Genomic DNA, 56,836 nt, shown 5'->3' on the forward strand with positions numbered 1-56,836 from the left:
GCAAGGCGGAGAAGGTCATCATCGACCGGGCGCTCGCCGGCCTGAAGAAGCGCGTCGAATCCGGCGCGTGAACCCCGCCGGGGACCGGTCACGTCCTCCCGTCCGCGCGCCGGGAGGGCGCGGGTAACGTCCTCCGCATGCGGATCATCCTTGTCACCGGGTCCGGCGGCGCCGGTCGCACCACCGTCGCCGCCGCGACCGCCCTCGCCGAGGCGCGGGCCGGCCGCCGGGTCCTGCTCGTCTCCGAGGACGTCGAGCCGCTGCCGGCCCAGGACGGACTCCGCGTCCTGCGCCCCCGGCCGGCCGGTGACTTCCGCCGTGAGTTCCTCGCCCTCCAGGCCCGCTCCTCCACGGCCCTCGACCTGCTGGGCGCCGTGCCCTTCGAGGAGGCCGAGCTCACCGAACTCCCCGGCAGCCGCCCGTTCGCCCTGCTGCGCGCCCTGCGCGACGCCGCCGAGGGCGACCACGAGCTCGCCGTCGTCGATCTGCCGCCGCTCGCCGACGCCCTCGCCCTGCTCGCCCTGCCCGAGCAGCTCCGGCGCTATCTGCGCCGCCTCCTGCCGCCGGAACGGCAGGCCGCCCGCGCCCTGCGCCCGATGCTCGCCCAGCTCGCCGGGGTCCCGATGCCCGCGCAGTGGCTGTACGAGACCACCGGGCGCTGGGAGACCGAGCTGGCCGCCGTCCAGGCCGTCGTCGACGCCCCCACCACCAGCGTCCGTCTCGTCCTCGAACCCGGCCCCGCCGCCGTCCGCGCCCTGCGCACCGCCCGGCTCGGCCTCGCCCTCCAGCGCCTCCCCCTCGACTCCGTCGTCGCCAACCGGCTGCTGCCCGCCGGCTCCGAGGACCCCTGGCTCGCCGGACTCACCGCCCAGCAGCACCGGCACCTCGCCGAGCTCCGCACCGCGTCAGGCGCCGCCGGTGCCGACGGCGCCGCCGGTCCCGTCTGTGTCGTCGACGAGCTGCCGCACCTCGGCCGGGACCCCCGCGGACCCGAGGACCTCGTGCTGCTCGCGCCCGCCCGGCGCCCGGCGGCCGCCCCCGACCCCGTCCCGGCGTGGACCGTCGAGGACCGCCGGGAGGAGGACGGCGTCCTGGTGTGGCACATCGGCCTCCCCGGAGCCGTCAAGGAGGATCTGTCCCTCGTCCGCAGGGGTGACGAACTGCTCCTGACCGTCGGCCCCTTCCGCCGCAACGTGCCCCTGCCGGCCGCCCTGCGCCGCTGCACCGTCACCGGCGCGGGACTCGTCGAGGGAGACCTCCGGGTGCGCTTCACCCCCGACCCCGGACTCTGGCCCCGCACCCCCTGAGGGGGCGTGTACCGTCGAAGTACCAGCCAGTGAGGAGTACGCCATGAGCGATTCGGACGCCTGGGCCAAGGCGTGCGCCGAGGACCTGGAGGCGGAGAGGGCCCGCCGCCGGGCACAGCGGGATTCGGACACCGGCTCCGCCGCCGACGAGTTCCGCAAGCTCTTCGAGGCCGTCGCCGACAAGGTCTCCGGTGGCCTCGGGAACCCGCTGCTCGCGGGCCAGGCCGCGCAGACCGTACAGCAGCTCGTCAACCAGGCGAAGGCGGTCGTCGAGCCCGTCATCGAGCGCAATCCGCAGGTCTTCGACCACCTCGCCGCCGCCGGGAACGAACTGCTCGCCGCCTACCGCTCCGCCGTCGAGTCCCACGAGAGCCGCTGGACGCGCGACGAGAAGGTCACCCCCGACGACCCGCGCGACCCGCGCCGGGACGCGGACGGGCCGGACGGCACGGCGGGCAAGGGCACCGACGGGGACACCGGTGCCGAGGACCGCAAGGACGACGAGGGGCCCGGAACCGGCCAGCACATCGACCTCGACTGATCGGGACGCCCGTCCCCCTCGGGTACGGTGGGCCTTAGCGGGGCTCGACCGAAAACTGAGGGACACATGGGACTCACCATCGGCGTCGACATCGGCGGCACGAAGATCGCGGCCGGCGTGGTCGACGAGGAGGGCAACATCCTCGACACGCACAAGGTGCCCACCCCGCCGACCCCCGAAGGCATCGTCGACGCGATCTGCGCGGCCGTGTCCGAGGCCGGCAAGGGCCACACGATCGAGGCCGTCGGCATCGGTGCCGCGGGCTACGTCGACGACAAGCGCGCCACCGTCCTCTTCGCGCCGAACATCGACTGGCGGCACGAGCCGCTCAAGGACAAGGTCGAGCAGCGGGTCGGCCTGCCCGTCGTCGTCGAGAACGACGCCAACGCGGCCGCCTGGGGCGAGTACCGGTTCGGCGCCGGCCAGGGCCACGAGGACGTCATCTGCATCACCCTCGGCACCGGCCTCGGCGGCGGCATCATCATCGGGAACAAGCTGCGCCGCGGACGCTTCGGCGTCGCCGCCGAGTTCGGCCACATCCGGGTCGTCCCCGACGGCCTGCTGTGCGGCTGCGGCAGCCAGGGCTGCTGGGAGCAGTACGCCTCCGGCCGCGCACTCGTCCGCTACGCCAAGCAGCGCGCCAACGCCACCCCCGAGCGGGCCCAGGTCCTCCTCGGGCTCGGCGACGGCACCCCCGAGGGCATCGAGGGCCGGCACGTCAGCCAGGCCGCCCGCGCCGGCGACCCGGTCGCCGTCGACTCCTTCCGCGAACTGGCCCGCTGGGCCGGTGCCGGCCTCGCGGACCTGGCCTCGCTGTTCGACCCCTCGGCGTTCATCGTCGGCGGCGGTGTCTCGGACGAGGGCGACCTGGTCCTCGACCCGATCAGGAAGTCCTTCCGGCGCTGGCTGATCGGCGGCCAGTGGCGCCCGCACGCGCAGGTCCTCGCGGCCCAGCTCGGCAACAAGGCCGGTCTGGTCGGCGCGGCGGACCTCGCCCGCCAGGGCTGAGCGGCCCCCTCGTACGGCAACCGCCCGTCGCGTCCCTGTGGACGCGGCGGGCGGTTGCCGTACGTTACCTCCCATGGCGATCAGTGAGCTGCCCAACTCCCGCACCGAGGAGGACGGTTCGGCCGTCCTCCGGGTCCTCAGCTACAACGTCCGCTCGATGCGCGACGACGAGGACGCCCTCGCCCGGGTCATCCGGGCCTGCGACCCGGACATCGTCTTCGTCCAGGAGGCCCCGCGCTTCTTCCGCTGGCGCAAACACGCCGCCCGGCTCGCCGCCAAGAGCGAGCTCCTGGTGCTGAGCGGCGGCGCCACCGCGGCCGGACCGATGCTGCTCTGCTCCCTGCGGGCCACCGTGGAACGCACCGAGGACATCCTGCTGCCGCTCACCCCGGGCCTGCACCGGCGCGGTCTCGCGACCGCCGTCGTCCGCTTCGCCGGGGCCCGGGTCGGCCTCATCAGCTGCCATCTGAGCCTGCGGAAGGACGAGCGGTACGCCCAGGCCGGGATGGTCCTCGACCGGGTCGCCGCCCTGGGGACCCCGTACACCCTGGTCGCAGGGGACCTCAACGAACGGCCCGACGGGCCCGCCTTCCGGCGGCTCGCGAAGGAGCTCACGGACGGCTGGGAGGCCAGCCCCTGGGGAGACGCGTACACCTCGACCCCCGCCGATCCGCACCAGCGGATCGACGCGATCCTCGCCACCCCGGGGATCGAGTTCCTCGGCTGCGGGGTGCCCACGGACCTCGACCCGGCGGACCTCCGCGCCGCCACCGACCACCTTCCTGTGCTGGCGGCGGTACGGGTGCCCGCGGCGTCCTGAGGGCGGCCTGCCGACCGGGCAGGACAGCGCCCGAGGCGGCAGCACCGCCCCGGAGACCGCTCGGCGCCCCTGGCGCCGAGCGGTGCGGGGGCGGAGTCCGGAGGATCAGACGACCGCGCCGCGGCCCGGGTCGTCGAAGCCGTCGTCATCGTCGTCGTGCTTCATGCGGCCCACCAGGGTCGCGAAGCCGCCGAGGAAGCCGCCGATGCACAGCGTGGTCAACCACCAGGTCATGTCCCAGCTGAGCAGCACGGCGACCAGCATCAGCACCGGGCCGCCGACCACGGCCAGCCAGGCGAACCTGGTCGTCACGTCCGCGTCGGGCAGCGGGGGCGGCTCCGGCGGCACGAAGTGGCCCTCGTCGGACCCGCCGGGTCCGTCGTCCGGTTCGGCGGGGGAGTAGTCGCGGGGGCCGGCGGGGCGGACGCCGGGCGCGAAGACGACGGAGCTGCCGAGCGCGGGCCGCTCGGGACCCGCCTCGGGCTCGTCCTCGGCCCCGGGCTCCTCGTCCGGGGCGGCTTCCGGCGGCGTCCCGGGCGAGGTGCCCGCCGCCGGCCTCGGCTTCCAGGGCGTGCCCTTCCCGGCGGCCGGCGCGGGCTTCACCGGCCGGACCTCCCCGGAGTCCTCGTCCTCGTCGCCGGCCTCCGGCTCCGGGAGCGACAGGTTCTCGACGGTCCGGTACGGCTTCGCGCCCGGCGGGTCCGCCGGCTCCTCGCCGTACCCCGCGACGATCGCGGCCCAGGCCGCCTCCTCGTCGATGGGCTGCGGCTCGCGCCCGCCGCCGTCCTGCTCCTCAGCCACCGCTCCTGCTCCCCTGTTCGTCGACCAGACCCGGCGCCAGACGCTCGACGAAGGCCAGGCTCTCGTCGAAGATCCGCTCCGCGTCATGGTCCAACGTCGCCACGTGGTAGCTCTGTTCCAGCAGGATCTCCTTGACGTCCGTCGAGGAGATCCTGGACAGGATCCGGGCCGAGTCGACGGGCGGCACGACATGGTCCTGGGGGCTGTGGAGCAGCACCACCGGCTGCGTGACCTGCGGAAGCTCCGCGTCCACGGTCTGGAAGAACCGGCGCAGGGAGTGCGCGGCGTGCAGCGGCACCCGGTCGTAGCCGACCTCGGTGACGCCCTCCTTGGCGATGTCGCTGGCGATGCCCTTCGTCGAGGGGACCAGATGGCGGGCGACCGGCAGCGCGTACGCCGCCAGGCCGTGCACCTTGTTGCCCGGGTTGACCAGGACGATGCCCTTCACGGCGTCCCCGTGGCGCGCGGCGAGCCGCAGGGTCAGCGCCCCGCCCATGGAGAGACCGAAGACGAAGACGGTCGCGCACCGCTGCAGGAGCTCGCTCAGCGCCCGGTCGACCTCGGCGTACCAGTCGTGCCACGTGGTGAGCTGCATGTCCTGCCAGCGGGTGCCGTGCCCGGGCAGCAGCGGCAGTGACACCGTCAGGCCGCGCGCGGCCAGGTACTCGGCCCACGGGCGCAGCGACTGCGGGGAACCGGTGAATCCGTGACAGAGAAGGACGCCGACCTCTCCGCCTTCATGGCGGTACGGCTCGGCTCCGGGAAGGACCGGCACCGGGGTCTCCTGTTCGCTCGGCTTCGCGTCCGCCTTCGGGTGCGCCCTGGGTGCGCCGAAGCGACGGAAAATGGGGAAGGACCTTCACGGTACGCGACCGGACCGACACCGACCAGGGCCGTAGCGGGGGCCGTACGCCGGTACGGGATAAAGTCGTCGCCACGGCACACGGAAGGCATGGCGAGTTGATCTACGGCGCAATGAAGTTCTCCCTCGGAGGGTCCCTGAAGCTTGCCTTCCGGCCCTGGGTGGAGGGTCTGGAGAACATTCCCGCCGAGGGGCCCGCGATCCTGGCGAGCAACCACCTGTCGTTCTCCGACTCCTTCTTCCTGCCCGCCGTGCTCGACCGCAAGGTCACCTTCATCGCCAAGGCGGAGTACTTCACCTCGCCGGGTGTGAAGGGCAAGCTCACGGCCGCCTTCTTCAAGGGCGTCGGGCAGCTTCCGGTGGACCGTTCGGGCGCCCGCGGCGCGGGCGAGGCGGCGATCAAGGCCGGCATCGAGGTCATCGAGAACGGCGGCCTCTTCGGGATCTATCCCGAGGGCACCCGCTCGCCCGACGGCCGCCTCTACCGCGGCAAGCCCGGCGGCCTCGCGCGCGTGGCCCTGGCCACCGGCGCGCCGGTGATCCCGGTCGCGATGATCGACACCGAGAAGATCCAGCCGCCCGGCAAGGTCGTCCCCAAGCTGATGCGCCCGGGGATCCGGATCGGCAAGCCGCTGGACTTCACCCGCTACCAGGGCATGGAGGGCGACCGCTTCATCCTCCGCTCGGTGACCGACGAGGTCATGTACGAGATCATGAAGCTGTCCGGCCAGGAGTACGTCGACATCTACGCGACCGCCGCCAAGCGGCAGATCGCGGACGCGGAGAAGGCGGCCAAGGAGGCCGTGAAGGCCGAGATCGCTGCTCGGGAAGAGTCCGGCGCGTAGGCGACCGGCGGTCAGCCGTCCCGCACGGGACGGCCGGGGGTGGGGGAGATGGCCAAGCGCGAGCGTGTCGTGCGCATGTCGGTCGAGCAGCCGTTGTGGCGGGCGCTGACCGGCTACCGCGTCCTGACCATGGTCTACGCGGTCCTGCTGTTCGCGTTCGGCCGCGACCGGTACGAGCGGCCCTGGATCGCCGTCGCCTTCCTCGCGGTGATGTGCGTCTGGACCCTCGCGACCCTGCCCAAGGTGGCGAACGCCGCCAGCTGCACCAAGCGCTTCCTCGGCGCCGACCTCGCCGTCGCCCTCGTCGGCATCCTCCTCACCCCGCTCGCCGACGCCCACGCCCAGTCCGTCGAGGGCCCCACCCTGCCGTCGATATGGACCGCCGGATCCGTCCTCGCGTACGCGATCAAGGGCGGCTGGCGCTGGGCCGGCGTCGCCTCCTCCCTCGTCGCCGTCGCCAACATCGTCGAACGCGGCCACCCCAGCCAGGACACCCTCCACAACGTCCTCCTCGTCTGGGTGGCCTCCATCGCCATCGGCTACGTCGTCGAGGTCGCCCGCGCCTCCGAGCGCACCCTCGCCCGCGCCCTGGAGATCGAGGCCGCGACCCGCGAGCGTGAGCGCCTCGCCCGCGACATCCACGACAGCGTCCTCCAGGTCCTCGCGATGGTGCAGCGGCGCGGCACCGCCCTCGGCGGCGAGGCCGCCGACCTCGGACGGATGGCGGGGGAGCAGGAGGTGGCCCTCCGGACCCTCGTGGCCGGCGGCCTCATCCGCCCCAGCCTGGTCTCCGAGGACGAGTCAGAGGGCGCCGTCGTCCGGGTCGTCGAGGAGGACGAGCACGACGACGACTCCCCCCTGGACCTGAGGCTGCTGCTCGCCCCGCGCGCCGGAGCGAAGATCACCCTCTCCGAGCCGGGCGCACCCGTCCTCCTCGCACCGCCCGCCGCCCGTGAGCTGGCCGCCGCCGTCGGCGCCGCCCTGGACAATGTGCGGGTGCACGCCGGGGAGGACGCGAACGCGTGGATCCTGGTCGAGGACTGGCCGGACGAGGTGATCGTCACCGTCCGGGACGACGGCCCCGGCATCCCGGAGGGCCGCCTGGAGGAGGCCTGGGGCGAGGGCCGGATGGGCGTCGCCCTGTCCATCCGGGGGAGACTGCGGGACCTGGGCGGCTCGGCCGAGCTGATCTCGGTCCCCGGGCAGGGCACGGAAGTCGAGTTGAAGGTTCCACGGGGGAAGGCAGGACAGGGAAGATGAGCGAGCAGCAGCAGATCAGAGTGATGGTCGTGGACGACCATCCGATGTGGCGGGACGCGGTCGCCCGCGACCTGGCCGAGGCGGGCCTGGACGTGGTCGCCACGGCCGGCGACGGCGAGCAGGCGGTACGCCGTGCCCTCGCGGTCCTGCCCGACGTCCTCGTCCTGGACCTGAACCTGCCGGTGAAGCCCGGCGTCCAGGTCTGCAAGGAGCTCGTCGGCGGCCGGCCGGAGCTGCGGGTCCTGGTCCTCTCGGCGAGCGGCGAGCACGCGGACGTCCTGGAGGCGGTCAAGTCCGGTGCCACCGGCTACCTGCTCAAGTCGGCGAGCACCGAGGAGCTGATCGACGCCGTACGGCGGACGGCGGCCGGCGACCCCGTCTTCACCCCCGGCCTCGCGGGGCTGGTCCTCGGCGAGTACCGCAGGCTCGCGACCGAGCCCTCCCCGGCGGCCGGCGCCGACGAGCCGAAGGCCCCGCAGCTGACCGAGCGCGAGACGGAGGTCCTGCGGCTCGTCGCCAAGGGCCTCAGCTACAAGCAGATCGCCGAGCGCCTGGTGATCTCGCACCGCACGGTGCAGAACCACGTCCAGAACACCCTCGGCAAGCTCCAGCTGCACAACCGGGTGGAGCTCGTCCGGTACGCCATCGAGCGCGGCCTCGACGACGCCTGACGCGACCGGCACGGGACGCCCGGGTGCCGGGCACGGCGCCACGAGGGGCCGTATATTCGCCCCTATCGCGGATATACGGCCCATTCGTCACCTTGAGGGGAATCCCGTGGAAATCCTGGCATTCGGCGTGCAGGCGGACGAGAAGCCCCTCATCGAGAAGGCCTTCGCGGGGCACCACGACGTCCGCTGCCTGAGCGTCTTCCTCAGCCAGGACACCGCCCCCATCGCCGCCGGCTACGAGGTCGTCTCCACCAGCGTCAACGCCAGCCTGGACCACCGCGTCCTGCAGACCCTCGCCGCCGGCGGGACGCAGATGATCGCCCAGCGCTCCACCGGCTTCAACAACATCGACCTGGAGGTCGCCGAGCGCCTCGGCCTCACCGTCGCCCGGGTCTCGTACTACTCGCCGTACTCCGTCGCCGAGTTCGCCTGGACCCTCGCCATGGCCGTCAACCGCCGGATCGTCCGCGCCTCCAACCGGACCCGCGACTTCGACTTCAGGCTCGACGGACTGATGGGCCGTGACCTGAGGGGCCGTACCGTCGGCGTCGTCGGCACCGGCAAGATCGGCGAGGCGTTCACCCGGATCGCGCACGGCTTCGGCATGAACCTCCTCGGCTGGGACGTCGCCGAGAACCCCGCCTGCGTCGCCCTCGGCATGACGTACGTCGAGAAGGAGCGGCTCTTCGCCGAGGCCGACCTCATCAGCCTCCACGTGCCGCTGCTCCCGGCCACCCAGCACCTCATCGACGCCGCCGCCCTCCGGTCGATGAAGGACGACGCCATCCTGGTCAACTCCAGCCGCGGCGGACTCGTCGACACCGAGGCGCTCGTCGCCGAACTCCGGGCCGGCCGCTTCGCCGGCGTGGGGCTCGACGTGTACGAGGCGGAGGCCGGGCTCTTCTTCCTCGACAAGTCACTGGAGGTCGTCGAGGACGACACCCTGGCCCGCCTGGTGACCTTCCCGAACGTGGTGGTCACCTCGCACCAGGCGTACTACACCGAGGACGCCGTCGGGCAGATCATCGACACCACGGTCCGGAACGTCCTCGACTACACCGCGGGCCGGCGCAGCGAGAACGTCCTCGTCCCGAGGGTGCCCTAGGCCGTCTCTTCCGGAAGAGACGGCCTAGACGAGCACGCCGGCGAGGAGCGAGGCCGTCAGGGCCGCTCCGTCCGTCGTCAGCACCGACTCCGGGTGGAACTGCACCCCGGCGAAGCCCGGCCCGCGCAGCGCGTGGACCTCGCCGGTCTCCGCGTCCCGGCTCACCTCGATCCGGTGCAGCGCCAGCTCCGTCGCCGTCCGGTCGTCGCAGCGCGCGGTGAAGCTGTTGTAGAAGCCCACCCTCCGCTGCTGCCCGAAGAGGTCGATCCGCATCTGCGCCCCCTGGAACGGGATCCGCTTGCGGACGATCTCCAGGCCCAGCTCGGCGGCGATCAGCTCGTGTCCGAGGCAGACACCGAGGAGACCGTGCTGGTGCTCCCGGACCAGCTCGGCCGTCAGCCCGCGCAGGAAGCGCATCTTCGGATCGGCGGCGTCGGAGGGGTTGCCGGGGCCGGGGCCGAGGACCACCGGGCCCTCGTGGGCGAGCGCCAGCTCGCGCAGCCCGGGCTCGTCGTAGCGGAGCACCGACACGTCGAGGCCCGAGGAGCGCAGGACGTGCGCGAGCATCGCCGTGAAGGTGTCCTCGGCGTCGATCACCAGGGCGTGGCCCGACAGTTCGGCCGAGCGGACCTGCATCTTCAGCCAGAACGGCGCGAGATCGGCCCGGCGCGCGTCCAGCGCGGCCCGTACCCGGGGATCGTCGGCGAGCGGCGCGGCGGCCGGCGCCGCACCGCCGGCCGGCCTGCCCTCCCGCACCCCGAGCGCGGTGAGCACGCCGGCCGCCTTGGCGTGGGTCTCGGCGACCTCGCCCGCCGGGTCCGAGTGCCGGACGAGCGTGGCGCCGACCGGCACCCGGAGCCGCCCGTCCGCCGCGATGTCGGCCGTGCGGATCAGGATGGGGGAGTCCAGGGTCTGGGCGCCGCTCTCGTCCGTACCGAGGAGGGCGAGGGCCCCCGCGTAGTAGCCGCGGCCGACCCCGTCCGGCCCGAGGGGCTCGTACCGCTCGATCACCCGGCAGGCGTTCTGCACGGGTGAACCGGTCACGGTCGCCGCGAACATCGTCTCCCGCAGCACCTCCCGCACGTCCAGGCTGGAACGGCCCCGCAACTCGTACTCGGTGTGCGCGAGATGGGCCATCTCCTTCAGCCGCGGACCGACCACCACCCCGCCCATGTCGCCGACCGTGCACATCATCTTGAGCTCCTCGTCGACCACCATCGACAGCTCCTCGGTCTCCTTGCGGTCGGCGAGGAAGGCGAGCAGGCCCTCGGCGGTCGGGGCGGCCCCGGCCGGGTAGCGGTAGGTGCCGCTGATCGGGTTCATGACGACGGTGCCCCCCGACATCCGCACGTGCACCTCGGGGCTCGCCCCGACCAGCGTCCGGTCCCCGGTGTGCACGACGAAGGTCCAGTACGCGCCCCGTTCGCCGGCGAGCAGCCGCCGGAACAGGGCCAGCGCGTCGGCGCGGCCGAAGCCCGGGATCTCCCCGGTGTACGTCCGCCGGATGACGAAGTTCGCGCCCTCGCCGGAGCCGATCTCCTCGTCGATGACCCGCCGCACGATCCCGGCGTACTCCTCGTCGGAGACGTCGAACCCGCCGTTCTCGACGCGCACGTCGTGCGCCGGGAGCTGGGCGAGGGCCTCGGCGAGCGGCAGCTCGTGGGCCTCGTCGGCGACGAGCACGGAGAGCGGCGTGCCGTCGTCGCGGACGTCGAAGCCGCGCTCCCGGATCTGCCGGAAGGGCACCAGGGCGAGCGTCGGCCGCGGGCCGACGGGCAGCTCCGCGAGGCGCTCGGCCTCGTGGACCCGGCCGATCAGGACCTCGACGGTGTCGTGGTCACGGCCGGGGGTACGGCGGCGCAGCAGGGCGAAGGGCGGGCAGGAGGGTGCGAGGAGCCTGGAGAGGTCCATGAGGTGTGTCGTTCCTTCCGGGTGGAGTACGGAGAGGAACGGCCCCGGGTACGAGAAAGGCCGCCCCTCGGGCGGCCTTCGCGTGTCTGTCGGTGTACGCGCAATCAGTGGGCCGCCGGATGAGCGGTCCACCACCAGTTCTGGATCTGCGAGGCGTACATGCGAGCACTGTAACCCAGCCCGGCACGGGAACGGGGCCCGGTCCGCACCGTGGACGGTGCGGACCGGGCCCCGAGGCGGAGCGCGTCCCGATCAGACGATCAGGTTGTACGTGTTCCAGCCGCTGCCGACGCGGACGCGGGTGGCGTACGGGTTCGGGTAGCCGCCGGTGTTCTTGTAGAACCACATGACGCCGGTCTTGTCGCGGGCGATCAGGTCCGGCTTGCCGTCACGGTCGAGGTCGCTCGGGCCGACCATGATGTCGTAGGCGTTCCAGCCGCCGCCGACCGTGGCACGGGTGGCGTACGGGTTCGGCGAGCCGCCGGTGTTCTTGTACAGCCACAGCACGCCGGTCTTGTCGCGGGCGATCAGGTCCGGCTTGCCGTCACCGGTCATGTCACCGGTGCTGATCAGCTCGTTGTAGATGTTCCAGCCGCCGCCGACCCGGACCCGGGTGGCGAAGGGGTTGGGGGAGGCGCCGGTGTTCGTGTAGAGCCAGAGCACGCCGGTCTTGTCCCGGGCTATCAGGTCCGGCCGTCCGTCGGCGTTCATGTCGCGCGCGCCGAGGAGCTTGTCGTAGACGCCCCACCCGCCGCCGACCCGCTGCCGCGCGGCGAAGGGCGCGGCGGGGTTGCCGGAGCCCTTGTAGTACCAGAGCACCCCGTCCTTGCCGCGCGCGACCATGTCACCGGTGCCGTCGGCCCGCAGCGCGGTCATGGGCGTGACGGCGTCGTAGTCCTGCCACCCGGGCCCGACGCGGTAGCGCGCCAGGAACGGCGTGCCGCCGGTACCGGAGCCCTGGTACTGCCAGAGGACACCGGAGGCGTCGCGGGCGATGAGGTTGTAGCGGTTGGTCGCGGTGACCGGAGCCTCGGTCGCGACCTCCTTGACGTCGGCGGCCTTCACCCACGCCAGGCGGTGGTTGTAGCGGATCGGGATGAAGACGTTGGTCTTGCCCGCGACCCTGGTGCCGTCGGTGTTGTACGCGCTGTAGTAGTAGTCGCCCACCACGGAGGCGCCGGCCTTGGTGTACAGCTGGCCGGCCGGGAGGCTGTACTTCGTCAGCGACGCGTTGTTGCTGCTCTGGACCGGGACGCCGGTGCCCGCGTAAGCGGCGTCCTCGGGGTAGGCGCGGCCGTAGACCGGGATCGAGGTGGCGCCGTCCTTCGCCGCGATCGCCGTCGTGGCGGCGACGGGGGCCGTGTACTGGCCGCCGGGGTTGTAGAACCAGGCCTTCTTCCCGCCGTACCAGATCGCGGTCCAGTCGGTCCGCGACTCGGCGACGACGTGGCTGCTGCCGGCCGTCACCTTGTTCGCCCAGTTGGAGCCGAACTGCCAGCCCGCCGTGAAGTACGGGTCGGTCAGCGCCTTGTTCTGGTCGGCCACCGGCTCCGAGTAGAGGTAGCCGAAGTTGACCGGCAGCGCGACGGTGGTCTTGGTGACCGGCTGGCCGTTCACCTGCTCCGTGTACTTCATCTGCTGCTTGTTGGCCGAGGTGAACGGCGGGACGATCCGGACCAGCTGCCCGGCCTGGAGGAGGCCGCCCGCGCCACCGGCGCCGGTGGGGGCGCCGACCAGGGACATGAAGTGGTTCCAGTCCCAGAACGGGCCCGCGTCCCAGTGGTCCTGGACGTTGCTGTCCAGAACGCTCGGCACCTCGTCGTGGCCGATGATGTGCTCGCGGTCCAGCGGGATGGAGAACTTCGCGGCCAGGTACTTCACGAGGGCGGCGGAGGACTCGTACTCCGGCTCGGTGTACCAGCCGGCGTCGCCCTTGATGGCGTAGCCCTCGTGCTCGATGCCGACCGAGTGCATGTTCACGGTCTTGTTGCCCGCGTGGAACGCCTCGTTCTTGGTCTCGACCATCTGGGTCACTCGACCGTCGGCGCGCACGATGTAGTGCGCGCTGGCCCACTTGTCCGGGTTCTTGAAGACGCTCACGGCGCCGTCGTGGGTGCCCTCGACGTCGTGGATGACGATCTGGCGGATGTCGAAGCCGCCGGAGCCGTTCGGGGTGCGGCTCGCGATGTTGTAGTTGCCCTTGTCCTGCACATAGGCGGCCGGGTCGAAGACACAGGCCAGACCGGTCGGGCACTCGGGCGTCGCCGCCGTGGTGGCGGTGGACGTCGCGGCCAGCGGGACGTTCGCCGGCTTCACCGGCTCGACCGTCGGGTCGGCCGGGAGGACGACCTGCTCGCCGTCCGCCGTGATCTCGGCCTCGCCCGTCCTGATCGATTCGAAGACGCGCTTCGCGAACTGGTCGGCGGCCTTGCGGTCCTCGGACTCGCTGTAGCGGGCCACGGCCGGGTACCAGTCGCCCGGGGCGTCCGACAGCTCCGCGCCGGCCTGCTTCTGGTACTCGGCGAGAAGCGCCGCACCGGCGCGGATCGACGCGGCCGTGTCGTTCTGGACGGAGTCGGTCGAGCGGTCGATGAGCTCCGCGGCCTTGTCCAGGGTGTGCAGCTTCGGGTCGTCGGTGTCGACCGTCGCCCGGGGAACGGGCGCCAGCGCCTTCTTCTTGTCGATCTTCTTGTCGATCGACGGGTCGCCGGTGCCGTTCACGAGGTGGTCGAGGAGCTCCTCGCCGGCGTCGGCGGCGATGTCCTCCGGGTCGACCTTGGTCAGACCCATGACGTTGTACGCGCCGGTGGTGCTCGGCTGCCCGTCGTGCGACTCCCACCGCGTCTGGCGGTACGACACCGCCATCAGCACACTCTGCGGCACATCGAACTCACGCGCCGCGTTTGCGAACTGCGACTGGAGGGAAGCGTCACCAGCAGTCTTGGCGTCGCCCGCCGCGCCGAGGAGGCCGGGAGAGGCGATCGCGATGCTGCCGATCGTGGCGGTGGCCACGACGGCGGCTGCCGCGCCGTACAAGAGTCGTTTCTTCTTACGGTCCCTGCGGTGCCTCTGGGTCACGCCCACCCCTGTGATTCGACTATTCAAACGAACGTTCAAAGTGAAACGGGCCAGAGGGTAACACCACACGATGGCGTGAAGATCGGCAGGGGACATTCCGGACGCGCGTCTCAGTCGCTGGGCAGGGGGACAGGACCGGACGAAGAACCCCGTAATGTGGTCCCTGTGACCGTGAACGCTGATTCCCACGCCGTCGCCAAGGCGACCTGGCGAGACCTGCCCGCGGCGCAGCAGCCCGAGTACCCCGATGCCGAGGCTCTGCGCGATGTGATCGCGGACCTCGAGTCGTATCCTCCGCTCGTCTTCGCCGGCGAGTGCGACCAGCTGCGCGCCCGGATGGGAGCCGTCGCCCGTGGCGAGGCGTTCCTGCTCCAGGGCGGCGACTGCGCCGAGGCCTTCGACGCCGTGTCCGCCGACCACATCAGGGCCAAGCTCAAGACGCTGCTCCAGATGAGCGCCGTCCTCACCTACGCGGCCTCCGTGCCCGTCGTGAAGGTCGGCCGTATCGCCGGCCAGTACTCGAAGCCCCGCTCCAAGGGCACCGAGACCCGCGACGGCGTGACCCTGCCGACCTACCGCGGCGACTCGGTCAACGGCTTCGGCTTCGACGAGAAGTCCCGCGTCCCGGACCCCGAGCGCCTGAAGCGGATGTACAACGCCTCCGCCTCCACGCTCAACCTGGTGCGCGCCTTCACCACGGGTGGCTACGCCGACCTGCGCCAGGTCCACGCCTGGAACCAGGACTTCGTGAAGTCGTCCCCCTCGGGCCAGCGCTACGAGCAGCTGGCGCGGGAGATCGACAACGCCCTGAACTTCATGAAGGCCTGTGGCACCGACCCGGCCGAGTTCAAGGCCGTCGAGTTCTACGCCTCCCACGAGGCGCTGCTGCTCGACTACGAGGGTGCCCTGACCCGTACGGACTCGCGCACCGGCAAGCTGTACGACACCTCCGGCCACATGGTCTGGATCGGTGAGCGCACCCGCCAGCTCGACCACGCCCACATCGAGTTCGCCTCGCAGATCGCGAACCCGATCGGCATCAAGCTGGGCCCGACCACCTCGGTGGACGACGCGCTGACGTACATCGACCGCCTCGACCCGAACCGCGAGGCGGGCCGGCTGACCTTCATCGTCCGCATGGGCGCCGACAAGGTCCGCGACAAGCTCCCCGAGCTGGTCGAGAAGGTCACCGCCTCCGGTGCCGTCGTCGCCTGGGTCACCGACCCGATGCACGGCAACACCTTCGAGGCCGCCTCCGGCCACAAGACGCGCCGCTTCGACGACGTGCTCGACGAGGTCAAGGGCTTCTTCGAGGTCCACAAGGCACTGGGCACCCACCCGGGCGGCATCCACGTCGAGCTCACCGGTGACGACGTCACCGAGTGCGTGGGCGGCGGCGACGAGATCTTCGTCGACGACCTGCACCAGCGCTACGAGACGGCCTGCGACCCGCGCCTGAACCGCAGCCAGTCGCTCGACCTGGCCTTCCTGGTGGCGGAGATGTACCGCGATCAGTAGGGAGCTTCCTACGACGATGGGGCGCGGATCCGTGTGATCCGCGCCCCATCGTCGTTGCCAGGGCTTTTGCGATCCTCCGGCGTTGGGTAAGGTTAGGTTAACCTAATTGATCACGGCGGGAGGTGAACCGCGATGTACGTCTGCTCTTGCTTCGGAGTCACCGAGAAGCAGGTCAAGGCACATGCCGATGCGGGCGCCTGCACGCCCCGCCAGATCGCCTCGGCCTGCAAGGCCGGCACGGACTGCGGTTCCTGTGTCCGTCGCATCCAGGCCATCCTCGGCCGCGGCAACTGCCCGCGTCGCGACCTCCTGGACCAGGGCATGCCCGCGCTCGTGGCGGAGACCGTCACCGAACTCGGGGAAGCCGCTTAGGGGGGAAGCCTCAGCTCGGCTGCTCGATGAGCGTCGAGATGTAGAGGGCCTCACCCAGGGACTCGATCAGCTCCAGCTGAGTGTCCAGGTAGTCGATGTGGTGCTCCTCGTCGGCCAGGATCTCCTCGAACAGGTTGGCGGACGTGACGTCCCCCTTGGCCCGCATGACCTCGATCCCGCGCTTCAGACGGTCGATGGCCTCGACCTCGACCTGGCGGTCCGCCTGGAACATCTCGGTGAGGGTCTGACCGACCCGTACGTGGAAGAGGCGCTGGTAATTGGGCAGGCCGTCGAGCATCAGGATGCGCTCGGTCAGCTTGTCCGCGTGCTTCATCTCATCGATGGACTCTTCGCGCGTGTACTTGGCGAGCTTCGTCCACCCCTTGTTGTCCTGGATGCGGTAGTGCAGCCAGTACTGGTTGATGGCCGTCAGCTCGCCGGTCAGCTGCTCGTTGAGAAACTCGAGGACCTCGGGGTCGCCCTGCATCGCAGAGGCTCCTTCCACGTTGCGTGTCTACGCCGTCACTGGGCAGGATGGCCGCATCCTCGCACCCCGAATGGGGGGCGTCCAGTAAGTGCAGGCTTAGTGGGAGTTGCCCGAATCAGTCCAGGCCGGGGGTCTCCTGGTCATCACCACCCCTCGCCGTCTGTCACCATGGATGGCATGGGTCGGACGGAGAGCGGAGTGCACCGGGAAGCAGGGCAGCCGGATCGTTCGCCGGACCTTCCGCCGGGCCAGCGGCTCCAGCGCGGCTGGCCGGTCACCCACTACGGGCCCGTCCCCAAGTTCAAGCCCGACCGCTGGGAGTTCCGCGTCTTCGGCGCGACGGCCGACGGCGACAAGCGGTGCTGGAACCACGAGGAGTTCTCGGCCCTTCCCTTCTCCTCGGTCGTGGCCGATCTGCACTGCGTCACGAAATTCAGCATGCTCGGGGCCGAATGGGGTGGCGTCCCGGCCCGTACGGTCCTCGAGCTCGCCCCGCCCGCGCCCCAGGTCACCCATGTGATGGTCTGGGCCGAGTACGGCTACAGCGCCAACATGCGGCTCGCCGACTTCGCCGACGAGCGCTCGATCTTCGCCACCCACATGGACGGCGAGCTCCTCACCGCCGAGCACGGTTTCCCGCTGCGCCTGGTCGTCCCCCACCTGTACGCCTGGAAGGGCCCCAAGTGGGTCCGCGGCGTGGAGTACATGGCCGCCGACCGGCGGGGCTTCTGGGAGGAGCGCGGGTACCACAACATCGGCGACCCCTGGACGGAGCAGCGGTACTCGTACCAGGAGGAACCGGGAGACGGCCCGGAGCTGTAGCGCTCCCGGACCGTCCTCCGCGTGGTGTCGCGGGTCAGTGGTGGTACTGGTGGACCACCGCGTGCCCCTTGCCGCGGCCGATCATCCACTTGTTGACCGGGACGGTGATCACGAACGCGGCGGCGAGCGCGATGGCCAGCACGATCCAGAAGACCGGGTCGGAGAGATGGGCGTCCATGGCGCCGGGCCAGAGGGCGATGACGCCGTTGTCGATGATCTCCATGACCGCGATGGACAGGGTGTCGGCGGCGAGCGCGACCTTGAAAGCCGTCTTGAAATCGACGCCGGCGGCCAGGATGCCGCGCAGGGTCAGCGCGTAGCCGAAGAAGAAGGCCAGGATGATCGCGAGGATCATCGTCTCCATGTTGCCCCAGCCGAGCGCGGTGCCGATGATCATGCCGAGGACCTCGCCGATGGCGCAGCCGGTGAGGCAGTGCAGCGTCGCCTTGGCCGCCATGGACCAGGAGGCCTTGCCGGGGGCGTGGTGAGCGCCGTGCCCCTCGTGGTGAGCGCCGTGGTTCTCGTGAGACCCGCCGTGGTTCTCGTGATGCCCGCCGTGAGTGCTGTGGTCGTGATGGGCGTGCGCGTCGTGCTGCATGGGTGCCCCCAGGGTCGGGTAGCGGTTCCTGTCGATACAGGAACCGTATACCCCCCTGGGGTATTCCTCAACGGGATACCGTGTCAGTCCCTCAGCTTCTTGAGCAGCTCCACGTCCGCGAGGTGCCCCGCCGTGCCGCCGGGCGTCTCGATGATCAGGGGCACGCCCGCCGTCGCCGGGTGACGGAGCAGGTTGCGGAACGCGTCCTCGCCGATGTGGCCCACGCCGATGTTCGCGTGCCGGTCCTTGCGGGCGCCGACCACGTCCTGGGAGTCGTTGGCGTGGATCAGCTTCAGCCGTCCCTCGCCCACGGTCGCCACCAGCTGGTCGAGCGTCTGCGCCGCGCCGTGCGGACCGGTCAGGTCGTGGCCCGCGGCGAAGATGTGGCAGGTGTCCAGGCAGATGCCCAGCTTCGGGTGCCGGTCGAGCACGTCGAAGTACGGCCCGAAGTCCTCCGCGCGCGAGCAGAGCGAGAACCCCTGGCCGGCCGTCGACTCCAGGAGCAGATCCGGGTCGTCGTCGTGCGTCAGCTCGTCCAGCAGCGGCAGCAGCAGCTCCCGGACCTGCGCGAGCGCCTCCGCGCGGGGGCGGCCGCCGGTCGCCGAGCCGGTGTGCACCACCACGCCCTTCGCGCCGATCTCCCGGCCCCGCCGCAGCGAGTGCCGCATCGACTCCACCGACTTCTCCGCGGTGGCCTCGGTGTGGGAACCGAAGTTGATCAGGTACGGGGCGTGGACCCAGGCCGAGATCGACTCGGCGGCGCACTCGGCGCGGAACCGTTCGTCCTCGGCGGGGTTCCCGGGCGGGGTGGCCCAGCCGCGCGGATTGGCGACGAAGACCTGTACGGTCTCGGCGCCGAGCTCACGGGCGTAGCCCAGGCCCACCTTGGCGAGGCCACCGGCCACCGGGACGTGGCCGCCGACGGGGTTGCGCATCAGCTTCTACAGTCCCTTGATCGTGATCGTGACGGTGGAGCCCTCGGGCGCGGTCGAGCCGCCCTCCACGGACTGGCCCGTGACCTCGCTGCCCAGGTAGGGGAAGGACTTCTTGACCTCCACCTCGAAACCCTCGTCCTCCAGAGCCGTCCGCGCGTCGTCGACCGACTCGCCGACGACGTCCGGGACCTCGACGAGCCGGGGGCCCTTGGAGACGGTGAGGGTGACGGTGTCGCCCTCGGCCGCCCGGCTGCCCTCGGCGAGCGACTGGGCGGCGACGGATCCGGCCGCCTCGGGGGAGTGGACCCGCTCCGTGGCGACGACCACCTTGAGCCCCTCCTCCTGGAGCAGGGCCGTGGCGTCCTCGACGGTCTCGCCGGTGACGTCGGGGACGTCGATCGGGGCCCCCTTGCTCACCACCAGGGCGACGGCCGAGTCGGGATTCCGCTCGGTGCCGGGCTCGGGATCGGAGCCGATCACGGCCCCCTGGGCGACGGTGTCGCTGAACTTCCGGGTGATCACCCCGGCGGCCAGGCCCTCCTCCTCAAGGACGCGCCGGGCCTCGGCGAGCGGCTTGTTCTTGAGGTTGGGCACCTTCACGAGCTCGGGACCGCGGGACAGGGTCAGGGTCACCGCGCCGTTGCCCCGGAGACGCTCGCCGGGCGCCGGGTCGACGGCCATGACGGCGCCGCGCTCGTACACGTCGCTGAACGCGCGCTTCGTCGTGCCGACGTCGAGGCCGGCGTCGGTGATCCGCCTGGTCGCCTCGGCCTCCGTCTGGCCGAGGACGGCGGGGACCCGGGTGAACTGGCCGGAATTGATGTACCAGACGCCGGTGCCCAGGCCGAGGGCGAGCAGGACGCCCAGGACGAGGAGCAGGGGACCGCGCGGGGGCCGGCGGCGGAAGCCGGGCGCGGGCGCCGGCTCGGGGGCCGGCAGCCGGTTCGTGAGCAGCACCTGGTGCGGGTCGGACCCGGCGGACCCGGCGGGGCCGTCGGCCGCCCCGGCCTCGACCGGTACGGCCCGGGCGATCACGCTGGTCCGGTCGTCCGCGGTGTCCCGGGCCCCGGACCTGGCCTGCGGGGGCAGGGCGTCCAGCTGCTCCTCGCCGAGCGCGGCGCGGGCCTCCCGCAGCAGGGCCAGCAGGGCGACGGCGTCGTACGGGCGGACCTCGGGATTGCGGGCGGTGGCCGCCGCGACCAGCTCGTCCAGCTCCAGGGCGAGCCCGGGAACGGCTGCCGACGGGGCGGGCACGTCGGTGTTGAGGTGCTGGTAGAGCACTTGGGCGGGGGTGTCGCCGGAGTGCGGCTTGCCGCCGGTCAGCATCTCGTAGAGGACGACACCGCAGGCGTACACGTCGGCGCGGGTGTCGGCGGTGCCGAGCTCGATCTGCTCCGGAGCCAGGTACGAGACGGTCCCGAGGACCGAGCCGGTGGTGGCGGTCGCCGAACCCACGGCCCGTACGAGACCGAAGTCGGCGACCTTGACCCGGCCGTCGTCCCCTATCAGGACGTTCTCCGGCTTCATGTCCCGGTGCACGAACCCCGCCCGGTGCGCGGCGCCGAGCGCGGCGAGCACCGGCTCCAGGATGTCCAGGGCGGCCCGGGGCGCGAGGGCGCCGCGCTCGCGCAGGACGTCGCGGAGGGTGCAGCCGGCGACGTACTCCATCGCCAGATAGACGTACGCGCCCTCGGCGCCCTGGTCGAAGACGCCGACGACGTTGGGGTGGGAGAGGCGGGCGACGGACTTCGCCTCGCGGATGAAGCGCTCGACGAACGCGGCGTCGGTGGCGAGGGCGGGGTGCATCACCTTGAGCGCGAGGACGCGGTCGAGACGGGTGTCCACGGCCCGGTAGACGGTGGCCATCCCGCCGACGGCGATGCGCGCGTCGACGCGGTAGCGGCCGTCGAGCAGCCGCCCGACGAGGGGGTCCTGAAGGGTCGTGTCCACGGCGTCGAGTCTACGAGGGGGTGGGCGGGGGGTCGGCCGCGCGCCCCCGACTGCGACCCACCTGTGACGAGCCCGCCCCGGTCCGGGCCCGCCCCGCCGGGCTGCCGCCCGCCTGACCGGGGTGCGGGCCGCCCCCGCCGCCGGGCAGCCGCCCCGCCGCCTCGCCGGGCCGAGGCCCGCCAGCCCGGGGCCCCGCTCCGACGGGGCGGTGCCCGCCCCGCCCACCCCGTTGTGGGCAACTGTTCCGCTGGGGCGGAACGGGTGGGCACAACGGAACGGCGCCCGTTGCCGGGCCTAGGCTTCCGCGCCTGAACCCGCACCCCAGGTGCGGCGCTGTGGGGGTGCGGGCCAGGGCACAAGGGGCGGAGGCGCCGCCGAGCGCGCCGTCCCGTGTGCCCACCCGTCCCGCCCTGCGGGACGATTGCCCACACGGCGGGTGGGTCGGGGTACGGGCGCGAGCGCGTGGCGGGCGCGTCGGTCGGGTCAGAAGGCTGGGCGTTCCGGGTCCAAGGTGGGGCGGCCTTCGCTGGGCGACGACGCCTCCGCGAAGTGCCGCCGCGGGATCCGCCCCGCCCGGTGGGCCAGCCGCCCCGCCTCCACCGCGTGCCGCATCGCGGAAGCCATCAGGACCGGCTCCTGCGCGCGGGTCACCGCCGACGCCAGCATCACCGCCGCGCACCCCAGCTCCATCGCGAGCGCCGCGTCCGACGCCGTGCCGGCCCCCGCGTCGAGGATCACCGGCACTCCGGCCCGTTCCGTGATCAGCTGGAAGTTGTGGGGGTTGCGGATGCCGAGGCCCGAGCCGATCGGGGAGCCGAGCGGCATGATCGCCGCGCAGCCCGCGTCCTCCAGCTTGCGGGCGAGGACCGGGTCGTCGTTGGTGTAGGGGAGGACGGTGAAGCCGTCGTCGACCAGCGTCTCGGCCGCCACGAGGAGTTCCTCCCCGTCCGGGAGCAGCGTCCGCTCGTCGGCGACGACCTCCAGCTTGATCCAGTCGGTGCCGAGCGCCTCCCGGGCCAGGCGGGCGGTCAGGACCGCCTCGCCCGCGGTGAAGCAGCCCGCCGTGTTGGGCAGGACCCGGATGCCGAGCCGTTCCAGGACGGAGAGGACCGAGCCCTGGACGGTCGGGTCCAGGCGCCGCATCGCGACGGTCGTCAGCTCCGTACCGCTGGCGACCAGGGAGCGCTCCAGGACGTCGAGACTGGGCGCCCCGCCGGTGCCCATGATGAGCCGCGAGGAGAACTCCGTACCGCCGAGGGTGAACACGTCGTCGGACATCGCGCTCAGCCCCCCTGGACCGCGGTGAGGACCTCGACCCGGTCGCCTTCGCCGAGGAGCGTCGTCGGCCATGCGCCGCGTGGGACGACCGTCTCGTTGAGGGCGGCGGCGACCCCGGCGCGGGCCTGGGTCAGGGTCGCCACGAGGGCGTCGAGGGTGACGGGGCCGGAGAGCACGCGGGCCTCTCCGTTCACGGACACGTTCATGCGGGCTGCTCCTGACGTACGGGCGAGGGCGCGGGGGAGAAACGGCGGGGGGTGAAGGGGCGGGCCTCGTCGGGGAGGACCCCCGTGGTGAGCACCTCGGCCATGACGTCGCCGGTGACCGGGGTGAGCAGGACCCCGTTGCGGTAGTGGCCGGTGGCCAGGTGCAGGCCGGGCAGGGCGGTGGGGCCGAGCAGCGGCGCGTTGTCGGGCGAGGCGGGGCGCAGACCCGCCAGGGTCTCGGTCAGCGGGAGCTCGGTGAGCCCGGGCACGAGCTCGTGGGCGTCGCGCAGCAGCTCGTACACCCCGCCCGCCGTCACCGTGGTGTCCCAGCCGAGTTCCTCGCTGGTGGCGCCGACGACCAGTTCGCCGTTCTCGCGGGGCACCAGGTAGACGTGGCTGCCGCGGACGACGGCCCGGACCGTCCGGGAGAGGAAGGGGGCGTACGGGGCCGGTACGCGCAGCCGCAGCACCTGGCCCTTCACCGGGCGCACCGGCGGAAGCACCTCGTCCGGCACCCCCGCGAGGCGGCCGCTCAGGCTGCCCGCGGCGAGCACGACCTGGTCCGCCGTCAGTTCCCCGCCTCCGGCGAGCACGACACCGCGGGCCCGGTCCCGTACCACCGTCAGGCGCTGCGCGAGGTCGCGGTGGAAGACCACCCCGGCCCGTTCGCAGGCGACGAGGAGCGCGGCGGCGAGCCGGCGCGGATCGACCTGGTGGTCGCCGTCCACCCGCAGCCCGCCGCGTACGCCCGGGGCCAGCATCGGTTCGAGGCGCCGGCACTCGCGGCCGCTGAGCCATTCCGACGCGAGCCCGCAGCGGGTCTGCAGGGCGTGCAGTTCGCGCAGGTGGGCCCGGTCGTCGGCGTCGAGGGCGACGGCGAGGGTGCCGCAGGCGCGGTGGCCGACGTCGTGGCCGGTGGCCTGCTCCAGTTCGGCGACGAACGCGGGGTAGCGGGCGGCGGAGGCGAGGTTGAGCCCGAGGAGGGTCTCCTCGCCGTAGTGGAGTTCGGTGACGGCGGCGAGCATCCCGGCCGCGACGTGGGCGGCGCCGCCGCCCGGCGCCGGGTCGACCACGGCGGTGCGCAGGCCGCGCAGCGCGGCCCGCCAGGCCGTGACCAGGCCGATGATGCCGCCCCCGACGACGAGCACGTCGGCGCTGCCGCGCGCACCGGCCCGGAGTGCACCGGCCTCGTGCGCACCGGCTTCGTGCGCGCAGGCTTCGCGGATGCCGGCTTCGCCCGCACCGCCCTCGTGCGCACCGCCCCCCGACGCGGCGGCGTCCGGTGCTTCCGCCCCGAACGCGGGGTCCTCGGACCCGTGGACTTCGGAAGAACGCATGGGCGTCCAGCCCCTCCCTTCGCCGGCATGACCCGGATCAGGTTCGTACGGTCGGAGGCCGTCCCAGCCTCCCTCTCAGCCCGGTGCGTCCGGGCTCCCGCGAGTGCTTTACGCCCGACACACTAGCTTCCGCCTCCGGGGGGCCGCAGACCCCTCCCTTCCTGACGGATCGTCAGATGCGTAAGGTGGTCGGGTGAGCGAGCAGAAGCAGGCAGAGCAGCACGTCGTGATCGTCGGCGCCGGGATGGCGGGCGTCCAGACCGCCGTCGCCCTGCGCGAACGGGGTTTCACCGGCCCCGTGACCCTCATCGGGGCCGAGCCCCATCAGCCCTACGACCGGCCCCCGCTCTCCAAGGCCGTCCTCCTCGGCAAGGCCGAGGGCTCCGCCTTCGAGATCGACTTCGAGGAGCTCGGCGTCGAGCTGCGCCTCGGCCTCGACGTCACCGGACTGCGTGCCGACGACCACGAGATCGACACCGAGGCCGGGCCCGTCGGGTACGACGTCCTGGTCGTCGCCACCGGCGCCCAGCCGATCACACTGCCCGGCACCGAGGGCGTTCCCGGGGTCCATCTGCTGCGGACCCTGGACGACGCCGTCCGCCTCGGACCCGTCCTGGAGCGGCGGCACAGCGTCGTGGTCGTCGGAGCCGGCTGGATCGGCGCGGAGTTCGCCACCGCCGCCCGCGAGGCCGGCTGCGCCGTCACCGTCGTCGAGGCCGCCGACCGCCCCCTCGCCGGAGCCCTGCCCGCCGAGGTCACCACCCCCATGGCCGAGTGGTACGGGGAGAACGGCGCCGAACTCCTCACCCGCGCGCGCGTCCGCACCGTCGAGCCCGGCACGCCGGGCACGGTCGTCCTCGACGACGGCCGCGAGCTGCCCGCCGACGCCGTCGTCGTCGGCATCGGCGCCGTCCCCGCCACCGGATGGCTCACCGGCTCGGGGATCGCCCTCGACCCCGGCGGCGCCGTCACCGCCGACGAGCGGCTGCGCACCAGCCTGCCCGACGTGTACGCCGTCGGGGACTGCGCCTCCTTCCCCTCCGCCCGCTACGGGCGGCGCCTCCTCGTCCACCACTGGGACAACGCGCTCCAGGGCCCCCGCACGGTTGCCGCGACGATCACCGGCGGGGGCGCGGGCGGGGACGCGGACTCCGGGCCGTACGACCCCGTCCCGTACTTCTGGTCCGAGCAGTTCGGCCGCTTCGTCCAGTACGCCGGGCACCACGCGGACGCGGACGAGCTGATCCGGCGCGGCGACCCGGCGGAGAAGACCTGGTCCGTGCTGTGGCTGCGGGCCGGGGTGCCGGTGGCCCTGCTCGCGGTCGGCCGCCCCCGCGACCTGGCCCAGGGCCGCAGGCTCATCGAGTCGGCCACCGCGGTCGACCCCGTCCGCGCGGCGGACCCCTCGGTCCCTCTGAAGGCGGCGGTCGCCTAGGGGGCGCCTCGTCGATCGGGCCGGGCCCGACTACCGGCTGTCGGTCCGGGATGGCAGGCTTGTCCTGTGACCGAGATTGACGTAAAGATCGATGCGCTCGTCCCCGCCTGGCTCTATGTGCCCGACATCGCGGAGATGCTCGATGTCGAGGTGACGCGCGTGCGGCAGCTGATCAAGGACGGTCAGCTGATCGCCGTGCGCCGTGGAGAGAACAACGCCCTGCAGATCCCCGCCGCCTTCATCCAGGGCGACAAGATCGTCAAGGGTCTCGTCGGACTCCTGACCGTGCTGCGGGACGACGGCTTCACCGACGAGGAGATGCTGGAGTGGCTCTTCACTCCGGACGAGAGCCTGCCGGGCACGCCCGCCCAGGCGCTCAACGAGAACCGCGGCACGGAGGTGAAGCGCCGCGCCCAGGCGCTCGCCATCTGACGCGCCACCGCAGGACACCATGAGCGGGTGTCGCGGCGACCGGCCCCACGGCCGGGCCGCCGCGGCCCTCGCGCCACCGGTGCGGGAAGCCCCGTGCCACCGGTGCGGGAGACCCCGTGCCACCGGTGCGGGAAGCCCCGCGCCGTACCGCCGGGGTAGCGTCCGGCGACACCCGCGGGGAGCGCCCCCGTGACACCGACGGGGGGAACCACCCATGCCCACGCCTCGTGAGCTGCTCGCCGACGCCCGGCTCTACCTGTGCACCGACGCGCGGAAGCGCCAGGGCGACCTGCCCGCCTTCCTCGACGCCGTGCTCTCGTCCGGCGTGGACATCGTGCAGCTCCGCGACAAGGGCATGGAGGCGGGCGAGGAGCTGGAGCACCTCGCCGTCCTCGCCGAGGCCGCCCGCCGGCACGGCAAGCTCGTCGCCGTGAACGACCGGGCCGACGTCGCCCACGCCATCGGCTCCCACGTGCTCCACCTGGGCCAGGGTGACCTGCCCGTCCCCGCCGCCCGGGCGATCCTCGGGGACGACATCCTGATCGGCCGGTCCTGCCACGCCGAGACCGAGGCGGCCGCGGCCGCCGTCGAACCCGGCGTCGACTACTTCTGCACCGGACCCTGCTGGCCCACCCCCACCAAGCCCGGCCGGTACGCGCCGGGGCTCGACCTCGTGCGGTACGCCGCGGGCCTGGTCCAGGACCGCCCCTGGTTCGCCATCGGCGGCATCGACGAGACGAATCTGGACGAAGTCCTGGACGCGGGCGCGCGCCGGATCGTCGTCGTCCGGGCCATCACCGAGGCCGACGACCCGGCCGCCGCGACGGCCGCCCTGGCCAAGCGGGTCCGGGAGCGTGCGGGGGAGTAGCGCCTCCGGCCGGCGGTCAGGGGTCCGTGGGGAGGGCCGGGATCCGTCGGAGGTTCGTCCAGCGGTCGGCCCCGCCGGCTGTCCAAAACTGTGTCCACCACTCGGACGGCGTTCACGCACCTCCGCGCGGCCCGTCTAACCTGCCCGTATGGCCCTTGGTACCGCTTCCGTCCGTTCGGACCGCGCCCGCACGGTCCGCGAGATCCTCGCCTCCGGCGGCACGTCGTACTCCTTCGAGTTCTTCGCGCCCCGGACCGAGAAGGGCGAGCAGGTCCTCTGGAACGCGATGCGCCGCGTCGAGGCGGTCGGCCCCAGCTTCGTCTCCGTGACCTACGGCGCCGGCGGGTCCACCCGCGGCGGCACCGTCAAGGCCACCCAGAAGATCGCCTCCGACAGCACGCTCACCCCGGTCGCCCACATCACGGCCGTCGACCACTCGGTCGCCGAGCTGCGCAACGTCCTCGGCCAGTACGCCGACGCCGGCATCCGCAACATGCTCGCCGTGCGCGGCGACCCGCCGGGCGACCCGCTGGGGGACTGGGTCGAGCACCCCGAGGGCGTCACGTACGCCGCCGACCTCGTCCGGCTGATCAAGGAATCGGGCGACTTCTGCGTCGGCGTCGCCGCCTTCCCCGAGATGCACCCCCGCTCCGCCGACTGGGACACGGACATCCGGCACTTCGTGGACAAGTGCCGTGCCGGCGCCGACTACGCGATCACCCAGATGTTCTTCGACCCCGAGAAGTATCTGCGGCTGCGCGACAGCGTCGCCAAGGCGGGCTGCGAGACGCCGATCATCCCCGAAGTCATGCCCGTTGTGAACGTGAAGACCCTCGACCGGCTGCCCCGGCTGAGCAACGCCCACTTCCCGGCGGATGTGAAAGAGCGCATCCTCGCCGTCAAGGACGATCCCGCCGCTGTACGCTCCATCGGTATCGAGTTCGCGACGGAGTTCTGCGCGCGGCTGCTCTCCGAGGGTGTCCCCGGACTGCACTTCATCACGCTGAACAGCTCCACCGCGATCGAGATCTACGAGAATCTCGGACTGCACCAGCAGTCGTGACCGGTCGTACCCGCCCCGACCCGCGGCGGTGACCGTGGAGAGGGGCGGCGGGGCATGGGGTGGACGGTCCTCTACATCGCATTCGGCGTGGTCGCGCTGTGGCTGCTGGGGGAGGTGCTCCTCCAGTACAAGGCGCGACTGCGCTGGCGCGTGCTCGCCTTCTGCGGCTTCCTCGGCGTCGTCCTCGGCGTCCTGACGTCCCTGGTGGCGGTCATCGTCGCCGGGGCGATCGCCTTCGCCGTCGGCCAGACCTATGTGACGCTCTCCTTCCGCCGCGGCTTCTCCACCGGCTGGGCGCTCGGCGGCCGCCCCGGCGCCAGCCGTCGCCGCAGGTCCGCCGCTCCGCCGCAGGCCGGACCCACACTCGAGGTCACCGAGCTCTCGTACGAGGCTGAGGAGGCCCCGTACGCCGGACCCGAGGGGGCCGATGCTCCGTCCGCCGCCGAGTCCACCGCGGTCTACGAGCCCCTGCCGCTGCCCGAGGACACCGGTCAGTACGGCGTCTACCACCTGGGCCAGGACCAGGCACACGGCGCCGCCCAGACCTCCGGCACCGGCTACGAGACCGGCCACGCGACCGGGTACGACCCCTACGCGCCCGCGTACGACCAGCAGCAGCCCGCCTACGACTACGGCCAGGACGCCGGGCAGCAGCAGTACGCCGCCTACTCCGACCCGTACATCGGCCCCGGCACGGACGGGCAGCAGTACGGCTCGTACTACGGCGACCCGTACGCCCCCTCGTACACCTACGACACCCCGCCCGGCGGGGTGTGGGTCCCGCAGCAGCGCGACACCGACCAGCCGCCCCAGACGCAGCAGCAGCCGCAGGGACCGGGCCAGTACGGCTACGAGCAGCACCCGGACGACCAGCAGCAGTACCGGTACTGACCGGCCGTGGGGCCCGGCGCACGCGCCGGGCCCTCCGTGCGTCCGGCCCCGTCCGGCCCCCGTCCTGCTGGGGTCCGGCTGCGTTCCTCTACTGGGAGCCGCGGAAGTCCGCGCCCTCCACGATGAACCCCGCCACCAGCGCGCCCGACATGCCCGCGTGGGCGAGCCCGCCGCCCGGGTGGGACCAGCCGCCCGCGAACCAGAGGCCCGGCAGCGGCGAGCGGTTGCCGGCCGGGAGCAGCCGTCCGCCGGCCCCGGCGAGCGCGGGCCCCGGCACCTCGGCGGCGCCCGTGTCCCGCCGTACGTCCTCCGGGGTGCGGACGTGCCGCCACAGCAGCCGCTCCCGCAGCCCCGGGACCGCCCGCCCGGCCGCCTCGGCCATCCCGTCGGCGAAGGCCTCCCACCCGGCCGCGTCCCGCTCCGGAGAGGTCGGCACGGTCGCCGTGACCGTCACCGACTCGTGGTCCGCGTCCGGGCGCAGCGCCGGGTCGTCCGGGCGCAGCACCGTCACCGTCGGGAGCCCGCCCGCCGCGTGGACGACGGTGCGGTGGACCGCGCCCGCCTCCCGGGGGCCGCGCAGCGCCAGACAGACCGTCACCCGGCCGGTCCCGGTGGCCTGGTGGTGCGGAACGGCGTCGCCGCGGCTCCACTCGACGACGTGGTCGCGGTAGAGCGCGGGCACCGGGGCGCCGGAGACGACGTGGTCGGCCTCGACGGTCCCGCCGCCCGCCAGGCGCACACCGACCGCCCGGCCGTCCTTCTCCAGGACGTCCTCCACGGGCGAGTCGAAGACGAACTCGACCCGCCGCTTCCGGCAGCGTTCGTACACCGCGTCGGCGAGCGCCCGCAGGCCCCCGCCCACGTACCAGCTGCCGAAGGTCTGCTCCATGTACGGCAGGACGGCGGCCGAGGCCGGGGCCGTCGCCGGGTCGAAGCCGTACGACCACGCGTACGCGTCGAGGAGGGCGGCGAGCCGGGGGTCGCGCAGCTCCCGCGCCCCGACCTGCGCGAGCGTCGTCGTCGGACGCCGCAACAGGCCCGCCTTGAGGGCCGGGTACGGCTCACGGGCCAGCGGCGCCGGGTCGGCGGGCAGGGGTTCCTCGAGGAGCGGCCGGCGGGTGCGGTCCCAGGCCTCGCGGGCCCGGACCAGGAAGTCGCCCCAGCGCTCGCCCGCGCCGGCGCCGAGCGCGGCGTCCAGGGCGGCGACCGTGCCGGCCCGGGAGGCGTTCGGCAGGTCCACGCGGGTGTCGTCGGCGAAGACGTGACGGCTCGCCGGGTCGACCTGCGTCAGCGTGACGCACTCCTCCAGCGGCTCCTTGCCGGTCTTCACGAACAGGTCCCGGTACACGGCGGGCAGATGCAGCAGCCCCGGGCCCGTGTCGAAGGCGAACCCGTCGCGTGCGAAGCGGCCGACCGCCCCGCCGTACGTCGTCCCCCGCTCGTACACCGTCACCCGGTGGCCCGCCACGGCCAGCCGGGCCGCCGCCGCCATGGCGCCGAGTCCCGCGCCGATCACCACAATCCGTGCCATGCCAGCGACCCTATCCGGCGCCCGGGACGGTCCCGAACGGGCTCAGAAGTGTTCCGAACCGTCGCCCGACGGCGGCCGTGCGCGGGCCCGGGCCTCCGCGTCGGCGAGCTGTCTCTCCTCGCGCCGCAGCGACCTGCGGCGCAGGAAGCGGCGGATCCGCTGGGCGAGGAAGACCAGTATCACCAGGCCGCCGATGAGCAGCACGCCCGCGATGCTCGCCGCCGCCACCGGATGGAAGAGCGCGAAGGTGACGATGGCCGCCACCCCGAGGTCCTCCGCGAGGCTCAGCGCGACGTTGGAGAACGGCTCGGGCGTGGTGTTGACCGCCATGCGCGTCCCGGCCTTGACGAAGTGGCTCAGCAGGGCCGTCGAACCGCCGACCGCACCCGCCGCCAGCTCCGGCAGCGAACCGTTCTGCCCGGCGAGCAGGGCGCCGACCACGGCCCCCGCGATCGGCCGGATCACCGTGTGGACGGAATCCCATATCGAGTCGACGTACGGGATCTTGTCCGCCACCGCCTCGCACAGGAAGAGCACGCCGGCCGCGACGAGGACATCGGTGCGCTGCAAGGACTCGGGCACCTCGTCGGTGAGCCCGGTCGCGCCGAAGACGCCGAACAGCAGGACCACCGCGTACGCGTTGATCCCGCTCGCCCAGCCGCTGGTGAACACCAGGGGGAGTACGGACACGCCCGCGATCGTAACCAGTCTGAGTATCCGTACCTAGGGCGCGAGATGAGTAGGTACGCGGATGAGTCCCGGACGCGGAGACGGAAGAGTGGAGTCCACGGAAGGGGCGCGGCCCCGGGAACCGCCGACACGGGGCGGCGGAACCGGGGTCGCGTGCCTGCCGCAACGGGGCACGGGGGTGTCACGGGGGACATACGGCGAAGGCCGGTCCGGCGGGGCTCGGGGGGATCGAGCCTCGACGGACCGGCCTTCGCCGTACCGTGCGTCAGGGCCTGGGGGGTGTGTTGCCGATCAGGCCGGGCTCGCGGGGCCTGGCCTGATCGACAGGGCACCCCCTAACGGCCGCCCACCCTGCCGTGCAGCAGCCGCGAGAGCGCCGCGTGCACGTCGTCGAGCGAACGCTCGCTCTGGAAGGCCTGCCAGTCGAGCGCCGCCACGAGCACCATCCCGACCAGCGCCGCCGCCGTCAGCTGGACGTCGATCTCGTCGCTCAGCTCACCGGCCGCGACCGCCTCCCGCAGCACTCCCTCGACCACGGCGACCGCCTCCTGGCGGACCACCAGGAGAGTGGAGTTCCAGGCCCGGTTGGTGCGCCAGAGCTCGGCCACGTACAGCTGGGTGAAGGCCGGGTAGCGGTCGATGAAGACGAGACCCGCCCGGATCATCGCGTCCAGCGCGTCGATCCGGCTCCCGCCGCGCCCGGCGGTGTCCTCGGCCGCCGTCCGCAGCGAGGCCGTGAGCAGCGACACCCCGTGGCGCAGCAGCTCCTCGAAGAGCTCGGTCTTGCTCTTGAAGTTGTAGTAGACCGTGCCCTTGGCCACGCCCGCCCGCTCGGCGATCTCGTCCACCGTCGTCGCGGAGAAGCCCTGCTCCGCGATGAGGGTGACGGCCGCCTCGTAGAGCTTCGCGCGCGTGGCCTGGCGTCGGGTGCTGCTGCTGTCCATGGGGTCGATTCTCACAGGTGTCGCGGGTCTCACCGGCCCGGTCTCACAGGCTCAGTTCGGGGTGGAGCCGGTCGAGTGTCCAGACCTGCTTCCTGCGGGCGGACACGGCGGTCAGCGCCAGGGCGCCCAGGGTGAACGCGGCGAGCACCGCGCAGGCCTGCCAGACGGGTCCGATCCCGCCGCCCGAGATCAGCCGGCGCAGGGCCTCGACCACGTAGCTCATCGGCAGGAACGGGTGGACGGCGTTGAAGAAGCCGGGACTGGTCTGGACGGGGTACGTGCCGCCCGCCGAGGTCAGCTGGAGCATCAGGACCGCGAGGACCAGGATGCGGCCGGCCGCGCCGAAGCGGGCGTTGAGCCACTGGATGATCGCGGAGAAGCAGCAGGTGACCAGCGCGAGGAAGCCGACGGTGCCGGCGGCGCGGGCCATCTGGAGGCCGAGGCCCCAGTGCAGGACCGACATGAGGGCCGCGACCTGCAGGACGCCGATCGCCGCCACCGGGAGCCAGCCCGCGAGGGCGATCCGCCAGGCGGAGCCGCCGGCGGCCAGCGCGCGCCGGTTCAGCGGCTGGATGATCATGTACGCGACCATCGCGCCGACCCAGAGGGAGAGCGGGATGAAGTACGGGGCGAAACCGGTGCCGTAGTTCGGCGCCTTGTGCAGCGACTGGGAGGCCAGCTGCACGGGATCGGCCATGACCTCCGTACGCCGGTCGCGGTCCTGCTCGTCGTAGTCGGGGATCCGGTCGACCCCGTCCTTCAGGCCGGACGCGAGGGTGCCCGAGCCGTCGGCCAGCTTGAACAGACCGCCGTCGAGGGCGCCCGCGCCCTTCTTGAGCTTGCCGACGCCGGTGTCGAGGTTCACGGAGCCGGTCTTGGCGCCGGAGATCCCGGTGTGCAGCTTCTCCGCCCCGGCGGCGACCTTCTTCGCACCCGTGTTGAGCTCGTTGATCTTCCTGATGGCGTCCTCGACGTCCTCGTCGAGGTGCGGCGCGCGGCGGGCCAGCTCGTCGGCCTGCCGCGTGAGCTTCGCGAGCCGCGCGTCGAGGGTCTTGAGGTCGCCCGTGCTGCCCTTCGTCAGCTCGTGGACGTCGTCCGCGATGGTGGCGACGTCGCCGGCCGTGACCGAGGCCTCCTTGAGCTTGGCGCAGACGGTCGGGAACTCGGCGGCGGCCTCGGGCGCCGCCACGCACTCCGCCTGGTGGGCCTTGGCCAGCTCGTCATCGGCCACGTGCGCCGCGCCGCGGATCACCGGGGCGCGCTTCACCAGGTCGTCGAGGTTGTGGCGGACCGCGGTGGCGGAGTCCGAGACGAGCCGTGCGGTGTCGCGGATCGACCTGCCGTTGTTCGCCAGGTAGGGGCGGACCTTGTCGGCGGTGCCGTTCACCTTGTCGGCGAGCGTCTGCGTGCCGTTGGCGACCTTGCGGGAGCCGCTCTCCAGGTCCCTGGCCCCCTTGTCGAGCTTCTTCAGGCCGGCGGCCAGGTCGCCGCTGCCGGTCTTGGCGTCGCTGAGGCCGTTCGCCAGGTCCTTCGAGCCCTTCTTCGCCTTGTCCACGCCCTGCTTGAGGTCGCCCGCGCCCTTGGCGGCCTTCGCGGTGGCGTCGTGGATGTCGGAGAAGGAGATGAAGATCTTGTCGAGGAAGGTGCGGGAGGACTTGGTGGAGGCCGCGGTGCGGACCTCGGAGAACACCGTCCGGGAGATCTGGCCGACGATGTAGTTGTTGGCGTCGTTCGTCCGCACCCGCAGGGCCCCGGTCTCGGGGGAGTCGCCCGAACTGGAGGCGATGCGCGAGCTGAAGTCGCCGGGCATGGTCAGGGACAGGTAGTACGTGCCGTCCTCGACGCCCTTGCGGGCCTCGGCGTCGCTCACCCGGTGCCAGGCGAAGGTCTTGCTCTCCAGCAGCCCCTTGGTGATGTCGTCACCGGCGTTGACCTTCTTGCCGTCGGTGGTGGCGCCCCGGTCCTCGTTGACGAGGGCGACGGGGATCTTGTCGAGCCTGCTGTACGGGTCCCAGAACGAGTACAGGTACAGGGCGCCGTACAGCAGCGGCAGCAGCAGGATCGCGACGAGCGCGGCGCGCGGCAGCTTTCCCCTGCCGAAGCGCTTCAGCTCAAGCGCGGCCAGTTTCGGCGAGCGCATCGGCCGCCCCCTCCTCGGTCGTGTCTTCGGTGAGATCGCCGGCGGCCCTGTCGGCCTTACTGACCTTGTGGGCCGGTCCGGCGCTGCCGGCCTTGTCGCTGGTGCCGGCCTTGTCGCCCTCGCCGGGCGCCCCGGTGGCGGCGGTGTCGGGGGCGTCCTCGGCGTCCCTGGTGCCGGACGCGTCCTCGGCGTCCTCGCTGTCCTTGCCGTCCTCGGCGCGGGCCTCGGTGGCGGGCGCGGTGGCTGTGGTGTCGAGCGTGGTGATCCGCAGGGCGTCCTCGGGGGCCTCGCTGCAGACCGCGACGACGGTGGTCCCGGAGTCGGCCACGGAGCGCAGCAGCGCCCAGGCCTCGGCGCGGTCGGCGTCCGAGAGCTTCAGGTCCGTGTCGTCCACGGCGAGCAGCCGGGGCCGGCCGATCAGGGCCAGGGCGATCGAGAGCCGCAGCGCCTCGAGCCGCTCCAGATCCCGTACGGACGTCCGCTCGCCCTTCGGCAGGGCGGCCAGGTCGAGCCCCGCGGCGGCCACGGCCTCGTCGATCCGGGCCCGGGCCGCGGCCCGCCGCTCGGACGGGCGGCGCAGGAACGTCCGGACGGAGCCGTCGAAACGGCGCTGGAGCATGGCCCGCTCGCCCAGGTGCTCGGCCACCGTGAAGGCGGGATCGAGCTCGCTGACGCCGGGGACGTGCCCCAGGGCGCTGATCCGGCGCACGGCGGCCATCTTCTTCGGCAGCGGCAGGCCGCCGACCTCTGCGGTGCCCTCCTTGGCCTTCATCCGGCCGGTGAGCGCGAGCAGCAGACAGGTGCGGCCCGAGCCCGAGGGCCCCTCGATCGCCACCAGCGTGCCCGGCCCGGCCCGGAACGAGACCTCCCGGAAGGCCCAGCCGCGCGGCCCCTTCAGTCCGAATCCGTCCACGACGACGGCGGCGCCGTGCGGTCGCTCCTCGGCTTCCGCTCCCACGGGCCCACCCCCCGATCCCCTTTTGAACTGACTGGTCAGTTCAAAAGTTACCCCCGAGTTGGGTTTTCAGGCAAAACCTCAGGTCAGGAGGGATTGTCAGTGGGGGCGGGCACGATGGACACATACGGCCACGAAGCCGTCACGCGACGACAGGAGGACTCGTCATGGCAAGCCCTTCCGCAGCAGCCGCGCCCCGCCGACGCCCCGCCCCCGCCCAGACCGGGCCCGCGTCCGACATCCACCCCGTCCCGCGCGCCGCCGCAGCCCCGCCGGCCGCCCTCGACCTCCTCGCCAAGGCGCGTGCCGGACTCGCCGAGGCCGCCGCGCTCGACCGCCCCCACGAGCGGTACGCCGCGGCCCACCTCGCCGCCCTGCGGGCCGCCGCCGCCGTGCTGGCCGCCCGGGCCAGGCCCGAGGCCGGACCCCGCCGCAGGCAGCGGATACGCACCGCCTGGGAGCTCCTGGCGGAGCTGGCACCCGAACTCGCCGAATGGGGCGCCCTCTTCGCCTCCGGCGCCGACCGCAGGGCCCGCGCCGAGGCCGGGATCGCCGGCGCGGCGACCCGGCGGGAGGCCGACGACCTGCTCAGGGACGCCGCGTACTTCCTGCGCCTGGTCGAGCGGCTGCTCGCCCTCCAGCCGGTCCTGCCCCGGCAGCCGGGGGCGGACGAGGCGGGCGGCTGACCGCGGCGCGGGCCCCGGGGGTGCGCCGCCGATCGGGCCGGGCCCGCGGCGTGATCGGCAAGGCACCCCCCAGGCCATAGGGTGGGGGCGTCCGTACCCGTCACCGAGGAGTCAACAGCCGTGCCGGACCCTTCCCCTGTCTTCGGTCGAGAGGCGACCTCGCGCCCGTCGCGCGCCTCCCTGCGTACCGCCGTCGTCTGGGACGTCCTCAAGGACGCCCTCGACCGCCGGGTCGAGGCCACCGGGAAGGACAGCCTCGACGTCCTCGACACCGGCGGCGGATCGGGGAACTTCGCGGTGCCGGTCGCCCGCCTCGGCCACCGGGTCACCGTCGTCGACCCCAGCCCCAACGCGCTCTTCGCGCTGGAGCGCCGGGCCGCCGAGGCCGGGGTCGCCGACCTCGTCACCGGCGTCCAGGGCGACATCAGCGGCCTCTTCGACGTCGTCGGGCGCGAGAGCTACGACGCGGTGCTCTGCCACGGGGTCCTGGAGTACGTCGACGACCCCGCCGAAGGCGTGCGGAACGCGGTCGCCGCGCTCCGGCCCGGCGGCAGCCTGAGCCTGCTCGCCGCCGGACTCGGCGGCGCGGTCCTGGCCCGCGCCCTCGCCGGACACTTCACCGAGGCCCGGCACGCGCTCTCCGACCCGGCGGGCCGCTGGGGCGCGGGCGACCCCGTACCCCGGCGCTTCACCGCCGAACAGCTCGCCGAACTGGCCGACGGGGCCGGTCTGGACGTCGGCGCGGTACACGGTGTCCGGGTCTTCGCCGACCTCGTGCCCGGCGTCCTCGTCGACACCGAGCCCGGCGCGGCCGAGGCCCTGCTCAAGCTGGAAGCGGCCGCCGCCGAGCTGCCCTCCTTCCACGCCGTCGCCACCCAGCTGCACGTACTGGGCGAGAAGCGGGGCTGAGCAGGACGGCCACCCGTTCGGCGGTGCGGGGCGCGGCACTCCATGGAGTACGCCACAGCCCGCCCGATAACGGGCTCTGCCCCGTATGATCGGGGGACAGCATCCGGCATGACGGAGGAGGGCCTGGGGAATCAACGCCTCAGCAACCGATCCGCATGGCGGCCCGGACTGGCTATTCGGCATTGAGGGCGGGTTTCACGGGGGCGATTCCCTGCCTATCCTGAAAGGGCCGCAAACCGGTCGCCCCCGCGACCGACGACTAGGAGGACTCCGTGCCGCTCTCGGAGCACGAGCAGCGAATGCTCGAGCAGATGGAGCGAGCGCTGTACGCCGAAGATCCCAAGTTCGCGACAGCGCTCGAGGGAAGCGGACTGCGTACGTACACCCGGCGACGGGTCTACCAGGCAGTCGCCGGCTTCCTGGTGGGTATCGCGCTCCTCATGGCCGGAATGGTCGCACAGCAGATCTGGATCAGCGTGGTGGGATTCCTCGTCATGCTGGGCTGCGCGGTCCTGGCGGTCACCGGATGGCGCAAGGCGCCGAAGCCGGGTGAGCAGCAGCAGGCCACCAGGGGTGGGACGACGGCCGGAGGCCGTCAGACCCGGCAGCGACGCTCCATGATGAACCGGATGGAAGAGCGGTGGCAGCGCCGCCGCGACGAGCAGCAGGGTGGCGGCCACTGACGGCCCCCTGAGCGGAGGCCCCGCGCAACGCATCCGACGAGCCCCGTGACCCGCGCAACCGCGCCCCACGGGGCTCCGTCGTACCCGCCCCCACGCGTGACCGCCGTCGCCCTACGGACACCGCCTCCACCGAGCCGCCCCCGCCCCGTTGCGGGCACCTGTTCCGCCGGGGCGGTGCCCACCCTGCCCACCCCCGTTGCGGGCGTCTGTTCCGCCGGGGCGGTGCCCACCCCGCCCGCCCCCGTTGTGGGCATCTGTTCCGCTGGGGCGGAACGGGTGGGCACAACGGAACGGCGCCCCTTGCCGGGCCTAGGCTCCCCGCGCCCTGACCCGCACCCATGCGTGCCGTACGAGTGGGTGCGGGTCCAGGCACAAGAGGCGGGGGCGCCGCCGAGGGCGCCGTCCCGTGTGCCCACCCGTCCCGCCCTGCGGGACGATTGCCCACACGGGCGGGGGCGGCGGGCGCAGCCGACGCGGGGGGTTGGCGGGGTGCGCGGGCACACGGGCGAGGGCGAGGGCGAGGGCGTGGGCGCGTGGCGACAAGGCGGTGGGCGGCGGGGGCGCGCCCACCGGGGGCGGGGCGCGCCGACGCGCGGCGATACGGCGGGGGTGTGGCCCCGGTCGGTGGACACGGGTATGGCGAGGGCCCCGCTCGGGTTGTTGGGAGCGGGGCCCTCGTTGCGTGGGGCGGGGTCAGTTGCGGTGGAGGCGGGGGGTTGCTCGGGTCAGGAGGGCGGTGCGGCGGGCCGACCAGGACGTCGCCGTCTCCGACCACCGCGCCGCCGCGGACCACCGCAGCCGCGCCGCCGACCGCGGCGCCAGCAGCGCGCGCAGGCGTGTTCCGCGGTCCGCCGAGGCGTGGAAGCCCGCCCGGATCCGGGCCGCGTCCGCCGCCAGACCCGACGCCGGCCGCGGGTTCGGCGCGTACAGCGTCTCCTCCACCGCCCGGGCCACCCGGTGCACCGCGTCGGCCGCCTCGTCGCCGAGTTCGCCCAGGCGGACGATCCGGGCCGCCGTGCGCCTCGGGGTCCGCGACTCGTCCGGTTCGACCCCGTGGTCCCAGGCCGTGTCGAGGATCTCCTGCCAGACCGCGAGCGTCGCTCCGGCCCCGCCCAGCCGTCGGGCCCGCACCCGGGTCCGCCACAGGAGGGGCAGCAGGGGGACGGCGAGGACCGCCAGGACTCCGACGACGATCAGGAGCACCGTCAGAGGGTTCGGGCCCGCACCGGACGAGTCCGCGCCGGCCACCGCCTCCTCCGGACCGCAGTCGCCGAGCCGGCGTTCCTGCGGCGTGCAGCTCGCCGAGGCGCTGGGCGCGGCGGAGGGCTGCGCCGAGGCGCTCTGCGACGGCTGGGCGGGCCCGGTGGCCGTACCCGAGGGCGTGCTGTCCTGGGTGTACGAGGGGGTGGAGCCCCGCGAGGGGGTCGGCTCGAACCGCGTCCAGCCCGCACCCTCGAAGTACAGCTCGGGCCAGGCGTGCGCGTCCCGGATGCCGACCGAGACCGAGCCGTCGGTCTGCGTGGTGCCCGGCATGAAGCCCACGGCCACGCGGGCCGGGATGCCCAGGGAGCGGGCCATCGCCGCCATCGAGAAGGAGAAGTGGACGCAGAAGCCCTCCTTGTCCTTCAGGAAGCGGGAGATCGCCTGCACACCGGTGCCGGACTCGACGTCCACGTCGTAGCGGAAGCCGCCGTCGCGGGCGAACCACTCCTGGAGCTTCACCGCCTGCTCGTAGTCGGTGCTCGCACCCTTGGTGACCTGGAGCGCGGTCGCCTTCACGTCGCCCGGCAGCGAGGCCGGGATCTTGGTGTACTCGCGGAGGATCTTCTCCGGGGCGTCGCCGGCCGCGGCCAGCTGCTCGGACGTCGGCTGGACCTCCAGGCTGGAGACGGTGTAGCGGGCGCCCTTGGTGGTCTGCTTGTCGTCGCCGACGAGCATCCGGCCGGCCGGCTCGTACCGCCAGCGGCCGTCGATGTCGACGCGGCCGGCCGGGTACGGCATCGGCAGCCACTTCTGCTCGTATCCCTCGGAGGCGACGAAGTTGCTGGTCACCTCGGTGATCCGGACGCTCTGGGAGAGCCCGTCCGGCCAGGGGAGCTGCTTGGGCACGGCCTCGATCGGGCGGGCCGAGGACTTCCACGAGGTCCCGTCGAACTGGTCGAGCGCGACGAGCCGCAGGTAGAGGCCGGAGGTGTCGCGGGCGTTGGTCCGGTAGCGCAGCACCTCCCGGTCCTCCGGCTGGCGGAGGTTGTCCTGGAGGGAGACCAGCGGGTTCACGGCCGAGATGGTGCCGCCCCGGCCCTCTCCGCCGGTTCCCTCGCCGTCGCCGTTGCCGATGAGGCCGCCGGTGAAGCCGGGCAGTGCGAACGGGACGACCATGGCGACGCCCATGGCCACCGCACCGATGCGGCGACCGGTGCGGGCCGGGGCGAAGGTGGTGCCGCCGCCGCCCGCGACGGACGAGCCCGGCCGGGCGGAGCGCTGGGCGCCGCCGAAGACCCGGCCCCACTGGGAGAGCCGGTCGCGGCCCTCGGCGAGGAGGAGCAGCAGGTAGCCGGAGGCGGCGAGGAGGAACCAGAGCCAGCCGGCGCCGCCGCCGGAGAGACCGGCCGCCACCGAGTACAGGGCGAGCAGCGGAAGTCCGGCCGGGGCCGCCTTGCGGAAGGTGACGGCGAGGGTGTCCACCAGGAGGCCGATGGCGACCACGCCGCCGACCAGCATGAGCCGGATGCCCTCGGTGTCCGGGGCGGGGATCGCGTACCGGCCGACGTCCTCGGCGCCCGCCGCGAACAGGTCGGCGGCGCGCGTGAAGACCTGCGGGCCGGGCAGGAACCAGAGGATCGCCTGCTCGCGGGCGAAGATCACGGTCAGCGCGAGGAGCGCGACGGCGAACTGCGCGAGCAGGGTCACGGGCCGGGCCAGCGGTGCCCGCCGGGCCAGCGTGCCGACTCCGCTCACCAGGGCTAGGACGAAGGCGGCCGTGAAGATCCAGGTCGCCGGCTTCACCAGGGGAAGCAGTGCTCCGGACGCCATCAGGGTGGCGCCCCAGGCGGCCAGGGTCAGCCGTGCGCGCCCGCTCATGACCATCCTCCGTAGGTGTCGGCGGCGGACTCCGCGCGGATTCCGGCCGCCTGCTGCCACAGGTCGGCGAGCTTGGCGGCGGGCGGTACGGCCAGCGCCGTCCAGCCCGCCTCGCGCAGCTGCCGTACCCGGTCCTCGACGGCCCCGGACACCGCGCCGCCGGTCAGCCAGGTCCCGGAGTCCAGGACGAAGGCGACGGCCGCGCCGGTGCGGTTCCGCATCCGGGCGGCGAGGGCCGCCTGCTCCTCGTCGAGATCGCCGACGAAGGCGATGAGCAGTCCCTCGCCGCCGCCGCGCAGCAGGTCGGAGGCGCGGGACAGGCTGCCGCCCTCGGAGTGGTCGACGACCGCGAGGGTGTCCATCATCAGCCCGGCCGTCTCGGCCGAGTCCTGGGCCGAGCCGGCGAAGCCCTCGGAGCCCTCGCCGGGCACCGAGGTGCCGGTGTCGGTGACGAGCCGGACCGCGTAGCCGCGCTCCAGCATGTGCACCAGGGCGGACGCGGCACCGGAGACCGCCCATTCGAACGCCGAGTCGGGGCCGGAGCCCTGGTAGGCGATCCGGCGGGTGTCGAGGAGGACGGTGCAGCGGGCCCGCTGCGGCTGCTCCTCGCGGCGGACCATCAGCTCGCCGTAGCGCGCGGTGGAGCGCCAGTGCACCCGGCGCAGGTCGTCGCCGTGGCGGTAGGCGCGCGGAATGATGTCGTCGTCGCCCGCGAGGGCGAGCGAGCGCTGGTGTCCGTCGCCGTGGCCCGAGGCCTCGCCGACGAGCTTGACCGGCGGCAGCGCCTCGGTCCGCGGGACGACGGTGAGGGTGTCGTACGCGTGGAAGGAGCGGGTCAGCTCGCACATCCCGAAGGGGTCGTTGAGCCGCAGCTGGAGGGGGCCCAGCGGGAAGCGGCCGCGCAGGTCGGAGCGGACCCGGTAGGACACCTCGCGCCGGCCGCCCGCCTCGACCCGGTCGAGGACGAAGCGGGGGCGGGGGCCCAGCATGTACGGCACGTGGTCCTGGAGCATCAGAAGCCCGGTGGGGAGCTTGGAGATGTTCTCCATCCGCAGCTGGACCCGGGCCTCGGAGCCTGCCTCCACCCGCTGGGGGGTGAGCCGGCGGGAGGCGGCGACCCGGTAGCGGGTGCGGTGCAGCACGAGGACGCAGATCAGCGGCAGCGTGGCGAGCAGCAGCCCGACGCGCAGCAGGTCGGCCTGGCCGAGGACGTACGCGCAGGCGGCGGCGGCCACTCCGGCGGCGAGGAAGGACCGGCCGCGGGTGGTGAGACCGCCGAGGGCGGCCCGCAGACCGCCCCGGTCGTCCTCGTCGCCCCGCTGTCCGTCCGGCACGGCAGCGGTGGTCATCACAGCCGCCGGGCGCCGGGCTGCTGGCCGTAGAGGGGTCCGGCGGGCGGGGCCGCGGCCGGGACGGGGGTGCGCTGCAGGATGTCCTGGACGACCTGCTCGGCGGTGCGGCGGTTCAGCTGGGCCTGCGCCGTCGGCAGCAGCCGGTGGGCGAGGACGGGCGCGGCGAGTGCCTGGAGGTCGTCGGGCAGCACGTACTCGCGGCCGCTGAGCGCGGCGGAGGCCTTGGCGGCCCGCAGCAGGTGCAGGGTGGCCCGCGGGGAGGCGCCGAGCCGCAGGTCGGTGTGGGTGCGGGTGGCGGAGACGATGTCGACGGCGTAGCGGCGTACGGCGTCGGCGACGTGGACCGCGCGGACCGCCTCGATCAGCTTGAGGATGTCGTGGGCGTGGGCGACCGGCTGGAGGTCGTCCAGGGGGGAGGCCGAGCCGTGCACGTCGAGCATCTGGAGCTCGGCCTCTGCGCTCGGGTAGCCGATGGAGACCCGGGCCATGAAGCGGTCGCGCTGGGCCTCGGGCAGCGGGTAGGTGCCCTCCATCTCGACCGGGTTCTGCGTGGCGACCACCATGAACGGGCTGGGCAGCTCGTAGGTCTGGCCGTCGACGGTGACCTGCCGCTCCTCCATGGACTCCAGGAGCGCGGACTGGGTCTTCGGCGAGGCGCGGTTGATCTCGTCGCCGATCACGATCTGAGCGAAGATCGCGCCCGGCTTGAACTCGAAGTCCCGGCGCTGCTGGTCGAAGATCGACACGCCGGTGACGTCCGAGGGGAGCAGGTCCGGGGTGAACTGGATGCGGCGCACGGAGCAGTCGATGGACCGCGCCAGGGTCTTGGCCAGCATGGTCTTGCCGACGCCGGGGACATCCTCGATGAGGAGGTGCCCCTCGGCGAGCAGCACGGTCAGCGAAAGCCGTACGACCTCGGGCTTGCCCTCGATCACACTCTCCACCGATCTGCGCACCCGCTCCACAGTGGTGGTCAGATCAGTGAGGCTCGCTCGATCGTCATAGGTCGTCACCCGGCCCTCCTCGGCCTTCCGGAACACGGACACCTGCCCCCGTGGAATCGCCGGAGGGTGTCGTACCCCAGCATTCTTGTTCGCATGGCCGGGTCGTGTCACTTGCGCACGGACAAGTGCGAGGGAAATGCCGGGCTTTGGGTGTTTACGCCGGGTCGGTCTCGGCCCCGGCCCCGGGATCGGTCTCCCGCCGGGGTGCTCCGGCTCGCGGCGCAGCCCCCCGGTGGGCGACTCCAGGCCACGTCCGGGCCTCGTGGTGAGGTGGCCCACAGGCCGGGGCGGCGGCGCCCCGAACGGGTGAGCCGTCCGGAATGTCCGGCCGGCTCTCCGGTGCCGTGCGACGCGCCAGCCGGTTGATTGACCGGCGGGTCCCGTGGACTAAAGTGACGCGAAGTTCACGGAGACAACGAGCGACTTCCGCGGTTTCTCCCCCCGTGTGTGCGGCGGTACCTACGGCTCGGCCTTCTTACCCGCTCGCCCGTACCTCCGCGCCGGATCTGAGAGGGCGCATTGAGCAACGACCGACACGTCCCGGTCATGCTCCAGCGGTGCCTGGACATGTTGGCCCCCGCCCTGCGGCGCCCCGGAGCGGTCGTCGTCGACTGCACCCTGGGCCTCGGCGGCCACAGCGAGGCACTCCTGCAGCAGTTCCCCGAGGTGCGTCTCGTCGCCCTCGACCGGGACAAGGAGGCCCTGCGGCTCTCCGGCGAGCGGCTCGCCCCGTACGGGGACCGCGCCACCCTCGTCCACGCCGTGTACGACGAGCTGCCCGAGGTCCTCGACAGGCTCGGCCTCCCCGCCGTCGACGGCGTCCTCTTCGACCTGGGCGTCTCCTCCATGCAGCTGGACGAGGCCGACCGCGGCTTCGCCTACGCGCAGGACGCCCCGCTCGACATGCGCATGGACCAGACGACCGGCATCAGCGCGGCCGAGGTCCTCAACACCTACGCCCCCGGCGAGCTGGTCCGCATCCTCCGCGCGTACGGCGAGGAGAAGCAGGCCAAGCGGATCGTCTCGGCGATCGTCCGCGAGCGCGACAAGGAGCCGTTCAGCAACAGCGCCCGGCTCGTCGAGCTGATCCGCGACTCCCTGCCGCAGGCCGCCAAGCGCACCGGCGGCAACCCGGCCAAGCGCACCTTCCAGGCCCTGCGCATCGAGGTCAACCGCGAGCTCGACAGCGTCGAGAAGGCCATTCCGGCGGCCGTGAAGGCCATCGGCGTCGGCGGCCGGGTCGTCGTCCTCTCGTACCAGTCCCTCGAGGACCGGATCGTCAAGGGAGTCTTCGCGGCCGGCGCGGCCACCACCGCCCCGCCCGGCCTGCCGGTCGTCCCCGAGAAGTACCAGCCGCGTCTGAAGCTGCTCACCCGCGGCGCCGAGCTGCCCACCGAGGAGGAGGTCGCCGAGAACCGGCGCGCCGCCCCGGCCCGGCTCAGGGGCGCCGAGCGGATCCGGGAAGACGTCCTGTGAGCACGGCGAAGGGGCCGCTCAAAGGGCGGGCCGCGCGGCTCGGACGGCTCATGCCGTCGGGGCCCAGCTCGGCCGCCCGCACCCCCTTCGTCCTGCTGGTCGTCGTGCTGCTCGGCGGCGGTCTGATCAGCCTGCTCCTGCTGAACTCGGCCCTCAACCAGGGCTCCTTCCAGCTCAACGAGCTCAAGGACAGGACCACCGAGCTCACCGACGAGGAGCAGGCGCTCCAGCGGGACGTCGACGACTACGCGGCCCCCGACGCCCTGGAGCGGCGGGCCCGCGAGCTCGGCATGGTCCCCGGCGGCAGCCCGGCGTTCCTCGGCCCGGACGGCAAGGTGCTCGGCGAGCCCTCCGAGGCCGCCGCCCCCAAGCCCACCCCGACGCCGAGCCCGAAGCCGGCGCCGGGCGGGAACCCCGCGCCGTTCGGCGCCACCGGCTCCCCGGTGCCGGGGACGGCCGCCGGCGCGGACGCCGCCGCCACCGGTCCCGCGCCGACTGCCCCCACCGCCACCGGTCCCGCGCCGACGGCCCCCACCCGCGCACCCGCACCGCCACCCACCCCGACGAACTCCGGCAGGTGACCCGCAAGTGCCCCCCAAGGAGCCCCCGCGCCGCCGCGTCCCCGGACCCGCCCGGCCCGCGCGCCCCCGGCCCGCCTCCGCCGGGGCCCGCACGTCCCGCCCCGCCCCGCGCCCGGCCGCGAAGCGGACCGCGCCCCGGCCGCCGGCCCGTCGGCCGCGCACCATCCGGCTCGGCAGCCCCCGGCCCCGGCTGCGGCTGGTCTCCCTCGGTCTGACCCTGGTCATGACGGCCTTCGTGGTGCGGCTGCTCCAGGTCCAGGCCGTCGACGCCAGCGCGTACGCGGCCAAGGCCGACAAGTACCGCTTCCAGGAGTACACGCTCTCCGCCGAGCGGGGCGAGATCACCGACCGCAACGGCATCGCGCTCGCCGCCAGCGTCGACGCGTACGACATCACCGCCGACCCGCAGCTGTTCACGCCCGAGGTGTCCAAGGTCGCGGACGCGCCCGAGCAGGCCGCCGCCCTCCTCGCCCCCCTGCTCGGCAAGGAGCCCGCGGAGATCGCGAAGAAGCTCCGTACCCCCAAGTCCCGGTACACGCTGCTCGCCCGCAAGCAGACCCCGCAGGTCTGGAACCAGATCAAGGACCTGCGGCGCGTCTACGGGCAGAAGGCCCAGCCGTCGGCCGGCGGCACCGGCGTGAACCTCCTCGGCGGCATCCTCAGCGAGCCCAGCACCAAGCGCGTGTACCCGAACGGCGAGCTCGCCGCCGGGATACTGGGGTACGTCAACGCCGAGGGCAAGGGCGCCGGCGGTGTGGAGTCCATGCTCGACCCGGAGCTCGCCGGCAAGGACGGCAAGATCCGCTTCACCCAGTCCGGCGGCCGCCAGGTGCCCACCGCGGGCTCCCAGGGCACCCCCGCCGTCCCCGGCTCCGACATCGAGCTGACCATCGACCGGGACATCCAGTGGGCCGCCCAGCAGGCCATCACCGAGCAGGTGGCGAAGTCCAAGGCCGACCGCGGCTACGTCATCGTGCAGAACACCAGGACCGGTGAGGTCCTCGCCATGGCCAACGCCCCCGGCTTCGACCCCAACGACCTCTCCGCCGCCAACTCCGCCTCGATGGGCAACGCGGCCCTCCAGGACGCCTACGAGCCCGGCTCCACCAGCAAGGTCATGTCCATGGCCGCCGTCCTGGAGGAGGGCAAGGCGGCCCCCGACACCCATGTCACCGTCCCCAACCGGCTCCACCGCGGCGACCGGCTCTTCAAGGACGACATCGACCACCCGACCTGGTACCTGACGCTCAACGGCGTCCTCGCCAAGTCCAGCAACATCGGCACCATCCTCGCCACCGGCCAGCTGGGCGCCACCCAGGCCGAGTCCAACAAGGTGCTCCACTCCTACCTGCGCAAGTTCGGCATGGGCAGCCCCACCGGCCTGGACTACCCGGGCGAGACCGGGGGCATCCTCGCCAAGCCGCAGGACTGGTCCACCTCGCAGCAGTACACGATCCCGTTCGGACAGGGCCTCTCCGTCAGCGCGATGCAGGCCGCCTCCGTGTACTCGACCATCGCCAACGGAGGCGTACGCATCGAACCGACCCTGGTCCGCGGCACCAAGGGCCCCGACGGGCGCTTCAGCCCGGCGGCCAAGCCCGCGGAGTCCCGGGTCGTCAGCGAGGACACCGCCAAGACCCTGGCCCGGATGCTGGAGTCCGTCGTCGACGACCGGGAGGGCACCGGCAACAAGGCCGCCATCCCCGGCTACCGCGTCGCCGGCAAGACCGGCACCGCCAACCGCGTCGACCCCGAGCTCGGCCGCTACAAGGGCTACACCGCCTCGTTCGCCGGGTTCGCCCCCGCCGACGACCCGCAGATCACCGTCTACTGCGCCATCCAGAACCCCACCAAGGGCAGCTACTTCGGCGGCCAGATCTGCGGCCCCATCTACAAGAAGGTCATGGAGTTCGCCCTCAAGACCCTCCATGTCGCCCCCACCGGCAGCGAGCCCGCCCGACTGCCGGTCATGTTCGACCCCACCCCGTGACCCTCCGGGAGCACCAGTGACAACGATCACCCCCCATTCCGGGAACCGGAAATCGAACTCCGGCGAGGCCCCGGGCTCTTTTGGCCCCCCGCAGGGTGGGCCCGGTACGCTCACCGCCGTGCCACACGCTGATCAGTACCGAACCGCCCCGCCCCGGCCGCAGCAGGCCCGCCCGACACCCCTGGGCGACCTGGCCGCGCAGCTGGGGGTCGACGCCCCCGGAACCGCCGAGATCTCGGGCATCACCCACGACTCCCGGGCCGTACGCCCCGGCGACGTGTACGCGGCCCTGCCCGGTGCCCGCGCCCACGGCGCCGACTTCGTCGCCCAGGCCGCCGGACTCGGCGCCGCCGCGATCCTCACCGACCCGACGGGCGCCGAACGCGCCGCCGCCACCGGCCTGCCGGTCCTGGTCGTCGACGACCCGCGCGGCCGGATGGGCGAACTCGCCGCCGAGATCTACGGCCGGCCCGGCGCCGACCTCCTCCAGATCGGCATCACCGGCACCTCCGGCAAGACCACCACCGCCTACCTCGTCGAGGGCGGCCTGCGCGGCTCCGGACACCACACCGGGCTCGTCGGCACCGTCGAGATGCGGATCGGCGACGAGCGCATCAAGTCGGAGCGCACCACCCCGGAGGCGACCGACCTCCAGGCGCTCTTCGCCGTCATGCGCGAGCGGGGCGTCGACGCCGTCGCCATGGAGGTTTCCAGCCACGCCCTCGTGCTCGGCCGGGTCGACGGCTGCGTCTTCGACGTCGCCGTCTTCAACAACCTCAGCCCGGAGCACATGGAGTTCCACTCCGACATGGACGACTACTTCCGGGCGAAGGCCGGGCTGTTCACGCCCGAGCGCAGCCGCCTCGGCGTGGTCAACCTCGACGACGCCTACGGCCGCAGGCTCGTCGGCGAGGCGACCGTCCCGGTCGTCACCTTCTCCGCCGAGGGCCGTGCCGACGCCGACTGGCGCGCCGAGGACCTCGTCCTCGGCTCCCACGACTCGACGTTCACCGCGGTCGGCCCGGCGGGGGAGCGGATTTCCGCCACCGCCCCGCTGCCCGGCCCGTTCAACGTCGCCAACACCCTCGCCGCCATCGCCACCCTCGCCACCGCGGGCATCGACCCGAAGAGCGCCGCCGAGGGCGTCGCCGCCGTCCCCGGCGTGCCGGGCCGCCTGGAGCGGGTCGACGCGGGCCAGCCGTACCTCGCCGTCGTCGACTACGCGCACAAGACGGACGCCGTCGAGTCGGTGCTGCGCTCCCTGCGCGAGGTCACCGAGGGCAGGCTGCACGTGGTCATCGGCTGCGGCGGGGACCGGGACACCACCAAGCGCGGCCCGATGGGCGCCGCCGCGGCCCGGCTCGCCGACACCGCCGTCCTGACCTCCGACAACCCCCGCTCCGAGGACCCGCTGAAGATCCTCGCCGCCATGCTCGCGGGCGCCGCGGAGGTGCCCGCGGAGGAACGCGGCGAGGTGCTCGTCCTCGCCGACCGCGCCGCGGCCGTCGCGGCCGCCGTCGCCCGCGCGCAGCCGGGCGACACCGTCCTCGTCGCGGGCAAGGGCCACGAGCAGGGCCAGGAGATCGCCGGGGTCGTACGCCCCTTCGACGACCGCCAGGTCCTGCGCGAGGCCATCGCCGACCGCTCGCACACCCGGGCTTCCGCGCCGGGCGGAACAGCCAGCCACCAGAACAGTCAGGGATGAAGCAGTGATCGCCCTCTCCCTCGCCGAGATCGCCGAAATCGTCGGCGGGCAGGCGCACGACATACCGGATCCGGCCGCCCGGATCACCGGGCCCGTCGTCATCGACTCCCGCGAGGTGCGGGCCGGCAGCCTGTTCGCGGCCTTCGCCGGTGAGCACGTCGACGGCCACGACTACGCGGAACGCGCCGTCGCGGCGGGTGCGACGGCCGTCCTCGCCGCCCGCCCCGTCGGCGTGCCCGCCCTCGTCGTCGACGACGTCCAGACGGCGCTCGGGGCCCTCGCCCGAGCCGTCGTCGAACGGCTCGGCACCGATGTCGTCGCCCTCACCGGCTCGGCCGGCAAGACGTCCACCAAGGACCTGATCGCCCAGGTCCTCGACCGGCACGCGCCCACCGTCTGGACGCCCGGCTCGCTCAACAACGAGATCGGCCTGCCGCTCACGGCGCTCCGCGCGAGCGACGAGACCCGGCACCTGGTCCTGGAGATGGGCGCCCGCGGCATCGGGCACATCCGCTACCTCACCGGCCTCACCCCGCCCCGCATCGGCCTCGTCCTCAACGTGGGCACCGCCCACATCGGCGAGTTCGGCGGCCGGGAGCAGATCGCCCAGGCCAAGGGCGAGCTCGTCGAAGCGCTTCCGTCGGCCGAGGACGGCGGCGTCGCGGTCCTCAACGCCGACGATCCGCTGGTCCGCGCGATGGCGAGCCGCACCAAGGCCCGCGTGATCTTCTTCGGCGAAGCGGACGAAGCGGCCGTACGGGCCGAGAACGTCCACCTCACAGCGTCCGGACAGCCTTCTTTCAGGCTTCACACACCCACCGGGTGCAGTGACGTGACCTTGCGCCTGTACGGTGAGCACCACGTGTCGAACGCGCTCGCAGCGGCCGCCGTCGCGCACGAGCTGGGCATGCCCGTCGAAGAGATCGCCACCGCGCTCTCCGAGGCGGGCACCCTGTCGCGCTGGCGCATGGAGGTCACCGAGCGTCCGGACGGCGTGACGATCGTCAACGACGCCTACAACGCGAACCCCGAGTCCATGCGAGCCGCCCTGCGCGCGCTCGCGGCCATGGGCAGGGCCGCACAGGCCCGAGGGGCTCGTACGTGGGCGGTGCTCGGCAAGATGGCCGAGCTCGGTGACGCATCGCTCGTCGAGCACGACGCGGTCGGGCGGCTCGCCGTCCGGCTCAACGTCAGCAAGCTCGTGGCGGTAGGGGACAGGGAAGCGTCCTGGCTGCAACTGGGCGCATATAACGAGGGTTCGTGGGGTGAGGAGTCGGTGCACGTGTCCGACGCGCAGGCGGCTGTCGACCTGTTGCGCAGTGAGCTGCGCCCGGGGGATGTCGTCCTTGTGAAGGCTTCCAGGTCGGTCGGTCTCGAACGGGTCGCACTGGCCCTCATCGACACCGAGGGCGAGGTTGCCGGACGATGAGGCAGATCCTCTTCGCGGGGGCCATCGGGCTCTTCCTGACCCTGATCGGCACCCCGCTGCTCATCAAGCTCCTCGCCCGCAAGGGGTACGGGCAGTTCATCCGTGACGACGGCCCGCGCGGCCACGCCGGGAAGAAGGGCACGCCCACCATGGGCGGCATCTCCTTCATCCTGGCCACGCTCATCGCGTACGCGCTGGCCAAGGTCATCACCGGTGAGCCCGTCTCGTACTCGGGCGTGCTCGTCCTCTTCCTGATGGCGGGCATGGGCCTGGTCGGCTTCCTCGACGACTACATCAAGATCGTCAAGCAGCGGTCGCTCGGTCTGCGGGCCAAGGCGAAGATGGCCGGCCAGCTGATCGTGGGCATCGCCTTCGCGGTGCTCGCGCTCCAGTTCTCCGACTCGCGCGGCCTCACCCCGGCCTCCGAGAAGCTCTCCTTCATCACGGACTTCGGCTGGACCATCGGCCCGGTGCTGTTCGTGGTCTGGGCGCTCTTCATGATCCTGGCCATGTCCAACGGCGTGAACCTGACGGACGGTCTGGACGGACTGGCCACCGGCGCCTCGGTGATGGTCTTCGGCGCGTACACCTTCATCGGGCTCTGGCAGTTCCAGGAGTCCTGTGCGAACGCCATGACCCTGACCAACCCCAACGCCTGCTTCGAGGTCCGCGACCCGCTCGACCTCGCCGTCGTCGCCTCCGCGCTCATGGGAGCCTGTTTCGGCTTCCTGTGGTGGAACACCTCGCCCGCCAAGATCTTCATGGGTGACACCGGCTCGCTCGCCCTCGGCGGCGCCCTCGCCGGTCTCGCCATCTGCTCCCGCACGGAGCTGCTGCTGGCCCTGCTCGGCGGCCTGTTCGTCCTGATCACGATGTCCGTGGTCATCCAGGTCGGCTCGTTCAAGATGACCGGCAAGCGCGTCTTCCGGATGGCGCCACTCCAGCACCACTTCGAACTCAAGGGGTGGTCCGAAGTCCTGGTCGTCGTACGGTTCTGGATCATCCAGGGCATGTGCGTGATCGTGGGCCTGGGCCTCTTCTACGCGGGATGGGCAGCGGACAAGTGACAGAACAGCTCGACTGGCACGGCAAGAAGGTCACCGTCGCGGGACTCGGCGTCTCCGGCATCCCGGCCGCCCGCGTCCTGCACGGCCTCGGCGCGCTCGTGACCGTCGTCAACGACGGCGACGACGAGCGCTCCCGGGCCCAGGCCGCCGAGCTGGAGGCGGAGGGCGTCACCGTCCGCCTCGGCGACGGGGCGACCCTGCCGTCCGGCACAGAGCTGATCGTCACCACCCCCGGCTGGCGGCCCGACAAGCCGCTCTTCACGGCCGCCGCCGAGGCGGGCGTGGAGATCTGGGGCGACGTCGAACTCGCCTGGCGGCTCAGGGGCCCCGGCGCGGCCCCCTGGCTCGCGGTCACCGGCACCAACGGCAAGACCACGACCGTCCGGATGCTCGCCTCGATCCTGGAGGCGGCCGGACTGCGGACCGCCGCCGTCGGCAACATCGGCGTCTCGCTCCTCGACGCCGTCCTCGGCGAGGAGCAGTACGACGTGCTCGCCGTCGAACTCTCCAGCTACCAGCTCCACTGGTCGCCGTCCGTCCGCGTCCACTCGGGCGCCGTGCTCAACCTGGCGCCCGACCACCTCGACTGGCACGGCTCCATGGAGGCGTACGCCGCCGACAAGGGCCGGATCTACGAGGGCAACCAGGTCGCCTGCGTCTACAACGTCGCCGACAAGGCCACCGAGGACCTGGTCCGCGAGGCCGACGTCGAGGAGGGCTGCCGGGCCATCGGCTTCACCCTCGGCACCCCCGGCCCGTCCGAACTCGGCGTCGTCGAGGGCCTCCTCGTCGACCGGGCCTTCGCCCCGAACCGGCAGAAGAACGCCCAGGAGCTCGCCGAGGTCTCCGACGTCCAGCCGCCGGCCCCGCACAACATCGCCAACGCCCTGGCGGCCGCCGCCCTGGCCCGCGCCTTCGGCGTCGACGCCAAGGCCGTACGCGACGGTCTGAAGGCCTTCCGGCCCGACCCGCACCGCATCGAACTGGTCGAGGAGGTCCAGGGGATCGCGTACGTCGACGACTCCAAGGCCACCAACACCCACGCCGCGGAGGCCTCGTTGGCCGCCTACGACCCGATCGTCTGGATCGCCGGCGGCCTCGCCAAGGGCGCCACCTTCGACGAGCTCGTCCAGAAGTCGGCGAAGCGCCTGCGCGGGGCCGTCCTGATCGGCGCCGACCGGGCCCTGATCCGCGAAGCCCTGGCGCGACACGCCCCGGAAGTACCGGTGGTGGACCTCGACCGGACCGACACTGGGGCGATGTCCGAGGCGGTCCGCGAGGCGACCCGGCTCGCCCACGCGGGGGACACGGTGCTCCTCGCCCCGGCCTGTGCCTCGATGGACATGTTCACCAACTACAACAAGCGCGGCGAGGCCTTCGCGGACGCGGTCCGCGCCCTCGCCGCCACCGGGGACGCCTGACCCGACCCGTGGAGGGTCCGGCAGGACCGGGCACGACCGGAGGGGGCAGCGACCATGCCGAGCAAGATCGCAGGGACACGCGGGCCCTCCGCCGTACGCGGCGGAGGGCGGGCCCCCGCGACCCCGCGGCGACCCCGCGGCGGGGGCCTGCGACGGCTCCAGGAGCGGGCGCGGAAGGCCTGGGACCGGCCGCTCACGGCGTATTACGTGATCATCGGCGCGGGCATGCTCATCACCGCGCTCGGCCTCGTGATGGTCTACTCCGCCTCGATGATCACGGCGCTCCGCTACGAGCTCGTGCCGTCCTACTTCTTCCGCAAGCAGTTCTTCGCCGCGCTCCTGGGCACCGGACTGCTCCTGGTCGCCTCACGGATGCCCGTGAAGCTCCACCGGGCCCTCGCCTACCCGATCCTGGTCGGCGCGGTCTTCCTGATGGTCCTGGTGCAGATCCCGGGGATAGGGCACTCCGTCGGCGGCAACCAGAACTGGATCTCGCTGGGCGGCCCGTTCATGCTGCAGCCCAGCGAGTTCGGCAAACTGGGGCTGATCCTCTGGGGCGCGGACCTGCTCGCCCGCAAGAACGACATGAGGCTGCTCACGCAGTGGAAGCACATGCTGGTGCCGCTGGTCCCGGGCGCCTTCATGCTGCTCGGACTCATCATGCTCGGCGGCGACATGGGCACCGCGATCATCCTCACCGCGATTCTCTTCGGCCTGCTGTGGACCGCGGGAGCGCCCACCCGGCTCTTCGTCGGAGTGCTCGCGGTGGCCGGTGCCCTCGGGGCGCTCCTCATCAAGACGAGCCCGCACCGCATGGACCGGTTCCAGTGCATCGGAGCCTCCGACCCCGGCGGTGAGGGAGCCCCCTGCCTGCAGGCCGCGCACGGAATCTATGCTCTGGCGTCGGGTGGATGGTTCGGTTCCGGACTCGGTGCGAGCGTCGAGAAATGGGGCCAACTGCCCGAGGCGCACACCGACTTCATCTTCGCGGTCACCGGTGAGGAACTGGGTCTCGCGGGGACGCTGTCGGTACTCGCCCTGTTCGCGGCTCTAGGCTATGCGGGTATCCGCGTGGCCGGAGGCACGGAGGACCCCTTCGTGAGGTTCGCCGCGGGAGGTGTGACCACCTGGATCACGGCTCAGGCCGTGATCAACATCGGTGCGGTGCTCGGTCTGCTGCCGATCGCCGGTGTCCCGCTCCCGTTGTTCTCCTACGGTGGGTCGGCCCTGCTGCCGACCATGTTCGCCGTCGGGCTCCTCATCGCCTTCGCGCGACAGGAACCCGCCGCGAAAGCGGCCCTGGCCATGCGCCGCCCCGGCTGGGGTAAGCGGGCCGGGGTGAGATGGAAGTCGATGCGACGGCGCGTCAAGAAGCGCCCGTCCGGAGAGCGGTGAATTTCGGTGCATGTCGTACTCGCCGGCGGGGGGACCGCCGGCCACATCGAGCCCGCGCTGGCCCTCGCGGACGCCCTGCGGAGGCAGGACCCCAGCGTGGGGATCACGGCGCTCGGCACGGAGAAGGGTCTGGAGACCCGGCTCGTGCCCGAGCGGGGCTACGAGTTGGCCCTCATCCCGGCCGTACCGCTGCCCCGCAAGCCCACCCCCGAGCTGATCACCGTTCCCGGGCGGCTGCGCGGCACCATCAAGGCGGCCGAGCAGATCCTGGAGCGCACCAAGGCGGACTGCGTGGTGGGCTTCGGCGGCTACGTGGCGCTGCCGGGCTATCTGGCGGCCAAGCGCCTCGGGGTGCCGATCGTGGTCCACGAGGCCAACGCCCGGCCCGGCCTGGCCAACAAGATCGGTTCGCGGTACGCGGCCGGGGTCGCCGTCGCGACCCCGGACAGCAAGCTCCGCAACGCCCGTTACATCGGCATTCCGCTGCGGCACACCATCGCGACCCTCGACCGGGCGCGGGTGCGCCCCGAGGCGCGCGCCGCTTTCGGGCTCGACCCGAACCTGCCGACGCTCCTCGTCTCCGGCGGCTCCCAGGGCGCCCGGCGGCTCAACGAGGTGATCCAGCAGATCGCCCCGGTGCTCCAGCGCTCCGGCATCCAGATCCTGCACGCGGTCGGCCCGAAGAACGAAATGCCGCGTGTCGACAACATGCCCGGAATGCCGCCCTATGTGCCGGTACCGTACGTGGACCGGATGGATCTCGCGTACGCCGCGGCCGACATGATGCTCTGCCGCGCGGGCGCCATGACCGTCGCCGAGCTGTCCGCCGTCGGGCTGCCCGCCGCGTACGTACCGCTGCCCATCGGCAACGGCGAACAGCGGCTCAACGCCCAGCCGGTGGTCAAGGCCGGCGGCGGGCTCCTCGTCGACGACGCGGAGCTGTCGCCGCAGTGGGTGCAGGGCAACGTCCTGCCCGTACTGGCCGATCCGCACCGGTTGTACGAGATGTCCCGCGCCGCCGCCGAGTTCGGCCGCCGGGACGCCGACGACCTGCTCGTCGGCATGGTGTACGAGGCGATCGCCGCGCGCCGCCAGGCGTAGCGCGGCGGCTGAGGGCAGGAGACGCCACGTGGCAGCCGGACCGACGACCGCGGAGAAGAGCGGCGCGAGCGAGTCGAAGAGGTCGTCGAAGGGCTCGTCGGACGGTCCGTCCCGGCCTGGCACCCGGAATCGCAGATTCCGGGTGCCAGGCACCCGGGTGCTCCTCATCGCCCTCGCGGTTCTCCTCGTCACGGCCGGCGGCATCTGGGCGCTCTACGGCTCGAACTGGTTCCGTGTGGAACGTGTGAAGACTTCCGGCACTTCGGTCCTGACCTCGGGCGAGGTCGAGGCCGTCGCCGCCGTCCCGATGGGCGCCCCGCTCGTCACCGTCGACACCGAGGCCATCGAGGCGCGGCTGCGGGAGAGGCTCCCGCGGATCGAGTCGGTGGACGTCGTACGGTCCTGGCCGCACGGAATCGGGCTGAAAGTGACGGAACGGAAGCCCGTTCTCCTGATGGAAAAGGGCGGAAAGTTCATCGAAGTGGACGCGACCGGAATGCGGTTCGCCACCGTCGACACCGCTCCCCGCGGCGTCCCCCGCCTCGTCCTCGACAGCGCCTCCTCGCCGAGTCTGCGCCGCTTCGGCGCGGACCGGCTGCTCCGGGAGGCGGTGCGCGTCCGGGGTGAACTCCCGGCCGAAATCGCCCGGAACACTCGTGTCGTACGCGTCACCTCGTACGACTCCGTCACTCTGGAGCTGACCAGGGGGCGCACCGTCTTCTGGGGCAGCGGCGAACACGGTCCCGTCAAGGCCCGCGTTCTCACCGCGCTCCTGAAAGCCACTCCCAAAGCGGGGCACTTCGATGTAAGTGCCCCCACAGCGCCCGCCTCGTCCGGGAGTTGACGGGAATCACCCCTGGCCAGCCCCCTGGTTGGCCAGCGCTACGGGTGATCACATAGGGTGAAAAGAAAAACGGGAGGTTCGGCGTGTTCGTTGAACGTGCGCCACTTGTCGACTTAGTGTCCTGTCCGGAAGAGTCCAGCGAACAGAGACACTGGTAACCCTAAACTTCAACGTTAGGGTTTGGGTCGGCGTTTCGGACCGTCCCAATCGGCATCCGTCGGAGCCGCGCGAACAACCGCGCAGCGACGACACGTAACTCGAGGCGAGAGGCCTTCGACGTGGCAGCACCGCAGAACTACCTCGCAGTCATCAAGGTCATCGGTGTCGGCGGCGGTGGTGTCAATGCCATCAACCGAATGATCGAGGTCGGTCTCAAGGGCGTCGAGTTCATCGCCATCAACACCGACGCGCAAGCGCTGTTGATGAGCGACGCCGACGTCAAGCTCGACGTCGGCCGTGAACTCACCCGCGGCCTCGGCGCCGGGGCGAACCCGGCCGTCGGTCGCAAGGCGGCAGAGGACCACCGTGAGGAGATCGAGGAGGTCCTCAAGGGGGCCGACATGGTCTTCGTCACCGCCGGAGAGGGCGGCGGCACCGGCACCGGCGGCGCACCCGTCGTCGCCAACATCGCGCGCTCGCTCGGCGCCCTGACGATCGGTGTGGTCACCCGGCCGTTCACCTTCGAGGGCCGCCGTCGCGCCAACCAGGCGGAGGACGGCATCGCCGAGCTCCGCGAAGAGGTCGACACCCTCATCGTCATCCCCAACGACCGGCTCCTGTCGATCTCGGACCGCCAGGTCTCCGTGCTCGACGCCTTCAAGTCGGCCGACCAGGTGCTGCTGAGCGGTGTGCAGGGCATCACCGACCTCATCACCACCCCGGGTCTGATCAACCTCGACTTCGCCGACGTCAAGTCGGTCATGTCCGAGGCCGGTTCGGCCCTGATGGGCATCGGCTCCGCCCGCGGCGACGACCGCGCGGTGGCCGCGGCGGAGATGGCGATCTCCTCGCCGCTCCTCGAGGCCTCCATCGACGGCGCCCGCGGCGTGCTGCTCTCCATCTCCGGCGGCAGCGACCTCGGTCTCTTCGAGATCAACGAGGCCGCGCAGCTGGTCAGCGAGGCCGCACACCCGGAGGCCAACATCATCTTCGGCGCCGTCATCGACGACGCCCTCGGCGACGAGGTCCGGGTCACCGTCATCGCGGCCGGCTTCGACGGCGGCCAGCCGCCGGCCCGCCGGGACAACATCATCGGCTCGGTCTCCGCCAAGCGCGAGGAGCCGGCCCCGGCGCCCCGCCACGTCGAGACCTCCCGCCCGCTGGGCGGCCTCGGCACGGTCGCCCCGCGCGAGGAGCCGGCCCAGGCTCCGGCCGAGCCGGCGCCGGCGGTCAACGAGACCCCGCTGCAGTCCGCCCCTCCGGTCGTCCCGCCGGCCCGTCCGTACGCGGAC

At 72.7% G+C, this 56,836-nt stretch carries 51 protein-coding genes and 1 riboswitch (2 of these 52 only partly in view); of the genes, 31 read left to right on the forward strand and 20 right to left on the reverse strand.

Features of this window, described 5'->3' with window-relative positions; genetic code table 11:
* From AMK27_RS33005 to AMK27_RS33025, 5 genes are all read left to right on the forward strand, one after another.
* On the forward strand, window positions 1–71 hold the 3' end of the coding sequence (locus AMK27_RS33005; RefSeq protein WP_073916706.1) for an SRPBCC family protein. Its footprint begins 373 nt before the window's first position; 71 of the gene's 444 nt are visible here — the last part of the coding sequence; its start codon lies beyond the left edge, outside the window; its stop codon occupies window positions 69–71.
* 66 nt (window positions 72–137) lie between these two features.
* Complete coding sequence (locus AMK27_RS33010) at window positions 138–1,307, forward strand: ArsA family ATPase (RefSeq protein ID WP_073916708.1); 1,170 nt, start codon at window positions 138–140, stop codon at window positions 1,305–1,307.
* 43 nt (window positions 1,308–1,350) lie between these two features.
* Window positions 1,351–1,848: a DUF5304 domain-containing protein gene (locus AMK27_RS33015; RefSeq protein ID WP_073916710.1), complete on the forward strand. Its 498-nt coding sequence runs from the start codon at window positions 1,351–1,353 to the stop codon at window positions 1,846–1,848.
* Between the two features lie 66 nt (window positions 1,849–1,914).
* Window positions 1,915–2,856, forward strand: a complete 942-nt coding sequence (locus AMK27_RS33020; protein WP_030314421.1) for an ROK family glucokinase — start codon at window positions 1,915–1,917, stop codon at window positions 2,854–2,856.
* Between the two features lie 73 nt (window positions 2,857–2,929).
* Entirely contained in the window at window positions 2,930–3,676 is a 747-nt protein-coding gene (locus AMK27_RS33025; RefSeq protein WP_073916713.1) for an endonuclease/exonuclease/phosphatase family protein, read from the forward strand.
* Between the two features lie 105 nt (window positions 3,677–3,781).
* On the opposite strand, the gene AMK27_RS33030 is transcribed toward AMK27_RS33025, so the two are convergent.
* Together AMK27_RS33030 and AMK27_RS33035 are read right to left on the reverse strand one after the other, a co-directional pair.
* Window positions 3,782–4,477, reverse strand: a complete 696-nt coding sequence (locus AMK27_RS33030) for a hypothetical protein (RefSeq protein WP_073916715.1) — start codon at window positions 4,475–4,477, stop codon at window positions 3,782–3,784.
* The gene (locus AMK27_RS33035; RefSeq protein WP_073916717.1) at window positions 4,470–5,252 is read right to left on the reverse strand and encodes an alpha/beta hydrolase; all 783 of its coding nucleotides are present in this window, start codon (window positions 5,250–5,252) and stop codon (window positions 4,470–4,472) included. The genes AMK27_RS33030 and AMK27_RS33035 overlap by 8 nt, the downstream gene beginning before the upstream one ends.
* A gap of 200 nt (window positions 5,253–5,452) precedes the next feature.
* On the opposite strand from AMK27_RS33035, the gene AMK27_RS33040 reads away from it, so the two are divergent.
* The 4 genes from AMK27_RS33040 to AMK27_RS33055 all read left to right on the forward strand — a co-directional run bounded on the left by AMK27_RS33040 (window position 5,453) and on the right by AMK27_RS33055 (window position 9,220).
* Entirely contained in the window at window positions 5,453–6,184 is a 732-nt protein-coding gene (locus AMK27_RS33040; RefSeq protein WP_073916719.1) for a lysophospholipid acyltransferase family protein, read from the forward strand.
* Between the two features lie 48 nt (window positions 6,185–6,232).
* A complete protein-coding gene (macS, locus tag AMK27_RS33045) occupies window positions 6,233–7,444 on the forward strand; it encodes a MacS family sensor histidine kinase (RefSeq protein ID WP_073917351.1) in 1,212 nt (403 codons plus the stop codon).
* Window positions 7,441–8,115 (forward strand): response regulator, encoded by a 675-nt coding sequence (locus AMK27_RS33050; RefSeq protein WP_073916721.1) that lies wholly within the window; start codon window positions 7,441–7,443, stop codon window positions 8,113–8,115. The genes macS and AMK27_RS33050 overlap by 4 nt, the downstream gene beginning before the upstream one ends.
* A 106-nt stretch (window positions 8,116–8,221) precedes the next feature.
* Window positions 8,222–9,220: a 2-hydroxyacid dehydrogenase gene (locus AMK27_RS33055; RefSeq protein WP_073916724.1), complete on the forward strand. Its 999-nt coding sequence runs from the start codon at window positions 8,222–8,224 to the stop codon at window positions 9,218–9,220.
* A 24-nt stretch (window positions 9,221–9,244) separates the two neighbouring features.
* Here the strand turns inward: AMK27_RS33055 and AMK27_RS33060 are convergent, their stop codons facing one another.
* From AMK27_RS33060 to AMK27_RS33070, 3 genes are all read right to left on the reverse strand, one after another.
* Window positions 9,245–11,131, reverse strand: coding sequence for an anthranilate synthase family protein (locus AMK27_RS33060; RefSeq protein WP_073916727.1), 1,887 nt, complete (start codon window positions 11,129–11,131; stop codon window positions 9,245–9,247).
* A gap of 104 nt (window positions 11,132–11,235) precedes the next feature.
* Window positions 11,236–11,292: a trp operon leader peptide gene (locus AMK27_RS44600; protein ID WP_073917353.1), complete on the reverse strand. Its 57-nt coding sequence runs from the start codon at window positions 11,290–11,292 to the stop codon at window positions 11,236–11,238.
* A gap of 91 nt (window positions 11,293–11,383) precedes the next feature.
* Window positions 11,384–14,167: an N-acetylmuramoyl-L-alanine amidase gene (locus tag AMK27_RS33070; protein ID WP_241847678.1), complete on the reverse strand. Its 2,784-nt coding sequence runs from the start codon at window positions 14,165–14,167 to the stop codon at window positions 11,384–11,386.
* A 207-nt stretch (window positions 14,168–14,374) separates the two neighbouring features.
* On the opposite strand from AMK27_RS33070, the gene AMK27_RS33075 reads away from it, so the two are divergent.
* Both AMK27_RS33075 and AMK27_RS33080 read left to right on the forward strand, forming a co-directional pair.
* Window positions 14,375–15,727, forward strand: a complete 1,353-nt coding sequence (locus AMK27_RS33075) for a class II 3-deoxy-7-phosphoheptulonate synthase (protein WP_374119742.1) — start codon at window positions 14,375–14,377, stop codon at window positions 15,725–15,727.
* A gap of 132 nt (window positions 15,728–15,859) precedes the next feature.
* Window positions 15,860–16,099, forward strand: a complete 240-nt coding sequence (locus tag AMK27_RS33080) for a (2Fe-2S)-binding protein (RefSeq protein ID WP_073916731.1) — start codon at window positions 15,860–15,862, stop codon at window positions 16,097–16,099.
* 10 nt (window positions 16,100–16,109) lie between these two features.
* Here AMK27_RS33080 and bfr read toward each other — a convergent pair whose 3' ends face one another.
* Window positions 16,110–16,586: a bacterioferritin gene (bfr, locus tag AMK27_RS33085; RefSeq protein WP_073806778.1), complete on the reverse strand. Its 477-nt coding sequence runs from the start codon at window positions 16,584–16,586 to the stop codon at window positions 16,110–16,112.
* A 177-nt stretch (window positions 16,587–16,763) separates the two neighbouring features.
* On the opposite strand from bfr, the gene AMK27_RS33090 reads away from it, so the two are divergent.
* Window positions 16,764–17,408, forward strand: coding sequence for a sulfite oxidase-like oxidoreductase (locus AMK27_RS33090; protein WP_073916733.1), 645 nt, complete (start codon window positions 16,764–16,766; stop codon window positions 17,406–17,408).
* Window positions 17,409–17,442: 34 nt separating this feature from the next.
* Here the strand turns inward: AMK27_RS33090 and AMK27_RS33095 are convergent, their stop codons facing one another.
* The 6 genes from AMK27_RS33095 to thiO all read right to left on the reverse strand — a co-directional run bounded on the left by AMK27_RS33095 (window position 17,443) and on the right by thiO (window position 23,712).
* Window positions 17,443–18,006, reverse strand: a complete 564-nt coding sequence (locus AMK27_RS33095) for a DUF4396 domain-containing protein (RefSeq protein ID WP_073916735.1) — start codon at window positions 18,004–18,006, stop codon at window positions 17,443–17,445.
* An 83-nt stretch (window positions 18,007–18,089) separates the two neighbouring features.
* Window positions 18,090–18,941: a deoxyribonuclease IV gene (locus tag AMK27_RS33100; RefSeq protein ID WP_073916738.1), complete on the reverse strand. Its 852-nt coding sequence runs from the start codon at window positions 18,939–18,941 to the stop codon at window positions 18,090–18,092.
* A 6-nt stretch (window positions 18,942–18,947) separates the two neighbouring features.
* Window positions 18,948–20,891, reverse strand: coding sequence for a Stk1 family PASTA domain-containing Ser/Thr kinase (gene pknB, locus AMK27_RS33105; protein WP_198955978.1), 1,944 nt, complete (start codon window positions 20,889–20,891; stop codon window positions 18,948–18,950).
* 483 nt (window positions 20,892–21,374) lie between these two features.
* Window positions 21,375–22,169, reverse strand: coding sequence for a thiazole synthase (locus AMK27_RS33110; protein ID WP_073916741.1), 795 nt, complete (start codon window positions 22,167–22,169; stop codon window positions 21,375–21,377).
* Window positions 22,170–22,174: 5 nt separating this feature from the next.
* The gene (gene thiS, locus AMK27_RS33115) at window positions 22,175–22,375 is read right to left on the reverse strand and encodes a sulfur carrier protein ThiS (RefSeq protein WP_073916743.1); all 201 of its coding nucleotides are present in this window, start codon (window positions 22,373–22,375) and stop codon (window positions 22,175–22,177) included.
* A complete protein-coding gene (thiO, locus tag AMK27_RS33120; RefSeq protein WP_241847679.1) occupies window positions 22,372–23,712 on the reverse strand; it encodes a glycine oxidase ThiO in 1,341 nt (446 codons plus the stop codon). The genes thiS and thiO overlap by 4 nt, the downstream gene beginning before the upstream one ends.
* Window positions 23,710–23,823: riboswitch (TPP riboswitch) on the reverse strand. Its footprint overlaps the gene before it by 3 nt.
* An 82-nt stretch (window positions 23,824–23,905) precedes the next feature.
* Between thiO and AMK27_RS33125 the strand changes: the two genes are divergently transcribed.
* The 5 genes from AMK27_RS33125 (at window position 23,906) to AMK27_RS33145 (ending at window position 28,401) form a co-directional block, all read left to right on the forward strand.
* Complete coding sequence (locus tag AMK27_RS33125; protein WP_073916747.1) at window positions 23,906–25,147, forward strand: NAD(P)/FAD-dependent oxidoreductase; 1,242 nt, start codon at window positions 23,906–23,908, stop codon at window positions 25,145–25,147.
* 66 nt (window positions 25,148–25,213) lie between these two features.
* A complete protein-coding gene (locus AMK27_RS33130; protein WP_073916749.1) occupies window positions 25,214–25,579 on the forward strand; it encodes an Rv2175c family DNA-binding protein in 366 nt (121 codons plus the stop codon).
* A 214-nt stretch (window positions 25,580–25,793) separates the two neighbouring features.
* Window positions 25,794–26,447 carry a thiamine phosphate synthase gene (gene thiE, locus AMK27_RS33135; RefSeq protein WP_073916751.1) on the forward strand — a complete coding sequence of 218 codons (654 nt, stop codon included), beginning with the start codon at window positions 25,794–25,796 and terminating at the stop codon, window positions 26,445–26,447.
* Window positions 26,448–26,595: 148 nt separating this feature from the next.
* Entirely contained in the window at window positions 26,596–27,510 is a 915-nt protein-coding gene (metF, locus tag AMK27_RS33140) for a methylenetetrahydrofolate reductase [NAD(P)H] (protein WP_073916753.1), read from the forward strand.
* A 54-nt stretch (window positions 27,511–27,564) separates the two neighbouring features.
* A complete protein-coding gene (locus AMK27_RS33145) occupies window positions 27,565–28,401 on the forward strand; it encodes a hypothetical protein (RefSeq protein WP_073916755.1) in 837 nt (278 codons plus the stop codon).
* A gap of 88 nt (window positions 28,402–28,489) precedes the next feature.
* Here AMK27_RS33145 and AMK27_RS33150 read toward each other — a convergent pair whose 3' ends face one another.
* The 5 genes from AMK27_RS33150 to AMK27_RS33170 all read right to left on the reverse strand — a co-directional run bounded on the left by AMK27_RS33150 (window position 28,490) and on the right by AMK27_RS33170 (window position 34,664).
* Complete coding sequence (locus AMK27_RS33150) at window positions 28,490–29,932, reverse strand: phytoene desaturase family protein (RefSeq protein WP_198955979.1); 1,443 nt, start codon at window positions 29,930–29,932, stop codon at window positions 28,490–28,492.
* A 42-nt stretch (window positions 29,933–29,974) separates the two neighbouring features.
* On the reverse strand, window positions 29,975–30,622 hold the full coding sequence (locus AMK27_RS33155) for a DUF4126 domain-containing protein (protein WP_073916759.1): 648 nt from the start codon (window positions 30,620–30,622) through the stop codon (window positions 29,975–29,977).
* 335 nt (window positions 30,623–30,957) lie between these two features.
* Entirely contained in the window at window positions 30,958–31,566 is a 609-nt protein-coding gene (locus AMK27_RS33160; protein ID WP_073916762.1) for a TetR/AcrR family transcriptional regulator, read from the reverse strand.
* 43 nt (window positions 31,567–31,609) lie between these two features.
* Window positions 31,610–33,706 (reverse strand): YhgE/Pip family protein, encoded by a 2,097-nt coding sequence (locus tag AMK27_RS33165; protein ID WP_073916764.1) that lies wholly within the window; start codon window positions 33,704–33,706, stop codon window positions 31,610–31,612.
* Window positions 33,678–34,664: an ATP-binding cassette domain-containing protein gene (locus AMK27_RS33170; protein ID WP_073916767.1), complete on the reverse strand. Its 987-nt coding sequence runs from the start codon at window positions 34,662–34,664 to the stop codon at window positions 33,678–33,680. Before AMK27_RS33170 ends, AMK27_RS33165 begins: the two co-directional genes overlap by 29 nt.
* Window positions 34,665–34,828: 164 nt before the next feature.
* Between AMK27_RS33170 and AMK27_RS33175 the strand changes: the two genes are divergently transcribed.
* The 3 genes from AMK27_RS33175 (at window position 34,829) to AMK27_RS33185 (ending at window position 36,939) form a co-directional block, all read left to right on the forward strand.
* On the forward strand, window positions 34,829–35,347 hold the full coding sequence (locus AMK27_RS33175; protein WP_073916771.1) for an SAV_6107 family HEPN domain-containing protein: 519 nt from the start codon (window positions 34,829–34,831) through the stop codon (window positions 35,345–35,347).
* A 120-nt stretch (window positions 35,348–35,467) separates the two neighbouring features.
* Window positions 35,468–36,256: a class I SAM-dependent methyltransferase gene (locus AMK27_RS33180; RefSeq protein ID WP_073916772.1), complete on the forward strand. Its 789-nt coding sequence runs from the start codon at window positions 35,468–35,470 to the stop codon at window positions 36,254–36,256.
* Window positions 36,257–36,528: 272 nt separating this feature from the next.
* Window positions 36,529–36,939 carry a DUF3040 domain-containing protein gene (locus tag AMK27_RS33185; protein ID WP_030314489.1) on the forward strand — a complete coding sequence of 137 codons (411 nt, stop codon included), beginning with the start codon at window positions 36,529–36,531 and terminating at the stop codon, window positions 36,937–36,939.
* A 693-nt stretch (window positions 36,940–37,632) separates the two neighbouring features.
* Here the strand turns inward: AMK27_RS33185 and AMK27_RS33190 are convergent.
* Genes AMK27_RS33190 through AMK27_RS33200 form a run of 3 tightly spaced genes read right to left on the reverse strand, consistent with a single transcriptional unit; the run spans window position 37,633 to window position 42,385 of the window.
* Window positions 37,633–40,020, reverse strand: coding sequence for a transglutaminase TgpA family protein (locus AMK27_RS33190; protein WP_073916775.1), 2,388 nt, complete (start codon window positions 40,018–40,020; stop codon window positions 37,633–37,635).
* Complete coding sequence (locus AMK27_RS33195; RefSeq protein WP_073917359.1) at window positions 40,017–41,369, reverse strand: DUF58 domain-containing protein; 1,353 nt, start codon at window positions 41,367–41,369, stop codon at window positions 40,017–40,019. Before AMK27_RS33195 ends, AMK27_RS33190 begins: the two co-directional genes overlap by 4 nt.
* The gene (locus tag AMK27_RS33200) at window positions 41,369–42,385 is read right to left on the reverse strand and encodes an AAA family ATPase (RefSeq protein WP_073917360.1); all 1,017 of its coding nucleotides are present in this window, start codon (window positions 42,383–42,385) and stop codon (window positions 41,369–41,371) included. The genes AMK27_RS33195 and AMK27_RS33200 overlap by 1 nt, the downstream gene beginning before the upstream one ends.
* Window positions 42,386–42,895: 510 nt before the next feature.
* Here AMK27_RS33200 and rsmH point away from each other — a divergent pair.
* The 11 genes from rsmH to ftsZ form a co-directional block, all read left to right on the forward strand.
* A complete protein-coding gene (gene rsmH / locus AMK27_RS33205; protein ID WP_073916777.1) occupies window positions 42,896–43,852 on the forward strand; it encodes a 16S rRNA (cytosine(1402)-N(4))-methyltransferase RsmH in 957 nt (318 codons plus the stop codon).
* A complete protein-coding gene (locus tag AMK27_RS33210; RefSeq protein ID WP_079188668.1) occupies window positions 43,849–44,433 on the forward strand; it encodes an FtsB family cell division protein in 585 nt (194 codons plus the stop codon). The genes rsmH and AMK27_RS33210 overlap by 4 nt, the downstream gene beginning before the upstream one ends.
* Window positions 44,434–44,440: 7 nt before the next feature.
* Window positions 44,441–46,423: a peptidoglycan D,D-transpeptidase FtsI family protein gene (locus tag AMK27_RS33215; RefSeq protein ID WP_073916779.1), complete on the forward strand. Its 1,983-nt coding sequence runs from the start codon at window positions 44,441–44,443 to the stop codon at window positions 46,421–46,423.
* A gap of 16 nt (window positions 46,424–46,439) precedes the next feature.
* The gene (locus tag AMK27_RS33220; RefSeq protein WP_073916781.1) at window positions 46,440–48,128 is read left to right on the forward strand and encodes a UDP-N-acetylmuramoyl-L-alanyl-D-glutamate--2,6-diaminopimelate ligase; all 1,689 of its coding nucleotides are present in this window, start codon (window positions 46,440–46,442) and stop codon (window positions 48,126–48,128) included.
* Between the two features lie 4 nt (window positions 48,129–48,132).
* Window positions 48,133–49,557 carry a UDP-N-acetylmuramoyl-tripeptide--D-alanyl-D-alanine ligase gene (locus AMK27_RS33225; RefSeq protein WP_073916783.1) on the forward strand — a complete coding sequence of 475 codons (1,425 nt, stop codon included), beginning with the start codon at window positions 48,133–48,135 and terminating at the stop codon, window positions 49,555–49,557.
* On the forward strand, window positions 49,554–50,624 hold the full coding sequence (mraY, locus tag AMK27_RS33230) for a phospho-N-acetylmuramoyl-pentapeptide-transferase (protein ID WP_073916785.1): 1,071 nt from the start codon (window positions 49,554–49,556) through the stop codon (window positions 50,622–50,624). Before AMK27_RS33225 ends, mraY begins: the two co-directional genes overlap by 4 nt.
* Window positions 50,606–52,045 carry a UDP-N-acetylmuramoyl-L-alanine--D-glutamate ligase gene (gene murD / locus AMK27_RS33235; protein ID WP_073916787.1) on the forward strand — a complete coding sequence of 480 codons (1,440 nt, stop codon included), beginning with the start codon at window positions 50,606–50,608 and terminating at the stop codon, window positions 52,043–52,045. Before mraY ends, murD begins: the two co-directional genes overlap by 19 nt.
* A gap of 54 nt (window positions 52,046–52,099) precedes the next feature.
* Window positions 52,100–53,440, forward strand: a complete 1,341-nt coding sequence (ftsW, locus tag AMK27_RS33240; protein WP_073916789.1) for a putative lipid II flippase FtsW — start codon at window positions 52,100–52,102, stop codon at window positions 53,438–53,440.
* 6 nt (window positions 53,441–53,446) lie between these two features.
* The gene (murG, locus tag AMK27_RS33245; RefSeq protein WP_030314515.1) at window positions 53,447–54,541 is read left to right on the forward strand and encodes an undecaprenyldiphospho-muramoylpentapeptide beta-N-acetylglucosaminyltransferase; all 1,095 of its coding nucleotides are present in this window, start codon (window positions 53,447–53,449) and stop codon (window positions 54,539–54,541) included.
* Window positions 54,542–54,569: 28 nt separating this feature from the next.
* On the forward strand, window positions 54,570–55,385 hold the full coding sequence (locus tag AMK27_RS33250; protein WP_073916791.1) for a cell division protein FtsQ/DivIB: 816 nt from the start codon (window positions 54,570–54,572) through the stop codon (window positions 55,383–55,385).
* Between the two features lie 278 nt (window positions 55,386–55,663).
* Window positions 55,664–56,836: the 5' portion of a cell division protein FtsZ gene (gene ftsZ / locus AMK27_RS33260; RefSeq protein ID WP_073916795.1), read on the forward strand. Its footprint extends 42 nt past the window's final position; only the first 1,173 of its 1,215 coding nucleotides appear in the window; it begins with the start codon at window positions 55,664–55,666; its stop codon lies off the right edge, out of view.

It is taken from the genome of Streptomyces sp. CB02009 (assembly GCF_001905825.1).
Lineage (GTDB): Bacteria > Actinomycetota > Actinomycetes > Streptomycetales > Streptomycetaceae > Streptomyces.

What these genes read in the sequence shown, in the direction of transcription:
- AMK27_RS33160 (WP_073916762.1), bottom strand. Translation starts at nt 31,566, where the DNA reads ATGGACAGCAGCAGCACCCGACGCCAGGCCACGCGCGCGAAGCTCTAC.
- AMK27_RS33015 (WP_073916710.1), top strand. Translation starts at nt 1,351, where the DNA reads ATGAGCGATTCGGACGCCTGGGCCAAGGCGTGCGCCGAGGACCTGGAG.
- murD (WP_073916787.1), top strand. Translation starts at nt 50,606, where the DNA reads ATGGGCAGCGGACAAGTGACAGAACAGCTCGACTGGCACGGCAAGAAG.
- AMK27_RS33010 (WP_073916708.1), top strand. Translation starts at nt 138, where the DNA reads ATGCGGATCATCCTTGTCACCGGGTCCGGCGGCGCCGGTCGCACCACC.
- AMK27_RS33145 (WP_073916755.1), top strand. Translation starts at nt 27,565, where the DNA reads ATGGGGTGGACGGTCCTCTACATCGCATTCGGCGTGGTCGCGCTGTGG.
- AMK27_RS33060 (WP_073916727.1), bottom strand. Translation starts at nt 11,131, where the DNA reads ATGGACCTCTCCAGGCTCCTCGCACCCTCCTGCCCGCCCTTCGCCCTG.
- mraY (WP_073916785.1), top strand. Translation starts at nt 49,554, where the DNA reads ATGAGGCAGATCCTCTTCGCGGGGGCCATCGGGCTCTTCCTGACCCTG.
- AMK27_RS33195 (WP_073917359.1), bottom strand. Translation starts at nt 41,369, where the DNA reads ATGACCACCGCTGCCGTGCCGGACGGACAGCGGGGCGACGAGGACGAC.
- AMK27_RS33095 (WP_073916735.1), bottom strand. Translation starts at nt 18,006, where the DNA reads ATGCAGCACGACGCGCACGCCCATCACGACCACAGCACTCACGGCGGG.
- thiE (WP_073916751.1), top strand. Translation starts at nt 25,794, where the DNA reads ATGCCCACGCCTCGTGAGCTGCTCGCCGACGCCCGGCTCTACCTGTGC.
- metF (WP_073916753.1), top strand. Translation starts at nt 26,596, where the DNA reads ATGGCCCTTGGTACCGCTTCCGTCCGTTCGGACCGCGCCCGCACGGTC.
- AMK27_RS33025 (WP_073916713.1), top strand. Translation starts at nt 2,930, where the DNA reads ATGGCGATCAGTGAGCTGCCCAACTCCCGCACCGAGGAGGACGGTTCG.
- bfr (WP_073806778.1), bottom strand. Translation starts at nt 16,586, where the DNA reads ATGCAGGGCGACCCCGAGGTCCTCGAGTTTCTCAACGAGCAGCTGACC.
- AMK27_RS33050 (WP_073916721.1), top strand. Translation starts at nt 7,441, where the DNA reads ATGAGCGAGCAGCAGCAGATCAGAGTGATGGTCGTGGACGACCATCCG.
- AMK27_RS33110 (WP_073916741.1), bottom strand. Translation starts at nt 22,169, where the DNA reads ATGTCCGACGACGTGTTCACCCTCGGCGGTACGGAGTTCTCCTCGCGG.
- AMK27_RS33040 (WP_073916719.1), top strand. Translation starts at nt 5,453, where the DNA reads ATGAAGTTCTCCCTCGGAGGGTCCCTGAAGCTTGCCTTCCGGCCCTGG.
- AMK27_RS33100 (WP_073916738.1), bottom strand. Translation starts at nt 18,941, where the DNA reads ATGCGCAACCCCGTCGGCGGCCACGTCCCGGTGGCCGGTGGCCTCGCC.
- AMK27_RS33165 (WP_073916764.1), bottom strand. Translation starts at nt 33,706, where the DNA reads ATGCGCTCGCCGAAACTGGCCGCGCTTGAGCTGAAGCGCTTCGGCAGG.
- AMK27_RS33080 (WP_073916731.1), top strand. Translation starts at nt 15,860, where the DNA reads ATGTACGTCTGCTCTTGCTTCGGAGTCACCGAGAAGCAGGTCAAGGCA.
- AMK27_RS33150 (WP_198955979.1), bottom strand. Translation starts at nt 29,932, where the DNA reads ATGGCACGGATTGTGGTGATCGGCGCGGGACTCGGCGCCATGGCGGCG.
- AMK27_RS33175 (WP_073916771.1), top strand. Translation starts at nt 34,829, where the DNA reads ATGGCAAGCCCTTCCGCAGCAGCCGCGCCCCGCCGACGCCCCGCCCCC.
- macS (WP_073917351.1), top strand. Translation starts at nt 6,233, where the DNA reads ATGGCCAAGCGCGAGCGTGTCGTGCGCATGTCGGTCGAGCAGCCGTTG.
- thiS (WP_073916743.1), bottom strand. Translation starts at nt 22,375, where the DNA reads ATGAACGTGTCCGTGAACGGAGAGGCCCGCGTGCTCTCCGGCCCCGTC.
- ftsW (WP_073916789.1), top strand. Translation starts at nt 52,100, where the DNA reads ATGCCGAGCAAGATCGCAGGGACACGCGGGCCCTCCGCCGTACGCGGC.
- AMK27_RS33090 (WP_073916733.1), top strand. Translation starts at nt 16,764, where the DNA reads ATGGGTCGGACGGAGAGCGGAGTGCACCGGGAAGCAGGGCAGCCGGAT.
- AMK27_RS33190 (WP_073916775.1), bottom strand. Translation starts at nt 40,020, where the DNA reads ATGAGCGGGCGCGCACGGCTGACCCTGGCCGCCTGGGGCGCCACCCTG.
- thiO (WP_241847679.1), bottom strand. Translation starts at nt 23,712, where the DNA reads ATGCGTTCTTCCGAAGTCCACGGGTCCGAGGACCCCGCGTTCGGGGCG.
- AMK27_RS33020 (WP_030314421.1), top strand. Translation starts at nt 1,915, where the DNA reads ATGGGACTCACCATCGGCGTCGACATCGGCGGCACGAAGATCGCGGCC.